General features: G+C 40.2%; 54 protein-coding genes (2 of these 54 running past the window's edge). 9 read left to right on the top strand and 45 right to left on the bottom strand.

Annotation, left to right across the window (positions count from 1 at the left end; translation table 11 throughout):
• The 3 genes from hemN to rlmKL all read right to left on the bottom strand — a co-directional run.
• A protein-coding gene (gene hemN / locus A379_RS09895) for an oxygen-independent coproporphyrinogen III oxidase (RefSeq protein WP_040727834.1) crosses the window boundary here: on the bottom strand, positions 1 to 897 show its 5' portion. 486 nt of this gene lie to the left of the window's left edge; the window shows 897 of its 1,383 coding nt (coding positions 1-897); it begins with the start codon at positions 895 to 897; its stop codon lies off the left edge, out of view.
• A 304-nt stretch (positions 898 to 1,201) separates the two neighbouring features.
• Entirely contained in the window at positions 1,202 to 2,551 is a 1,350-nt protein-coding gene (locus A379_RS12830) for a sensor domain-containing diguanylate cyclase (protein ID WP_051145153.1), read from the bottom strand.
• Between the two features lie 103 nt (positions 2,552 to 2,654).
• Positions 2,655 to 4,868 carry a bifunctional 23S rRNA (guanine(2069)-N(7))-methyltransferase RlmK/23S rRNA (guanine(2445)-N(2))-methyltransferase RlmL gene (gene rlmKL / locus A379_RS09885; RefSeq protein ID WP_040727833.1) on the bottom strand — a complete coding sequence of 738 codons (2,214 nt, stop codon included), beginning with the start codon at positions 4,866 to 4,868 and terminating at the stop codon, positions 2,655 to 2,657.
• Between the two features lie 169 nt (positions 4,869 to 5,037).
• Here rlmKL and A379_RS09880 point away from each other — a divergent pair, with 169 nt between their 5' ends.
• Together A379_RS09880 and A379_RS09875 are read left to right on the top strand one after the other, a co-directional pair.
• Entirely contained in the window at positions 5,038 to 6,294 is a 1,257-nt protein-coding gene (locus tag A379_RS09880; RefSeq protein ID WP_232744839.1) for a lytic murein transglycosylase, read from the top strand.
• Between the two features lie 11 nt (positions 6,295 to 6,305).
• On the top strand, positions 6,306 to 6,557 hold the full coding sequence (locus A379_RS09875; RefSeq protein ID WP_040727832.1) for a hypothetical protein: 252 nt from the start codon (positions 6,306 to 6,308) through the stop codon (positions 6,555 to 6,557).
• Here A379_RS09875 and A379_RS09870 read toward each other — a convergent pair.
• From A379_RS09870 to murJ, 8 genes are all read right to left on the bottom strand, one after another.
• Positions 6,554 to 7,177 carry a paraquat-inducible protein A gene (locus A379_RS09870; RefSeq protein WP_051145152.1) on the bottom strand — a complete coding sequence of 208 codons (624 nt, stop codon included), beginning with the start codon at positions 7,175 to 7,177 and terminating at the stop codon, positions 6,554 to 6,556. The genes A379_RS09875 and A379_RS09870 overlap by 4 nt on opposite strands.
• A 275-nt stretch (positions 7,178 to 7,452) precedes the next feature.
• Positions 7,453 to 9,531 carry a BCCT family transporter gene (locus A379_RS09865; RefSeq protein ID WP_040727829.1) on the bottom strand — a complete coding sequence of 693 codons (2,079 nt, stop codon included), beginning with the start codon at positions 9,529 to 9,531 and terminating at the stop codon, positions 7,453 to 7,455.
• Positions 9,532 to 10,630: 1,099 nt separating this feature from the next.
• On the bottom strand, positions 10,631 to 11,029 hold the full coding sequence (locus A379_RS09860) for a hypothetical protein (RefSeq protein WP_040727828.1): 399 nt from the start codon (positions 11,027 to 11,029) through the stop codon (positions 10,631 to 10,633).
• 93 nt (positions 11,030 to 11,122) lie between these two features.
• A complete protein-coding gene (locus A379_RS09855) occupies positions 11,123 to 12,109 on the bottom strand; it encodes a hypothetical protein (protein ID WP_040727827.1) in 987 nt (328 codons plus the stop codon).
• Between the two features lie 477 nt (positions 12,110 to 12,586).
• The gene (gene lspA / locus A379_RS09850; protein ID WP_040727825.1) at positions 12,587 to 13,099 is read right to left on the bottom strand and encodes a signal peptidase II; all 513 of its coding nucleotides are present in this window, start codon (positions 13,097 to 13,099) and stop codon (positions 12,587 to 12,589) included.
• 163 nt (positions 13,100 to 13,262) lie between these two features.
• Entirely contained in the window at positions 13,263 to 16,097 is a 2,835-nt protein-coding gene (gene ileS / locus A379_RS09845; RefSeq protein WP_040727823.1) for an isoleucine--tRNA ligase, read from the bottom strand.
• 67 nt (positions 16,098 to 16,164) lie between these two features.
• The gene (ribF, locus tag A379_RS09840; protein WP_040727822.1) at positions 16,165 to 17,139 is read right to left on the bottom strand and encodes a bifunctional riboflavin kinase/FAD synthetase; all 975 of its coding nucleotides are present in this window, start codon (positions 17,137 to 17,139) and stop codon (positions 16,165 to 16,167) included.
• Between the two features lie 164 nt (positions 17,140 to 17,303).
• Positions 17,304 to 18,836, bottom strand: a complete 1,533-nt coding sequence (murJ, locus tag A379_RS09835) for a murein biosynthesis integral membrane protein MurJ (RefSeq protein ID WP_040727821.1) — start codon at positions 18,834 to 18,836, stop codon at positions 17,304 to 17,306.
• A 203-nt stretch (positions 18,837 to 19,039) separates the two neighbouring features.
• On the opposite strand from murJ, the gene A379_RS09830 reads away from it, so the two are divergent.
• Complete coding sequence (locus A379_RS09830; RefSeq protein WP_040727820.1) at positions 19,040 to 20,671, top strand: acetolactate synthase large subunit; 1,632 nt, start codon at positions 19,040 to 19,042, stop codon at positions 20,669 to 20,671.
• A gap of 32 nt (positions 20,672 to 20,703) precedes the next feature.
• The gene (locus A379_RS09825) at positions 20,704 to 21,135 is read left to right on the top strand and encodes a hypothetical protein (RefSeq protein ID WP_040727819.1); all 432 of its coding nucleotides are present in this window, start codon (positions 20,704 to 20,706) and stop codon (positions 21,133 to 21,135) included.
• Between the two features lie 39 nt (positions 21,136 to 21,174).
• Here the strand turns inward: A379_RS09825 and A379_RS09820 are convergent, their stop codons facing one another.
• From A379_RS09820 to leuS, 11 genes are all read right to left on the bottom strand, one after another.
• Positions 21,175 to 21,462, bottom strand: coding sequence for a DUF3817 domain-containing protein (locus A379_RS09820; protein WP_051145150.1), 288 nt, complete (start codon positions 21,460 to 21,462; stop codon positions 21,175 to 21,177).
• 197 nt (positions 21,463 to 21,659) lie between these two features.
• On the bottom strand, positions 21,660 to 21,923 hold the full coding sequence (gene rpsT, locus A379_RS09815; protein ID WP_040727815.1) for a 30S ribosomal protein S20: 264 nt from the start codon (positions 21,921 to 21,923) through the stop codon (positions 21,660 to 21,662).
• A 160-nt stretch (positions 21,924 to 22,083) separates the two neighbouring features.
• A complete protein-coding gene (locus A379_RS09810; RefSeq protein ID WP_198525673.1) occupies positions 22,084 to 23,022 on the bottom strand; it encodes a universal stress protein in 939 nt (312 codons plus the stop codon).
• Between the two features lie 53 nt (positions 23,023 to 23,075).
• Positions 23,076 to 24,710 (bottom strand): cation:proton antiporter, encoded by a 1,635-nt coding sequence (locus A379_RS09805; protein ID WP_040727813.1) that lies wholly within the window; start codon positions 24,708 to 24,710, stop codon positions 23,076 to 23,078.
• Between the two features lie 429 nt (positions 24,711 to 25,139).
• On the bottom strand, positions 25,140 to 25,610 hold the full coding sequence (gene rlmH, locus A379_RS09800) for a 23S rRNA (pseudouridine(1915)-N(3))-methyltransferase RlmH (protein ID WP_040727812.1): 471 nt from the start codon (positions 25,608 to 25,610) through the stop codon (positions 25,140 to 25,142).
• 19 nt (positions 25,611 to 25,629) lie between these two features.
• Entirely contained in the window at positions 25,630 to 25,989 is a 360-nt protein-coding gene (gene rsfS / locus A379_RS09795; RefSeq protein WP_369759651.1) for a ribosome silencing factor, read from the bottom strand.
• A gap of 30 nt (positions 25,990 to 26,019) precedes the next feature.
• A complete protein-coding gene (gene nadD, locus A379_RS09790) occupies positions 26,020 to 26,667 on the bottom strand; it encodes a nicotinate-nucleotide adenylyltransferase (protein ID WP_040727810.1) in 648 nt (215 codons plus the stop codon).
• Positions 26,667 to 27,920 carry a glutamate-5-semialdehyde dehydrogenase gene (locus A379_RS09785; RefSeq protein WP_040727808.1) on the bottom strand — a complete coding sequence of 418 codons (1,254 nt, stop codon included), beginning with the start codon at positions 27,918 to 27,920 and terminating at the stop codon, positions 26,667 to 26,669. Before A379_RS09785 ends, nadD begins: the two co-directional genes overlap by 1 nt.
• Before the next feature lie 48 nt (positions 27,921 to 27,968).
• The gene (gene holA, locus A379_RS09780) at positions 27,969 to 28,997 is read right to left on the bottom strand and encodes a DNA polymerase III subunit delta (RefSeq protein WP_040727806.1); all 1,029 of its coding nucleotides are present in this window, start codon (positions 28,995 to 28,997) and stop codon (positions 27,969 to 27,971) included.
• A gap of 12 nt (positions 28,998 to 29,009) precedes the next feature.
• Positions 29,010 to 29,558 carry an LPS assembly lipoprotein LptE gene (gene lptE / locus A379_RS09775; RefSeq protein ID WP_040727805.1) on the bottom strand — a complete coding sequence of 183 codons (549 nt, stop codon included), beginning with the start codon at positions 29,556 to 29,558 and terminating at the stop codon, positions 29,010 to 29,012.
• Between the two features lie 12 nt (positions 29,559 to 29,570).
• Positions 29,571 to 32,048, bottom strand: coding sequence for a leucine--tRNA ligase (gene leuS, locus A379_RS09770; protein WP_040727804.1), 2,478 nt, complete (start codon positions 32,046 to 32,048; stop codon positions 29,571 to 29,573).
• 113 nt (positions 32,049 to 32,161) lie between these two features.
• Between leuS and A379_RS09765 the strand changes: the two genes are divergently transcribed.
• Entirely contained in the window at positions 32,162 to 32,551 is a 390-nt protein-coding gene (locus A379_RS09765) for a hypothetical protein (RefSeq protein WP_040727803.1), read from the top strand.
• Between the two features lie 451 nt (positions 32,552 to 33,002).
• On the opposite strand, the gene lnt is transcribed toward A379_RS09765, so the two are convergent.
• From lnt to A379_RS09650, 23 genes are all read right to left on the bottom strand, one after another.
• Positions 33,003 to 34,526, bottom strand: a complete 1,524-nt coding sequence (lnt, locus tag A379_RS09760) for an apolipoprotein N-acyltransferase (protein ID WP_232744838.1) — start codon at positions 34,524 to 34,526, stop codon at positions 33,003 to 33,005.
• A 64-nt stretch (positions 34,527 to 34,590) separates the two neighbouring features.
• Complete coding sequence (locus A379_RS09755; protein WP_040727801.1) at positions 34,591 to 35,469, bottom strand: HlyC/CorC family transporter; 879 nt, start codon at positions 35,467 to 35,469, stop codon at positions 34,591 to 34,593.
• A gap of 628 nt (positions 35,470 to 36,097) precedes the next feature.
• The gene (gene ybeY, locus A379_RS09750; RefSeq protein WP_040727799.1) at positions 36,098 to 36,571 is read right to left on the bottom strand and encodes an rRNA maturation RNase YbeY; all 474 of its coding nucleotides are present in this window, start codon (positions 36,569 to 36,571) and stop codon (positions 36,098 to 36,100) included.
• 60 nt (positions 36,572 to 36,631) lie between these two features.
• Complete coding sequence (locus A379_RS09745; RefSeq protein WP_040727798.1) at positions 36,632 to 37,606, bottom strand: PhoH family protein; 975 nt, start codon at positions 37,604 to 37,606, stop codon at positions 36,632 to 36,634.
• A gap of 97 nt (positions 37,607 to 37,703) precedes the next feature.
• Positions 37,704 to 38,114 (bottom strand): type II toxin-antitoxin system VapC family toxin, encoded by a 411-nt coding sequence (locus tag A379_RS09740; RefSeq protein WP_040727796.1) that lies wholly within the window; start codon positions 38,112 to 38,114, stop codon positions 37,704 to 37,706.
• Positions 38,107 to 38,349 (bottom strand): type II toxin-antitoxin system VapB family antitoxin, encoded by a 243-nt coding sequence (gene vapB / locus A379_RS09735; RefSeq protein WP_040727794.1) that lies wholly within the window; start codon positions 38,347 to 38,349, stop codon positions 38,107 to 38,109. Before vapB ends, A379_RS09740 begins: the two co-directional genes overlap by 8 nt.
• Positions 38,350 to 38,465: 116 nt before the next feature.
• Entirely contained in the window at positions 38,466 to 39,878 is a 1,413-nt protein-coding gene (gene miaB, locus A379_RS09730) for a tRNA (N6-isopentenyl adenosine(37)-C2)-methylthiotransferase MiaB (protein WP_040727792.1), read from the bottom strand.
• Positions 39,879 to 40,066: 188 nt separating this feature from the next.
• Complete coding sequence (locus tag A379_RS13120) at positions 40,067 to 40,651, bottom strand: prepilin-type N-terminal cleavage/methylation domain-containing protein (RefSeq protein WP_051145148.1); 585 nt, start codon at positions 40,649 to 40,651, stop codon at positions 40,067 to 40,069.
• A gap of 129 nt (positions 40,652 to 40,780) precedes the next feature.
• Positions 40,781 to 41,878 (bottom strand): ATP-binding protein, encoded by a 1,098-nt coding sequence (locus A379_RS09720; protein WP_040727790.1) that lies wholly within the window; start codon positions 41,876 to 41,878, stop codon positions 40,781 to 40,783.
• Between the two features lie 540 nt (positions 41,879 to 42,418).
• Positions 42,419 to 43,027, bottom strand: a complete 609-nt coding sequence (locus tag A379_RS09715) for a response regulator (protein WP_040727788.1) — start codon at positions 43,025 to 43,027, stop codon at positions 42,419 to 42,421.
• Between the two features lie 36 nt (positions 43,028 to 43,063).
• Positions 43,064 to 44,740: a type II secretion system protein gene (locus A379_RS09710; protein ID WP_040727786.1), complete on the bottom strand. Its 1,677-nt coding sequence runs from the start codon at positions 44,738 to 44,740 to the stop codon at positions 43,064 to 43,066.
• Positions 44,733 to 46,136: a prepilin-type N-terminal cleavage/methylation domain-containing protein gene (locus A379_RS09705; protein WP_040727785.1), complete on the bottom strand. Its 1,404-nt coding sequence runs from the start codon at positions 46,134 to 46,136 to the stop codon at positions 44,733 to 44,735. The genes A379_RS09710 and A379_RS09705 overlap by 8 nt, the downstream gene beginning before the upstream one ends.
• Before the next feature lie 90 nt (positions 46,137 to 46,226).
• Positions 46,227 to 47,018 carry a type II secretion system protein gene (locus A379_RS09700; protein WP_040727783.1) on the bottom strand — a complete coding sequence of 264 codons (792 nt, stop codon included), beginning with the start codon at positions 47,016 to 47,018 and terminating at the stop codon, positions 46,227 to 46,229.
• The gene (locus A379_RS09695; RefSeq protein WP_157832363.1) at positions 47,018 to 47,983 is read right to left on the bottom strand and encodes a hypothetical protein; all 966 of its coding nucleotides are present in this window, start codon (positions 47,981 to 47,983) and stop codon (positions 47,018 to 47,020) included. Before A379_RS09695 ends, A379_RS09700 begins: the two co-directional genes overlap by 1 nt.
• A 118-nt stretch (positions 47,984 to 48,101) precedes the next feature.
• Entirely contained in the window at positions 48,102 to 48,584 is a 483-nt protein-coding gene (locus tag A379_RS09690; protein ID WP_040727781.1) for a hypothetical protein, read from the bottom strand.
• A gap of 55 nt (positions 48,585 to 48,639) precedes the next feature.
• On the bottom strand, positions 48,640 to 49,311 hold the full coding sequence (locus A379_RS09685; protein WP_198525672.1) for a transposase: 672 nt from the start codon (positions 49,309 to 49,311) through the stop codon (positions 48,640 to 48,642).
• 176 nt (positions 49,312 to 49,487) lie between these two features.
• Positions 49,488 to 50,552 carry a porin gene (locus tag A379_RS09680; RefSeq protein ID WP_040727779.1) on the bottom strand — a complete coding sequence of 355 codons (1,065 nt, stop codon included), beginning with the start codon at positions 50,550 to 50,552 and terminating at the stop codon, positions 49,488 to 49,490.
• Between the two features lie 596 nt (positions 50,553 to 51,148).
• Entirely contained in the window at positions 51,149 to 51,457 is a 309-nt protein-coding gene (locus A379_RS09675) for a type II toxin-antitoxin system RelE/ParE family toxin (RefSeq protein ID WP_040727777.1), read from the bottom strand.
• Entirely contained in the window at positions 51,445 to 51,702 is a 258-nt protein-coding gene (locus A379_RS09670) for a type II toxin-antitoxin system Phd/YefM family antitoxin (protein ID WP_040727776.1), read from the bottom strand. The genes A379_RS09675 and A379_RS09670 overlap by 13 nt, the downstream gene beginning before the upstream one ends.
• Before the next feature lie 428 nt (positions 51,703 to 52,130).
• Positions 52,131 to 52,523 carry a 30S ribosomal protein S9 gene (gene rpsI, locus A379_RS09665; protein ID WP_040727775.1) on the bottom strand — a complete coding sequence of 131 codons (393 nt, stop codon included), beginning with the start codon at positions 52,521 to 52,523 and terminating at the stop codon, positions 52,131 to 52,133.
• A 15-nt stretch (positions 52,524 to 52,538) separates the two neighbouring features.
• Entirely contained in the window at positions 52,539 to 52,967 is a 429-nt protein-coding gene (gene rplM, locus A379_RS09660) for a 50S ribosomal protein L13 (RefSeq protein ID WP_040727772.1), read from the bottom strand.
• 319 nt (positions 52,968 to 53,286) lie between these two features.
• Positions 53,287 to 53,961 (bottom strand): TorF family putative porin, encoded by a 675-nt coding sequence (locus A379_RS09655; protein WP_040727771.1) that lies wholly within the window; start codon positions 53,959 to 53,961, stop codon positions 53,287 to 53,289.
• Positions 53,962 to 54,137: 176 nt separating this feature from the next.
• Positions 54,138 to 54,503: a winged helix-turn-helix domain-containing protein gene (locus tag A379_RS09650; RefSeq protein ID WP_040727770.1), complete on the bottom strand. Its 366-nt coding sequence runs from the start codon at positions 54,501 to 54,503 to the stop codon at positions 54,138 to 54,140.
• Between the two features lie 274 nt (positions 54,504 to 54,777).
• On the opposite strand from A379_RS09650, the gene A379_RS09645 reads away from it, so the two are divergent.
• The 4 genes from A379_RS09645 to A379_RS12815 all read left to right on the top strand — a co-directional run.
• Positions 54,778 to 54,978 carry a DUF2892 domain-containing protein gene (locus A379_RS09645; RefSeq protein ID WP_040727767.1) on the top strand — a complete coding sequence of 67 codons (201 nt, stop codon included), beginning with the start codon at positions 54,778 to 54,780 and terminating at the stop codon, positions 54,976 to 54,978.
• A gap of 215 nt (positions 54,979 to 55,193) precedes the next feature.
• The gene (locus A379_RS12820) at positions 55,194 to 56,231 is read left to right on the top strand and encodes a GGDEF domain-containing protein (protein ID WP_051145147.1); all 1,038 of its coding nucleotides are present in this window, start codon (positions 55,194 to 55,196) and stop codon (positions 56,229 to 56,231) included.
• 54 nt (positions 56,232 to 56,285) lie between these two features.
• Positions 56,286 to 57,314, top strand: a complete 1,029-nt coding sequence (locus A379_RS09635) for a cytochrome-c peroxidase (protein ID WP_198525671.1) — start codon at positions 56,286 to 56,288, stop codon at positions 57,312 to 57,314.
• A 60-nt stretch (positions 57,315 to 57,374) separates the two neighbouring features.
• Positions 57,375 to 57,671, top strand: partial view of an EAL domain-containing protein gene (locus A379_RS12815; RefSeq protein WP_051145146.1) — the start only. The gene runs 2,877 nt beyond the window's last position; the window shows 297 of its 3,174 coding nt (coding positions 1-297); the start codon lies at positions 57,375 to 57,377; its stop codon lies off the right edge, out of view.

Genomic DNA, 57,671 nt, shown 5'->3' with positions numbered 1-57,671 from the left:
ATCATCAGGCTTAGCAAAATGGTCCATACCAATATACACATACCCTGCTTCAAGCAAACGTTCGGTTGAAGCGTGAAGAATGGCTAACTTTTCATCGGCGGAAGGCATATCCGCTTCATTCATTTTCTTTTGTGTTGGGAACATACTTGGCATGTGCGCATAGTTAAAGATAGAGAAACGATCTGGTTCAGCCTCTAACACTCTATCAAGAGTGGTAATAAAGCCTTTTTCGGTTTGCAGAGGCAGACCGTAAATCAAATCGACATTAACGGACATAAATCCAGCTTCACGTGCGCCTTCTAACACTTCAAAGGTTTCTGCCTGAGTTTGAATGCGGTTAACCGCTTTTTGTACCGCTGGATCAAAGTCCTGCACCCCTAAACTCATACGGTTAAAACCGAGTTCGCGCAATAATTTAACCGATTCACGATTCGCTTCACGCGGGTCAATTTCAATGGAGTATTCGCCAGAATCATCGTCATATAAGTTGAAATGTTGGCGCGTTTTTTCCATTAACTGCGTCATTTCATCATTATTAATAAACGTTGGTGTGCCACCGCCTAAATGCAGCTGCTCTACTTTTCGACTGTTATCAAATAGCGCTGACTGCATTTCTATTTCTTTAAACAGACGATCTAAATACGGCGTGGTTTTTGAACGGTCTCGAGTCCAGACTTTATTGCAAGCACAAAAAAAGCAAACGGTATCGCAAAACGGAATATGGTAATAAAGTGATAAACCACGACCTGAATCATTACTGCGTTCAACCGCCTGTTTATAATCTTCAATACCAAACGTTTCATCAAACTGAACGGCTGTTGGGTAGGAAGTATATCTAGGACCAGATTGGTTATAACGTTTGATTAACGCTTCATCAAATTGAATTTTCTGTTCCATCATTCATTCCTAATTTTTTGGCTTAGCTAATAACTTTGTTTACCTGTCTAATCCAGACTTTTTGTCGGATTTTTACTCATGGTAAAGGTTTTTATTGGTGACCTTTGCACGAGACAGGGGCATAAGAAAAACAAGATAGAATTCTTTAGATTTAGGCTAAAAAATACGCATAATAACGAGTTATTGGGCGGATTTTTTAGCTTGAAGATAGAGAATTATAGCTGTTTTTATGTGTTCATGGTCTCATGCAAAGGTCTCTATTAGTGAGAACTCTGCATATTAATCGATATCCAGTCACTGAAAGTTAATCTGCCTCAAGTGTTCGTGCATTAACTCTATTACGTCCGTTTTGTTTAGCGAGGTAGAGTTGCTCATCAACTAGTGCAAAAATTTCGTTTGGGGTTTTATCCACCATGGGATGAAAGGCCACGCTTCCTAGGCTAATAGTTAACTTGGCAAGATTTTCAGTTGTTGCACAAAATGGATGTTCGGCCACTGAAGCTCTAATACGTTCGGCTAAAATTCTTATTCCAGTTGGCTCTTTATCAACGGTCAATACCGCAAATTCTTCGCCACCCCAACGGTAAACATCATCTTCAGTTCTTATAGATTGACTCAGTACTTGAGCCACTTCTTTAAGAGCTTGATCACCATAGGCGTGACCGTGGTTGTCGTTTAGACTCTTAAAGAAATCAATATCAATTACAATTAAGCCAAGCCAAAAATTGTGTCTTTTAGAGAGTGCAATGTTCTGTTTTAACTGTGCATCAAAGGCACAGCGGTTTGCCAATCCTGTTAAAGAATCCATCGTAGCGGCCTTTACAAAAGCTTCATCTATACGCTCTAGCAAAACATTGCAAACGCTGTCGGAAGCGTTTTCCATCTCAAACAAAAAATCGAGAATTTTTTCTGGATGGTGTGCCTTAGCCTCTTTGAGAGCCATAAAGCCAAGACTGTGCACTTTTTCATGTGCTTGGATAAAAGCGGGTCTTTCTTCTTGAGGAATGCTGTTTATTCCACCAGATTCAAGCCATTTTCCAAGCTGACACGCAGAGGTAGAAAAAGGGAAGTTCCCTTGAGGGATATCCCCCAAAGCAGCCGAATAGGCACTAATTTTCCAATTTTGATGATCAATAAAGGCTTGCAATAACTCTTTTGGCGCTTCAGCTGCAATTAACTGAAAAGAGCGTCTCATTCTATCCACTTCCAGTTCAGAGCGCTTTTTCATGTTATTGAGAGTTTCGCGTAGCTGAAACACTGAGTTAACGACTGACTGCACCAAATCAACGATATGACACAACCCCTTTGCCAAAAGGGGATTGTCCTTTCTTTCTGCCAATAAAATAAATACTTGTCTGCAGTTACTCAGTATTAGCATGACACGGTTGTGAGAAAGCCCCGCTCGATACCAATCCAATGTTTGGTTATACATAGCGCTATAAAAATCTTCATTGAGTTCAGCTGCTACAAAAAGTGTATAAAAGTCCTCTCTAAAAAGCTGTTTACTATTGCTCTGTTCAAAATTAAACCGTTGTAACCAGTCGTTGAATTCGGATTCAAAAAAAGGCTTTTGCAGCATGAGGTATTCATTATTGGATTGTATTTCAAGGCCTTCAATAACCGATATACCAATCATCTCTTTAATAAAGTTCATATTTCTTTTTTCATATTTTTTTCTTAATAGGTCATTTTTGACATTTGCTATTCATCATTTAGCCCACAGCAAAGGGTCAATTAATATGGATTTATAGGTGAAGTTACCCTTTGCTAATTAACCAGGCCTGGTGAATTTTGCTGTTACGCTGGAAGTCTCTTGGCATGGTTTTTTGAGTAATATTCTCAATACTCAAATTAGCCAATGCATCCGTATCTAACTTAAATTTACGCATATTGTTTGAGAAAATTAAGGTGCCACCAGGGTTAAGTAGTTTCATGGCTTGTTCAATTAGAGCCACATGATCTCGCTGAATATCTAAAGTGCCATCCATACGTTTTGAAGTTGAAAAGGAAGGGGGATCTAAGAAAATAACATCAAATGTAGCACTTGGATTCTCACTCTCTTTTGACAACCAATCTAAAACATCGGCTTGCAAAAACTTGTGCTCAGCAGAGTCTTTATTGTGTGACATATTGTGCGCTAAGTTGTGTTCTGCCCAATACAAATAGGTTTTAGACATATCCACACTCAAACTGCTTTTTGCACCCATAACAGCAGCTTCAATGGTTGCCGTTGCGGTGTAACAGAAAAGATTTAGCAGTGATTTTCTAACCGATTTTTGTGCCACTAAAGCACGTACATCACGATGGTCTAAAAACAGGCCTGTGTCTAAATAGTCGGTAAAGTTCACACGAATTTTGGCACCGTTTTCTATTACGGTGTAAAAGTCACGACTATCGTCCAACTTTTCATATTGCGATGTTCCCGATTGACGGCTACGCACTTTAAAAACAATTTGGTCAACTGGTACGGTTGGAAAGACATTCGGCAATGCCGCTAAGGCTTCATGCAAACGTTTTTTGGCCTTGGCTTTATCTACCGTTTTGGGTGCGGCATACTCATTTACAATTAACCATTCTCCCGCATCTTCCGTTTGGTATAAATCAATTGAGATAGCATATTCTGGTAAATCGGCATCATAAACTCGGTAAGCGTTTATTTCGTTGGTTTTAGCCCATTTTTTTAGCTGTTTTAAATTCTTTTTAATACGGTTAGCCACCATCACCGCACCTTGCGATTCGGCAAGCTCTGGCATCACAGTGCTCACTTCTTGAACAATATTAGCGCCACCTTTCAATGATGGTTCACGATGAAACTCTTCGGTAATATCAAAACGGAATAACTTACATTCCATTGGTCCGTTAAAGAAGTTATGACTACGTTTAGCCTTAATACCCAAATACATACCTAGTTCTGGGTTACAAGTTAGTACCGCCCCCTGCCAACCATCAAACTCATTTTTAAGGTATTTACCTAAGTCGTTATAGATCACCTTAACTTCTTCAATTTCACCTAAACGCTCACCATATGGCGGGTTACAAATCACCAGGCCTGGTTGCCAATCGCCCCAACGACGACCTTGCTCTACGGTCATTTGCTTAATTTCAATTGCGTCTAAATAACCCGCATTATGAATGGCCTCTTCAGCAATATCTAATGACTTATGCGAGGCATCGGAACCGTAAATATCTGGCAAATTACGTAACCCTTCAGCTTCACGTTCTTTAGCTTCTTCAATTAAGCTATTCCACAATTTAGCATCATGTAATTTCCAAGAATTTAATAACATTCTATTCACTTTTGCCAGGCCTGGTGCTAGGTCAGATGCCATCATGGCACCTTCTACCAAAAACGTACCCGAACCACACATTGGGTCATACAAACAACCGCCCTGTTTGGCAATTTCTGGCCAACCTGCACGCATTAATAACGCTGCCGCCACGTTCTCTTTAAGTGGCGCTTTAACTTGCTGACCTTCACGGTAACCACGTTGATGTAAGCTATAGCCCACTAAATCAATGCTTAAAGTGAGTTGATTGCGATTAAGATGACCATGAACTCTTAACTCAGGGTCTTCAGTATTTACTTTTGGGCGGTTATTGGTAATGCCTCTAAAGTAATCGACAATTCCATCCTTGATTTTTAACGCACCGTAATGGCTGTGGTCAATCCCCATGCCTTTACCCGAAAACGACACCGCAAAAGAACCAAATTCATCCATGTGAGTTTGCCAATCCACCGTGGCAACTTGCTCGGTCAACTCTTCTTGAGTTTCTAGCTCAACTTCTAACACCGTAACAAAAATACGGTTCGCTAAACGTGACCACAAACAACTTCGGTAAGCGACTTCTAAATCGCCCTCAAAAGTCACACCACGCGGTTGAGCTTTTACTTCGGTTGCTCCAAAAGACATTAACTCTTCTCTTAGCAACTCACTTAATCCGCCTGGGGCTGTGGCAAAAAATTTCATCATTAAACATCCATTATCATATTGATTGTTGGTCTATTTTATTGCGCATTCGATTCACAAATACGTTAAAAAAAGAGCCTTTAAAATATCTGCTAATTTTAAACTGTTTTGCCTTCAACTTTTGCATAGTTTCGGTAGAATACCGTTTAACACTCATAAAATTAGGCAAACAATGCCAAAGTTGACTATGCATAACACCACAAGCCGTTACATTAAACTTTTATTCGCCTCATTGATTATGGCCACCTCTCTTAATGGCCAGGCACAATCAGAGCCTTTTAAAGCCTCCGAAGCGGACTTTAATGCTTGGCTAAGTGACTTTAAAAAGCAGGCACATAATGAAGGCATTTCACAGTCAACGCTTGACCAAGCCTTTAAGAATGTAAAACTCAATGCAAAAGTGCTTGAATCGGACAAAAAGCAGCCCGAATTCACTAAAACTTTTTTTGACTACTTTAACCGTGCGGTCAGCGAGAGTCGTGTTGAAAACGGTCTAAAAAATTATGAAGCCAATAAACCCCTACTAGATGAAGTCACCAAAAAATACGGTGTGCCTGGTCGTTTTCTTGTGGCGTTTTGGGGGCTAGAAACCAATTACGGTAGCTATACGGGTAATCTTCCAATTATTGAATCGCTTGCCACCTTGGCTTACGATCCACGCCGCAGTAAATTCTTTAGCACTCAACTTATGAGTGCCTTAACCATTTTAGATAGAGGTCATGTCTCTTTAGAACAGATGAAAGGCTCTTGGGCAGGAGCGATGGGACAGTGCCAATTTATGCCATCTAACTACCTGCAATATGCGGTAGATGGTGATGGTGATGGCAAAATCAATTTATGGGATAGCTTGCCAGACGTGTTTTACTCAGCAGGTAACTTCTTAAATCAACTGGGTTGGCAAGCACAAGAAAACTGGGGACGTGAAGTCGCTCTACCCAAAGACTTTGATTACGCCTTAGCCGATAACAAAACAGCACGTCCGTTAAATGACTGGAAGAAACTCGGCATCACCCTTGCTGATGGTAGAGAAATTCCTAATGAAGATATGCAAGCAAAGTTACTTTTAGCCAGTGATTATCAAGGGCCTGCTTTTTTAGTCTATGACAACTTTAAAGTCATTAAACGTTGGAACAATGCCGATAAATATGCCCTATCGGTTGGCCATTTAGCAGACCGAATCGTTAAACTTCCACCACTCAGCAAACAAAAGCCTAAAGATGACAAAGGCATGAGTTATGCACAAATCAAAGAGATTCAATCACTCTTAAATGAGATGGGTTATAACGTAGGTAAACCTGATGGCATTGCTGGAAGCAAAACGCGCAATGCACTTCGCGATTTTCAAGCCAAACATAAGTTACCTGCGGATGGATTTGCCAGCGTTAAAATGTTAGAAAAACTACAACAAGTTCAAACTGAGAGTAAGTAACAAGGAATTTAATGGATACAAAGGATTATGACAAGCAAACCCATAATCTGAAGCCAGACCTGTTAGATGCTTCGCACTTGATTGTGTCTGCGCCAAACCATAAACTCATCTGTGATGAACCAGCCTACCTGTTTTGGAAAGTTCAAAGCCGACTCGCTAAACTGACCAATCGTTTGCGCTTAGAAAAGAAACTGATTATTGAATCATCCTCTCAAAAACCACCGATTACCAACCAACCTTCAAAAGACATGGATTACGTTTAATCGTTTTGTGTTTTTGACTCTGCACTAAAATCTCTTGCCAATAATTGACTCGATAAAATCGACAATAAACAATAACCTAAAAAGAAATAAAAGCCCGCTTCAAGTTCAATATTGGTTTGCAGCAAGGCCGAATTACCCGAACTGGCTTTAATCGCCAAAAAGGCAATAATCAACGCCATTACAAATACATCCGCCATTGACCATTTACTGAGTAGAGCACTGCTTAATGCTAAGTGTTTTACAAAGCGTTTAAATAGATAAGAACTTGCCAATAAAGCCAGTTTTAAAGCAGGTACAAACACACTAAAAAACACAATCAAAAACGCCACTAACCGATTACCGTCTTGCCACAACGTTTTAGCTGTATCCAAAATACTCTTAGAGGTATCCTGAATGACCACCGTGCCTGTTGCATGTATTTGATTTAACACCTCCATGGTGACAGGCATTAAAAAATTGGGAATTGTGCCACTGTTTAAAATAGCCTCTTTGCCTAAAACCGTCAATTCGCCCTTATCAAGCATTGTGGTAAGGTGAAGAACGGGCTCGGTTAAACCTGGAATTAATAAAATATAAGCCGCAACAAGAACAATAAAACCAAATGATTGACGATATAGCACAATAATAACTTTCCAAGTATAGAAGAATGTGGATTATACGATGTAAAGTCGCTCGGGTAAATTTACCCAAAAAATGAACATTTACCAGGCCTGGTAAACCAGTAGCTACAATCCAAAACAGCTCCTGAACCATTATTACGATGAGCTTGCTTACCTGCAAAAAACGGCTCATTTTTCGGTTAAACAGCCAACTCTCTCAACCCTGCTACATCATCCATTCACTCCTTAAAAACCTTGTTTATGTTTGATTATTTTTGCTCTCGTTCAACAAACCATTAAGCTTCTTCGTTGAGATTTAAGTTAGGTTTTAACTGCTGTTCACGTTGTTCAACTTCCCAAGGGAGCAGTTCTGCCGAGTGATGTAATTTGTGTAAGTAGTGCTCAAAATGATTAAGTATGTCGGTAATCATATTATGTCGACTGTAACCAAATACATCATAAGCTTCGCCACCTTCTCTTAAAAAAACTTCTGCTCGATAGTAATACGACACCTGTTCTTCTGCTTGGTTTTCTTGCTCTAACAGTATTTCTGAGAAGGCAAAACCAGGGATGATTCGTTCGCATAAACGCACTTCATAAATAAATGGCATTTGTTCAGACTTTACCACTTCAATACGTGCTCTAAGCGGGTCAGAATCAATATAGACACTCGACTCCCAACCACGACGTTTAAGCTCCAACTGCACGGTTTGCATACTTTTATAAGCTATATCGTTAATAAATTCAGAAACCTCTTCTTTATCTGGGTACTCAATCAGTTTTGATAATCGATCCTTCCAGTTGCTTCCATCCTGCTCAAGCGTTTTGCCGCTGTTACGCACCGCATTTTTAAGACTGACATCTCTTTTACTTTCAATAATCAGAGCGCGCCAAATGCCCACCATGGCAATTAACATAATCACAGCAAACGGCAAAGCACTGGCAATCGAGGCGGTTTGAAGCGCTTTTAAGCCACCCGCCAATAACAAAACAGCCGCCACAGTTCCTAAAAGAACTGCCCAAAAAACCCGCTGCCAAACAGGCGGTGCAGTGCTACTATTTGAGGCCAGTGAATCTAACACTAAAGCCCCTGAATCGGCTGAGGTTACAAAAAAGGTAATAATTAAAAAGACCGCTAAAGCAGACATAATGCTACTTAAAGGCAGATGTTCAAACAGTTGGAACAGTGCAATGGCGTGATCGTTTTGTACCGCTTGAATAAAGCTTTGATAACCCTCTTTCATAATCAAATGCAAAGCCGTATCGCCAAAAACAGAAAACCAAAAAAAGGTAAACATCGTAGGAACAATCATCACCCCCAAAACAAACTGACGAATCGTTCTACCTTTACTGATTTTGGCAATAAACAGCCCAACAAATGGCGCCCAAGCAATCGTCCAAGCAAAGATAAAGATCGTCCAATTACCAATCCAGTCGCTAGAAGAGTAGGCCTGTAAATTAAAGGTACGTTCTACAATATTGCCTAAATAGCTACCCGTATTTTGCAAAAATGTTTCTAAAATAAAGATGGTTGGCCCAGTGACAAAAACAAATAACATTAACACCATCGCCAAGCCAATATTAAGTAAAGAAAGCCGTTTAATTCCTTTATCCATCCCTGCTACAACTGAAAAAGTCGCTAAACCAGTAATAACGGCAATGGCTACAATTTGTACCGTTGTATTATTGGGAATAGATGGCATTAAATAGTGAACCCCTGCATTAATTTGAGTAACAGACAAGCCCAGTGTGGTTGCTAGGCCAAATACCGTACCCAAAATCGCAAAAGTGTCTACGCTATGACCAATTGGCCCATAAATACGATCACCAATTAAAGGGTAAAGGGTTGATCGCATTGAAAGCGGTAATTTATGCCTAAAAGAAAAATAGGCTAAAACCAGCCCAACTAAACCGTAAATAGCCCAAATATGAAACCCCCAATGAAAAAAGGCAATTTGCATCGCTTCTTTAGCAGCCCCAACGGTTTCTGAAGGCCCTTCGGGTGGCGTAGCATAATGAAGTACAGGCTCGGCCACCCCAAAAAACAACAGTGCAATTCCATAACCTGCCGAAAACAGCATCGCAAACCAGGCCGTAAAAGTGTAATCAGGCTCAGAATCATCAGGCCCAAGTTTGATTCTTCCCCAAGGCGAAATGGCAATAGAGATAATAAAAACTAAAAAAATAGCCACAACAAGCATATAGAACCAGCTGAAATTTTGAGTAATTTCCGCTTGAGCTTGTGAAAAAAGCTCCCCCGCAAAATCAGGGTTGCTAAGGGTTCCTATAATGGTAAAAAAAATCACCACAATTGCGGGAATAAAAACAGGGAGTAATATTGTAGATTGAAAACGAGAGGTTTCAGAAGTAGGCATAGATAGCGCTCTTTGGAAAATTACTCAAACCTTAACAAAACTGAGTTTCTTTTCAAGTCTCTAGCACAGTTCTTGAATAGATTATTTTATCTACATGGCGTTACACTTGATTAGATAAGCCAAATACTAGGACAAAAACAAATACAAACACCCATTTATAACCCATGATTTTAGACATTCTCTGAAAGCGTGAAAAGTGGGTCAGCAGTGGCTTTAACCCCTTTTATCACACGCTGTAAAGATAGCCACAGGACATACAAACTGGTTTTAAGGTTTAACTTATCTTAGCTATTGATAAGCCTTTACAGATATTTATACACCTTTAATAATGGCTTTTAGGCTTCCCGTTACTCTTTTTACTTGCCTAAAAAGAGTAACCAGAAAAAGGGCACCCCGCTCCATATATTGGCAAGTTCTAAAACTCATTCACTGAAATCCCGCAACTTGCTGAGCAAGCTCAGCTTCGAACAGTCGGGATTTTTAATCGTTCTTTTCGTTAAGAACTTTGCACAATCTATTCCAAGGGGAATTTTGGCGTTTGAGGTTGGCTTTACAGAATAAAACAGAACTTACCAGGCCTGGTGAAAAAGTACAGCACAAGAAAATCTAAACAATAGAAATACGGAATTAACGTAGAAAAAGCCTCCCCTCTGTAAGGAATCGCTCTTTTACTTAGTGAAGGATGCGGTTAAAGATTTCCATTGTTTGAGCGAAGCCTGCGTAGCGAGTTATGGGAATCTCAGCAGACAAACTTAGTAAAACCGGTTTCGTCAGCGGGGTTCGTTTTTTGGTTACTTTTTGCCGAACAGCAACCGAAGAACTCGGCTGCAGAGACGAGAAAAAGTGACGGGAAGCCAGAGTCATGAAATTAAAGACCTATAAATATTAAAAAGGCTTCTCAACAATTACTAAAATCAATTTATTAGAGTTTTACCAGGCCTGGTATGTCCACTAAACAGCCAGGAACTGTAAGCATGAGAATGGTGAATTCATCAACTTTATCCAGAAAAAACGGCTTTGACCCCTTTTAGTTAATTGAACTAAGCGGCTGCGCATCAGCGCAGTCGGCTTGAGTGTTTTGTTATGTAGTTTGGGTTTATCATATTTTATGAAGAGCCTTCAAAAATTGTGTGCGACTATTGGATTCAAAACGCACATGTTCATTGTGGTTTAGTGGTCTTTTTTTGTCTGAAAATGCAGGTGATATGTAACCCCATGTGGAGTTTCTCGCAAAATAAATTACATAATCTACATTGATATCCTCCCAGCGATTTTCAACAGAATGATCTTCTCCACTAGCTTCAACGGTTTTTATTTGAATTCTAAAATAGTTAGGTCCGTCAGAAATCAATATGTCTGTTTGATGTCCGTTATCTAGTATGGGGATGAACACTTGCCAGCCATCGTACATGAGCCAACTAATCACCATACTTTCATAACTCATATTCTTTAAAGTTTGATGGGTATGTGGTTTAGTTTGAGTAAGTCTTCTCGGCATCTTATTCTCTATTCAGTAATTTATAAGCTACATAACGTTTAAGCTAACCGGCCGCGCGTTAGCGCGGTCGGGTTGAGTGTTTTGTTAACACTTTTACTCACGATCTCGACGCCCTGAGATTATGGATAATATATTCACCACCGCATTTATGGATTCTGCACATAATGCGGCCAATCTAAAATCAGCAGTACGTCTATGAGTTAGATCGTTTGCAAGATCAAGAGAAGCTTTGGCGTGACGTCTGACATTTTCGTTACTTTTAGCAGGTAATACTGACGAAATGTATGAGTCAAGCATTCTTTTTGCATCGGTTTTGGATGGTACTATACCGTCTGTAGGCTGGTGTAAATCTGGGTCGTAAACCGCTTGAGCTAATGAGATTAAGGTTTCTCTTGCTAGTAACCCGATACCTTGATACTGCTCTTCAGTAGTTGCTTGAGCCAAGCGGAGCTTAATTTCTCCCATACTTCGGTCTACCCGGTTCCAACCGGTAGGCTCTTCAAATACTGGATTTACAGATGCGGATTTCATCCCTTTAATTGTTTCAATTATGGGAGTGAACATCTCGGATAAAAAGGCTCTCCTTGATTGGTATGTAGATAGAGAGCCATCGCTCCACCTCCCATACCACTCCCATAAATCTTTAAATGTATTAGGATTTACCAACCCTCTTTCTCTAAGGGCTTCAGAAATTTCTGAAAGATTTGACTGATATTCAGTATTTACATCTTGAATTCTTGCACCACCAGTAGACACTGAGACCATTACACTCTTTTGACTTTCAAGCAACTTGACTAGCTCTTCATGTGATATTTTGTATGCCTTTCCATGGATTTCGTCAGCTAATTCGGGGGATATAACTACTTCACCAACCCAAGAATCTGGATATGACCGAAACAAGGTTTCAGCTTTGTTTTTTATGCTTTGCTCAATTGCTTGAATTTCTAATTCGATGTTTGAATACAGTTCCAATGGTACCCGACAATAAATTCCATAAATTGTTGTTCCTCCATTCCAATTATCGTACCCACTCACTTCAATATTTGCCTTTCCTTGAGATAGCACCTGGAATTCAGGCACAAGTTTTTCTCTTTTAAAAAGATTCGCCAAGGTTACGATAATTTTTCTGGAGTCTTGTATTAATGGGTCCATATTTTTGTAGTGTTAACATTTAGTATAAGGCATATTCGCCCGAATATTTTAGATTGAAAATGTTTTCAGGACTATTTGCCTTAGTATTAATTAAAGCCTGTCACTTTTATAGGTTATCTTGTATTACATGCCTTTTCAGGCCTAGTAAAAAACTTTCAATATAATTTACATTAAAATAATAATAAGTATAGAATTTTTACTTACGATAAGTGCAATAATTTGAGTCAAGTTATTGAGTCCACAACTGAACTAGCTTCAATTTATCAAAAAACTTCAACAATTATAAATACTGAATTCCACTCTAATTAAATTACTCTTAACTTTTAAAAAAAACGACCAGGCCTGGTAAGACGTTGGTCGTTTTGAGATGATTGGATTATTGAAGCTAACTTTATGAATCTGACTTTATGAATCAGCGACTTCTGCTTGCTTCTTTTGCTTTGGTTTTAAAACAAACTCAGAAAGAATTAACAGGCCTGCTCCGACTGTGATGGCAACATCAGCCACATTAAAAGTGGCATAGTGCCAAGTGCCGATATAGAAATCGACAAAATCGGTGACTCGCCCTGCTAGAAAGCGGTCGATAACATTACCAATTGCTCCACCTAATACTAGGTTAATACCCCAAACTTCTGCAGTGATTTTGCTGGGTAGTTTTGATAACCAAAACATTAAAATAGCACTGACCACTATAGCTAGGCCTGCAAAAAACCAACGTTGCCAACCGCCCATATCCGCCAAAAAGCTAAACGCCGCACCGTAATTGTAAACCAGTGTCCAGTTTAGATAAGGCATAACCGCAACGGGTTCTGCAAAGGTCAGATTGCTAACAGCAATGTATTTGGTTATTTGATCAATAATAATGACTAAAACCGCTAACCAAACCGTTTTTATGGCTGTTGAATTTGTTTCTGGCATTTTCATCTCTTTTTAATTCATTAGCTAAATTCAATTTTGATATAAAACCGTCGTGAGAAGCTTAAAGACAAGGCAAAAAAGGCCAAAAATGCGCAGTTTACACGTAGTAAATGAGCACGTTTTTGGCCTTTTTTAACGCAGTATTTGAGCTTCGCAACAGGTTTTATGCAAAATGGCGGATTTCGCCTTTCCCTATTTCATCAATATTATCCACACAACGCTGACATAGCTCTGGATGCTCGGCAATTTGCCCTACTTCTTCACGGTGATGCCAACAACGAGCACATTTTGGTTTGTCAGTAGCACCCGCATCAATCCATAGGCCTGGCATTTCTGATTCAATCGCTGTATCAGATTTATCGGCTAATGATTTTAATGTCGCTTCTGAGGTAATTAGTACAAAACGCAGTTCGTCTTGTAGTTTGCTAAGTTTATTGAAGATTTCATCGTCACAATATAAAGTCACTTCTGCCGTTAGAGAGGCTTTAATGACTTTATCGGCACGTAACTGCTCTAGCTGTTTGGCTACCGCTGAACGTACGGCAATCATCTCTTCCCAGTAGGCGGAGTTCATCTCAGCTGATTCGTCTAACTCAGTGAGACCTTCATACCAAGTTGATACAAAGATAGTCTGTGTACGTTCACCTGGAAGTGCTTGCCAAATTTCTTCAGCGGTAAAACTTAGGATTGGAGCCATCCAACGGGTTAGGGCTTCTACAATATGATATAGAGCCGTTTGTGCCGAACGACGTGCTAGCCCTTCTGTTTTACAGGTGTATTGGCGGTCTTTGATAACATCCAAATAGAATGCACCTAATTCAACCGAACAGAAGTGTGTCATGGCTTGATAGATGCTGTGGAAATTGTAGCTATCGTAAGCTTCAATAATCTCTTTTTGCAATTTAGCGGCATGACCGATTGCCCATTTATCTAATGGCAATAAATCTTGGTAAGCGACCATATCGGTTTCTGGGTTAAAGCCATTGATATTGGCTAATAAGAAACGTGCCGTGTTACGAATACGACGATAAGAATCGGCCGTACGGCTGATGATTTCATCTGAAACGGTCATCTCATAACGGTAGTCAGCCGCTGAAATCCATAGACGTAAAATATCTGCACCAAGCTTATTGGCGATTTGCTGCGGGGCAACCACGTTACCTTTTGATTTTGACATTTTTTTACCGTCCTTATCTACGGTAAAACCATGCGTTAATACTTGTTTGTAAGGTGCTTGACCATCGGTTGCTAGAGCCGTTAGTAAAGACGACTGGAACCACCCACGGTGCTGATCTGACCCTTCAAGGTATAAATCGGCAGGCGCTTGTAGCTCATCACGCTGACCTAATACGGTGAAATGAGAGATACCTGAATCAAACCATACATCTAAGATATCGGTTACTTGCTCATAATCATTGGCTTCATCACCCAGTAAAGAAGCAATATCTAAGTCATACCATGCATCGATTGATTTTTCTTCAACCAATTTAGCGACGTCTTCCATCAGTTCAGTGGTGCGTGGGTGCATTTCACCCGTGACTTTATGCACAAAGATTGCAATTGGCACACCCCAGAAACGCTGACGTGAAATACACCAGTCTGGACGACCATCAATCATACCTTCAATACGGTTTTGACCCCACTCTGGAACCCATTCCACTTTTGGAATCGCGGCCATGGCTTTATCACGCAAACCACCTTCGGTCATTGAGATAAACCATTGTGGCGTGGCACGGAAAATCAACGGCGTTTTAGTACGCCAGCAATGCGGATAACTGTGTTCAATGACTTCAATATGCACTAAGGATTTATGCTCTTTAAGCACTTCAATCACGTGGTCATCGACTTTAAGCACGTTTTCACCTTCAAACAAAGGCGTACCAGCTACATAGTTACCATTGCCATCGACTGGGCAATCGACTTCTAGGTCGTATTTTAGACCGACCTGAAAATCTTCTACCCCGTGACCAGGCGCGGTGTGTACACAACCTGTACCAGCTTCGGTGGTAACGTGGTCACCCAGAATTAACGGCACAATGCGGTCATAAAACGGGTGCTGTAAACGGATCAAGTCAAACTGTTCACCACGGCCATAAGCGATGACGTTGTATTTATCAAAGCCCCATTTATCCATAGAATCTTTAATCATCGCTTCGGCTAAAAACAGACGTTCTGGACCGTTTTCACCCTGTACTTGAACCACTGAATATTCTAGTTCTGGATTGATTGAAACCGCTTGGTTAGCCGGTAATGTCCAAGGTGTGGTTGTCCAAATGACCACAGAAAGAGGCCCTTCACCCGTATGATCTTCTACATGGTGACAACGTTTAAAAAACGCTTCTTCATCAATGATTGGGAAACGCACATCAATCGATTTTGAACGTTTGTTTTCATATTCTACTTCCGCCTCTGCCAAGGCAGAACGACCACCAACAGACCAGTAAACTGGCTTTGTGCCTTTTACCAAGTGACCGTTTTCAATGATTTTTGCTAAAGCACGGATTTCATTGGCTTCAAATTTAAAGTCTTTGGTTAGGTATGGGTTTTCCCAATCGGCCATGATGCCCAAACGTTGAAAGTCAGCCATTTGACCTTCTACTTGTTTCTGGGCGTAAATACGGCACTCTTCACGGAACTCTGTGGCACCAATTTTTTGGCCAACTTTACCTTTCTTTTTCTCAACATTTAGCTCGATGGGTAAACCGTGGCAGTCCCAACCAGGCACGAATGGCGCGTCAAAGCCACTTAAACCTTTTGACTTAACAATCATGTCTTTTAAGACTTTATTAACCGCGTGACCAATGTGAATATCGCCGTTTGCGTACGGAGGCCCATCATGCAAAATAAACTTTGGGCGACCTGCCATGTGTTCACGTACAGTTTGGTATAACGAATCTGATAACCAGGCTTCTACTTGCGCAGGCTCACGGTTAGGTAGATTTCCTCGCATTGGAAAATCTGTTTCAGGTAAGTTCAAAGTCGGTTTATAGTCTGTCATTCGATAACTTCACTAAGTTGAGAGGGTTAGGAGAAAAGATCCAAAACCCTTAATTAAAATTTAAAATCTATTCACCTTCAGATAAATCTGAAAGCTTAAAATACTGTTTGGCCTGTTGGGCATCTTGGGCAATCTGTTCTTTTAAAGCATCTAAACCATTAAACTTCATTTCTGGTCTTATATAAGCTTCTAATGTGATTTGCACATGTTGGCCGTACACATCTTTATCCCAATTAAACAGATGCACTTCAATTGAAGGTCTTACACCATCCACGGTAGGACGTAACCCTAAATTAGCCACACCTGGCCACGGCTTATTGGCAATACCATCTACCGTTACCGCAAACACGCCTTGAACAGGCATTTGCGAACGCTTAGGGTTGATATTCAAAGTTCTAAAGCCAATGGTTCTACCCAGCTTTTGGCCGTGAATAACACGACCATTAAAACTGAAATCTTTGCCCATTAACGCTTTGGCTTGTGCTAAGTTTGGTTCACTCGCGCCATCTTTTAATAAAGCGGTTCTAATACGTGTACTGCTCACTCGTTGTTGATCAACACCAAAGGTTGGCATATCGGTCACTGTAAACCCATTGACCAGGCCTGCTTGTTTTAAAAAAGCAAAATCACCTTGACGTTTTTGACCAAAACGAAAATCATCGCCAACCACCAAATGTTTAACCTTTAGGCCTTGGAGCAAAATCCTATCAACAAACTGCTGTGCCGTTAAAACGGCAAAATCGGCATTAAAACGTACACACAACACATAATCAATATCGGTCTGTTGAAACGCTTGCAATTTTTCACGCAAATTCATTAAACGCACAGGGGCTTGTTGTGGCGCAAAGAACTCAATCGGCAGTGGCTCAAAAATCATCACTACACTCGGTAAATCTAACATTTTAGCTTGTCTATTTACAGCCTGTAAAACCTGCTGATGTCCCAAATGCACGCCATCAAAGTTGCCAATGGTTAATACACATCCCTTGGCTAAATGCGCATCAAATCGTTTTAAATTGTGTAAGCCACGAATTAACTGCATGTTTCCCTATCTAGTTCGATTTTTATTAGCTAAAAGCAAACCGTAAATTATAGCCTATTGGTGGCGCTAACTTTTTGTAAATATACTGAAAATTCACTTATTTTTAGCCTATTCAATGCTTTTAATTGGTTAATAAGTTGACCAGGCCTGGTAGATTACAATTTTTAACTTTTACTGACCAATCTTTTTGGGTTAAGCCCTACTAAAACCAGAACCAACCCGTAAATAACAATCGACCCTATTACCAAACCGAATAACCAAGCCATTCTTAACCAAACATCAAAAGCATGCCAGCTCTCTATTGAAGGTGAAGCAAATAATAAAAAGGCAATTAATACACTGTTTGCAAAGAGGGTTTGCATAAACAATTTTGGCCAACCACTGAGTGGTTTAAACACAGCTTGTTTGGTTAAATACCAGTACAGTAAACCTGAGTTTACAAAGGCTGAAATAGTCGTGGCAGCGGCTAACCCCACATGTGCAAACGGGCCAATTAATATTAAATTTAAAATAATATTGGTCACCAAAGCGATCACGGCCACTTTAACAGGGGTTTTCATGTCTTTGCGTGAATAAAAAGCGGGCGCTAAAATCTTCACCAAAATAAAGCCTAATAAACCAAAAGAGTAAGCCATTAAACTCATGCTCGACATAGTGGCATCATGTGCCGTAAATGCACCATAGAAAAAGAGCGTAGTGATGAGTGGCTCTGCCAAAATTAATAAACCTAAGGTCGCTGGCAAACCAATAATTAACACCAATCGTAATGCACTATCAATGTCTTGTTGAAAACCTTGCCAGTTTTCATTGGCGGCTTTTTTTGACAGGCCTGGTAAAACCACGGTAGCTAAAGCGACACCAAACACGCCTAACGGAAACTCCATTAAACGGTCGGAATAATAGAGCCATGAGACCGAGCCTGTAACCAAAAACGAAGCCAAAATGGTATCGACCAATAAGTTGATTTGTGCCACGGAAACCCCAAATAAAGCAGGCAACATTAAGCGCTTGACCTCACCGACACCTTCATCCGATTTTGTGGTGGGGTGTGGTAGCAAACCTAATTTATAGAGAAATGGCAGGTGAAATAAAAGTTGAACCACGCCCGCAACCAATACGCCCCAAGCCAATGCCATGACTGGCACATCCATTAAAGGTGCAACCCAAACGGCAAAAGTAATCAACACCAAATTTAAAAACACGGGTGTAAAAGCGGGTACTGCAAATTGGTTATAGGTATTCATAATGGCTGACGAAAACGCCACCAAAGAGATTAACAACAGATAAGGAAAAGTAATCGCCAACATATCAGCGGCAAGATTAAACTTTTCTGGATTATCTATAAAACCTGGTGCAAACACCATCATCCATAAAGAAGAACCAAACACACCGAATGCGGTTAATAACAATAAGATTCCGCCAAGTCTAAAACTAATGGCATTGACTAAATGTTTAACAGCCTCTTGACCACGCTTCTCTTTGGCCTCCGCTAAAACAGGAACAAACGCTTGAGAAAACGCCCCTTCTGCAAATAAACGACGAAAAAAGTTGGGGATTTTAAAAGCCACAAAAAAGGCATCAGCCCCCATACTGGCACCAAAGTAGCGGGCAATAATCACATCACGCACAAAGCCTAAAATGCGAGAAATCATCGTCATGCCGCCCACAGTTGCGGTCGCTTTAATGATTCTTTTCAAAACCGATTCCAAAGTTGATATTAATCGATGAATTGTATCAAACCCCAATCATCATACCTATTTAATTGGGCTACTCTAAAAGGATTTTATTTTCTAAAAACAGCCCGATGTGACACTATAAAACGGCAATCTATTGAAAGTTTTTCGGGCATCTACTTTCTATTAATTTGAAAAGCAGCAAAAGACTAAAGCAGGTAAAAACAATGAAAGCGGCTGAACTGTTTATTAAATGTTTAGAAAATGAAGAGGTGGAGTATATCTTTGGTATTCCAGGTGAAGAAAACCTGGATTTAATGGATGCCCTTCTCGACAGCAATATTAAATTTATTTTGACACGCCATGAACAAGGTGCGGCTTTTATGGCGGATGTTTATGGGCGTTTAACGGGTCATGCAGGTGTCTGTTTAGCGACATTAGGCCCAGGCGCGACAAACTTGGTCACAGGTGTGGCCGATGCTAATATGGACAGAGCGCCCGTGGTAGCCATAGCGGGGCAAGCGAGTACCAATCGTCTGCACAAAGAGAGTCATCAGGTTTTAGATTTAGTCAATTTATTTAAACCCATTACCAAATACAGCACCCAAATCCTCACCCCTGAGGTTATTCCAGAAGTCGTTCGCAAAGCCTTTAAAGTCGCTCAAGTAGAAAAACCAGGCTGTAGCTTTATTGATTTTCCAGAAAATATTGCCGAAAAATTGCTTGATAAAGTTCCATTAAAAAAACAGAGCCCGCTGCCCTCTTACGTAAACCCAATCAAAGTTCAGCAAGCCGCAGATATTATCTCTGAAGCCAAGTTTCCTATTATTATTGCGGGTAATGGTGTCGTGCGTTCAAAGGCGAGTGAAGCGCTGTTTGAATTTGCCACAAAACTCAATATCCCCGTGGCAACGACCTTTATGGCCAAAGGTGTTCTGCCATGCAGTAATGAACTCTCATTAGGAACCATTGGTTTACAGGCGCACGACTATATCTCGTGTGGCATTGACCGAGCCGATGTGGTGGTCTGCGTAGGTTACGATATCGTCGAATATCACCCCCACCTTTGGAACCGAAATCCAGAAACCAAAATCATTCACATTGACACTCAACCAGCAGAAGTGGATGAATTTTACATTGTATCGGCAGGTTTAATTGGTGATATTGGGCAAGCTTTATCCAGTGTGGCCGCCATTAGCAAACGCCACACTGGTTCACCCTATCAAGGCCTAAAACAACGTATCGAAGAGACCTTTCACAAGCTCGATAACAACCAAGATTTCCCCGTTAAACCACAAAAAATCTTGACCGATTTACGCAAAGTACTGCAAGCTGAAGACATCGTCATTTCTGACGTTGGCGCACATAAAATGTGGATTGCCCGAATGTATCAAGCGCAAGCACCTAATAGTTGCATTATCTCCAATGGCTTTGCCTCAATGGGCATTGCATTACCAGGGGCGATTGCCGCAAAACTCGCCAAACCACAACAGGTCTGTGTGGCGGTAACTGGCGATGCGGGTTTTTTAATGAATGTGCAAGAAATTGAAACCGCAGTACGTTTGAATATTCCCATTATTGTGCTGATTTGGAATGACCAAGAATATGGGTTAATAAAATGGAAACAGATGAATCAGTTTGGGCGTGAAAGCAATATCGCCTTCACCAATCCAGACTTTATTAAACTGGCCGAAGCCTTTGGTGCAAAAGGCTATAAAATAGAGCACACCGAGGACTTACTGCCAACCCTAAAACAAGCCATAGCCGACAACTGTGTGGTATTAATTGATTGCCCCGTAGATTATTCTGAAAACCTTAAACTCACTGAAGAACTCGGTGAAATGATCTGCCCAACTTAACGTACCATTATTATAAAAAGAGCCGAGATAAAATGATAAAACCCTTATTCAAAACAGCATTTACAAGCTTGCTACTTAGCCTAACACTCAGTTCACAAGCGGCAGATGACTTTAAGCCATCTAGTCCAGTAGTGACTTTAATGCCAATCGTAATAGAGAATTTAGACGTACTAGGACTAAGCAAACAGCAACTCAACCAAATAAGAGAAATTTCTCGTTCAAGCACCCCTAAAATCGACTTTATTAATGCTGAATACCACAATCTTAAAACGGAGCTTAAAGAGATACTGCTAGACACACACAACCAAGATCGTAGCCGCGCGTTAAGCATTGTTAAAGAGCTTGCAGAACTCGATAGAAAACGTCTAACATTAACGGTTGAGTGCGCTTTTAATCTTAAAAAAGTGCTGGGAACAGAAAAGTTTCAAGAAGTGGTTTCAACTCTAGAATTTCAAAGCAACTGAGGCAAACTTAGCAAATATAAACCTACCAGGCCTGGTTGATTATTCACTCCTAAATGACTTATTAAGTACTTTTGCTTTGTAATAAAAAGTACCAAACGGCAGTAGTGATGCTAAAAATCCTAAAAAGCCTTTGACCTCAGAAAGATGCCCTTTAAAAACATGGTAAAAAAGCACAATATTAAAGGCGATAAACAGCCCACCATGTGCACGGCCTACCCAACTCACCACCTCTGGCATACCGTAGCTATACTTCAACGGCATTGCTACAAACAATAGCAACAGCAAAGAGGTTCCCTCTAATAGCGCCATAAAACGTAAAATTTTCATACTCACCCCCCCTCAAAAATCCATTTATTCCAGACAATAAAAAACCGGGCTAAACCCGGTTTTTAATACTAAAATTTATAGTTTATTTACGTTTCTAAGGTGCGTGTATTCAAGGTGAAAAATGTAAGTTTACAAGTGTAAACGTCCATTTTTCTAACGCAGGAGACGCGTGTCTTAGGGACGTAAATGGCTATAAATTAAGCCATCGCTTTGATACGTGCGTTGATTCTGCTTTTTGAACGCGCTGCTTTGTTCTTAGCGATAATACCTTTGCGAGCCATACCATCTAATTTAGATTGTGCAGAACGGAAAGCAACGTTTGCTGCTTCTTTATCACCAGCCTCGATTGCTGCTAGAACTTTTTTAACTGCTGTACGCATATCTGAACGTTGTGCAACGTTTCTGATACGACTTGCTTCTGCTTGACGTGCGCGTTTTGCTGCTTGTGCTGAATTAGCCATTTTTATTTCTCCCGAAATATTGTTTTTACGTGTTAACGATCCGTAGACCTATCATTAACATTTAACACAACATTGCCCTATGCGTACACAGAAACAATGACTACGATGTAATAAGAGGAGAGATTATCCACATTTACATAGAGTTGGTCAACATTTAACCTTAACTTATTGGAGATTTAAAGGCATTTGGTTTAATCGCCAACACAGAGCAATTGACTCTTTCCAATAAATCTTCAGCAGTATTCCCTATTAACATCCCTGGCACCCCACTTCTACCAAGCGTACCTAACACAAGTAAATCAACCTTTTGCTCTAAGGTTGCGTTAAATATAGAATCGGCAGGTTCTCCTTTACACCAAAATACAGTTGTTTTATCACCCACTGGTGAATGTGCTTTTAACTCTAGGTCTAATGCCTCTTTATGCTGAAAATAGAGCTGTTCATTCAATTCTATTAATTCATTTTCATTTAAGTCGGCATCCCAATGCTTAACGAGGTTTTCTACTTCTGACTGCCAGGCGTGTACAACCTTAACAGAATTTGAACCCTTAAAACGATCGGCCCAAACAAGTAAACTTTGATTAAACACTGACGGCTGATAGGGTTGAATTTCGATATCGACATCCAGACTTGCCATAACACTCTTAAAAGGTAGTGCCGTTTGAGCTCTGTAAAGCAATAATGGAACAGGGGATTTTCTTAATAAATGCCAATCATCACTTTGAAAGAGGAAGTTTTTCCTGTCTTCTAAATCATCTGATTGCTTAATTAATAATTCAGCCTTTTTTTCATTAGCCTGCTGTATTGTCTCGTAATAGAGTTTTCCAAAGCGAACCTCAATTGTTAATCTGACCTCTTTTTGCTTAGCTGTATCGACCCACTGTTTACGCCTACTTAACTCAAAATCAATTTGTTTTTGCATTATGTCTTGATGCTGATGCTCTTCGAGCCACTCAAAAATATGATGAGCGATTTTAGGCAACACAACAATAACATTTAAATCAATGTTCTGTTCAAGACAACTCTCTACCGCCCAATCAAATAAGGCCTGCTCCCTTTCAGGGTTTGATGAAACCAATAACCAACATCTATTAACCACAATCTTTTTCTCCATCAACACAGAATATTAAACCCTTAAATCACGCTTTTAATTCATTCATAATTAGCAATTTTATAGGCCGCCTCATTAGCCGCATCTTCATAAGGAATAAGCACTAAATCAACACCTTGATTTTTATAAAAACTGGCCTCTGCCTTATCAACGGCAGCGACGGCAACTTTTCCAGTAAACCCTTCTTGATGCAGTGTTTTTAATAAAACTAAATTAGTGTGTTTATCCCGAATCGTCGACACCACCCATTTAGCTTCTTTCAATGGTAATTGCGTTATAAACTCAGGATCTTCTGCATCACCATAACGAGTGTTGAGTTGGTCTTTTGCTACGCTCTCCACAAACTCTGGATTAAAATCAATACCGAGTACCTTGTAGTTCTTATCTTTAAGGCTGTTGGCTATCACCGAACCAAAACGCCCTAGACCAAACTGAATAACATCAGTGGTTGTTGATTTATCTTCACAATCAAGTTCAGCCTCTCTATAAGGAACTTGGCGTTCAAAAACCGATAAATAAGGTGCTAACCGCTCATAAATAGGGTGCGAATATAAAATCATATAAGTAGAGACAGAAATAGTAATTAAGCCAACTAAAGTGATTAACCCAACAGTTTCCTTATCTAGGTGGCCTAAACTAAAACCTAAAGCGGCTAATATTAAAGAAAACTCAGATATCTGGGCCACCGTTAAACCTGCTAGAAAACCTGTTCTCTTTCTAAACCCCATATAACCCATAATAATCATAACGATCAATGGATTTCCAATTAAAACAAACACCGAGAACAAAACGGCTGCAAACAACTGGTCTGTTAATGAACTCAAATCTAAGCTAGCGCCTAAGCTAATAAAAAAGAACAGTAAAAGAAAATCTCGCAAACTGACCAGCCTAGCGCCAATCAATTCACGATAATGTGTAGAAGCGAGAGAGATACCTGCTAAAAAAGCCCCAACTTCCTGACTAAAACCAAGCATTTTGCCCGTTGAAGCTCCGAGCACTGCCCAAGCAATAGCAAACAGTACCAATAACTCTGCAGAATGTGCTAACCGTCCTAGCATCTTCGGTATTACATAACGCATCAACAGAGCAACCACAGCCAACATCAGCGCTCCTTTTAGCAGAACAACTAACGTTTCTGTTCCGATACTGGTTTCAACATTGGCAGTTCCAATCGCGGTTAGAACAATCATCGCGATAATGACCACGATATCTTGAACAATCAAAAACCCAATGGCTATTCGACCATGCAGAGCATCCAGTTCACGCTTATCGGAGAGTAATTTAACAATAATAATCGTACTTGAAAAAGTCAAAGCAACCGCAACATACAAGGCACTAATCGATGTCATGCCCAACGCTATAGCGATAAAATAGCCAACCACAGAAGTGAAAACAACTTGACCCAAACCAGTGAAAAGCGCCACAGTTCCCATGGTTCTAATAATATGCAAATCAAGCTTTAAACCAACAACAAAAAGCAGGATAGCGATACCAAGGTGAGCAAGTAAGTCAATTTCTGAGGTCAAAGAGACCAGCCCTAGAACAGAGGGGCCAACTAAAATACCCACGGCAATAAAAGCCACAATCAAAGGTTGTTTGAGCTGAACGGCAGCCACGCCAAATAACGCTGAAATGGCCAGCAACATGCTTAACTCTACAAATGCACTCTCAAACACTGTAAACCTCCTAGAAACAACGGTTACAAGAACCATAAACCTAAGTTTGCCTAATAAATATTAAGAATAACACAGCCTACTCAAGCTTCATAAAAAAACATAATGTCTTTTAAATATGGGACTAATTGGGTTGGGGGGATAGGGACGGTACCTTTGGGTTCCGTCCCTTTTTGCGTAGAGATTAGCTAAACAAGTCCAAAGCAAGGATTTTTGTTCAACATCAGATAAAAAATGAGCGTTTTGCTTAAGTTCAAGGCACTCGATTACGAAGTGTACAATTAGTACACGAGTAATCTAGTAACGCAGAGATTAGCTAAACAAGCCCAAAGCGAGGATTTTTGTTCAAGGTCAAGGCAAGTTTTGACGAAGTGTACAATTAGTACACGAGTTAAAACTTAACGCAGAGATTGGACAAAAAGACCGTTTTGGTTATTCGCGGTGGTATGGGTGGTTGTTTATTACTGAGTATGCACGATAAATTTGCTCGGCCACTAAAATCCTGACCATTGGGTGTGGCATGGTCAATTTTGACAAGCCCCATTTCCATTTGGCTTGTTGAATAAGGCTTTTTTCTAAGCCATCTGGCCCACCAACAATGAGAGCCACATCTTGTCCACTACCAAGCCACTCTTCTAACTTATCAGCCAAGCCTTTAGTGGTCACTTGCTGACCGTGCTCGTCTAATACAATTAACTGGGCGCCTTTAGGAATGGCAGCCAATATTTTTTTGGCTTCTTCGGCTTTATATTTATCAGCTGACCCCGTTTTTCCACGTTGAGCCATGGGCAGTTCAATCAAGTTTAAGGTGCAAGATTTTGGTAGACGTTTTGCATATTCTGCATAGCCTTCTTGCACCCACTTTGGCATTTTTTGGCCAACAGTAATGAAATGAATAATCATATTGATAACGAGTAAAAAACTACTCGGCTGCTTGTTCTGCCGCTGTTTGGGCTTTAATGTCCCATAGTTTTTCTAATGCATAGTGAGCACGAGCGCCTTCTGTCATTACGTGCACAATGGCATTGCCAAGATCAACCAAAACCCAGTCAGGTTGTGGGCCAGCTTCAACACCTAGAGGTGGTTCACCAGCTTCTTTAAAAGCTTGTTCTACGTGAGAACCTAATGCTTTAACGTGTGTGGTTGATGTACCTGTTGCTACAATCATTAAATCTGCAAAACTACTAATGCCTTTAATATCCATTACTTGAATGTCTCTGGCTTTTGAATCTTCTAATGTTTTTACAATTAGTTCTTCAACTTCTTTCATATTCATACTCATTGAACTGGTTTGCTCCTTAATCGAAATCGATTATTTCTTTATCTCTAATTGATTAGTCGGCTTATAAAGGCCGTGTTCTTTTATATATTCCATAACACAAGGTGGTAGCAGATATTCTGCCGATAAGCCTGCGAGTAAGTGGTTTCTTACCAAGGTCGAACTAATATCCAACTGGGTAACATCTACATCCATAATTTGCCCCGCTTCAGCGGTAAAGGCCGATACATGATTTTGTTTGTAAATTTCTCCCGACTCGCCACTCTGCGGTACAGGTTCACCAGGCCTGTGCATAACCACAATATTAGCTAATTGCATGATTTGTTGCCATTTATGCCAGGTATGAAACTTAGCAAAGGCATCCGTTCCCATCATTAAAACTAGACTGACATCCTGAAACTTTTTTTTCAAAATGGCTAAAGTATCTGCAGTATAAGAGGGACCTCCTTGCTCCATTTCAATGGTATCCAAAACAAAATTGGGCTGTTTTTGGATCGCCAAACGAATCATCTCACTTCGCTGTAAAGCCGATACACTTGGCTTGTCTTTATGCACAGGACGGTAGCATGGCACAAAACGGACTTGCTCCAAACCTAAGCATTGCATCACTTCTAAAGCTGGGCGTAAATGTCCATAATGAACGGGGTCAAAGGTTCCGCCATTTATACCAATAAATTTCATTATTCGCGAATAGTTCCATCACCCAGCACAATGTATTTTTGTGAGGTTAACCCTTCTAATCCAACGGGGCCACGAGCGTGAAATTTATCGGTACTAATACCAATCTCGGCTCCCAAGCCATATTCAAAACCATCCGCAAAACGAGTGGATGCATTCACCATTACCGAGCTTGAGTCTACCTCAGCCAAAAAGCGACGAGAAGTAGTGAAGTTTTCAGTAATAATCGACTCTGTATGTCCTGAGCTAAATTGGGCAATATGATCCATCGCTTCATCCACATTGGCAACCACTTTAATCGATAAAATCGGCGCTAAATACTCCGTTGCCCAATCTTCTTCAGTAGCAACATTTGCGTTAATTATGGCGCAGGTTTTTGCACAACCACGAAGTTCAACCCCTTTTTCAGCGTACATTTTAGCTAACTCAGGTAAAACCGCTTGAGCTTGCGACTCGGCAACTAATAAGGTTTCCATTGCATTACATACGCCATAACGGTGTGTTTTAGCATTGTAAGCCACTTTTATCGCTTTTTCTTGGTCGGCATCATCGTCTATATAAACATGACAAATCCCATCTAAATGTTTAATAACAGGGACTCGAGCACCTTGGCTAATGCGCTCAATCAACCCTTTACCACCACGGGGAATAATCACATCCACAAATTCTGGCATGGCAATTAATTCACCCACCGCCGCACGGTCAGTTGTGGCAACCACTTGCACTGACGTCTGTGGTAAATCGGCTTTGTCTAGACCTTGTTGAATACAATTTGCCAAGGCCTGGTTAGAAAAAGCCGCCTCTGAACCGCCACGTAAAATCGCTGCATTGCCCGATTTTAAACATAGCGCCGCGGCATCTACGGTGACATTTGGACGAGATTCATAGATGATTCCCACCACCCCTAAAGGCACGCGCATTTTACCAATTTGAATGCCTGATGGACGGTAACTCATATCACTGATTTCACCAATGGGGTCTTGCAGTGCGGCAATTTGGCGTAATCCTTCTGCCATACCCGCAATTCCTGCGTCAGTAATCGCCAGACGATCCAGCATCGCCGCATCCAAACCATTGGCTTTACCATTTTCTAAATCTTTGGCATTTTCCGCTTTTAGAGTTTCCGCTGAATTTTCTATGGCTTCCGCCATCGCAATTAACGCCGCATTCTTTTGTTTGGTAGAAGCTCGCACTAAAGCACGTGACGCTTTACGCGCTTGCTGACCTAACTGTGTCATATACTCTTTTACATTCATTCAACAAACTCTCTTTTTCTTTGTTTCGTGGCTAACTTATTTTCAAACCTAGCGAGCAATCTTTGCCACTAAATCCGATAAACCAAACCACACTTCTCTGTCGTTTAATGTGGGCTGTATGCCTTTTATCATCCTATCTATTTGCAATGCCTGCTTTAAAAGGTTTTGCCACTCTTGTAAGCCGTGACGCTGCATCGCCTGGGAATACTCGCCCTGCCTTGATTGCCAAATACGGCATTGATTAAATGCTTGATTGAGCGAAACTTGCTGAGTCAATTGCGCCAACTCAATTAACTGTCTAATCTCTTTAGATAACAGCCAAAGAATCACTGGCGCTTCAACGCCTTCTTGCTGCAGCCTAGCAAGCATTTGCACACTATAAGCTACCTTGCCATTTAACATCGCGGTGGCTAGCGCAAAGAGCTGATAGTGTGCCTGATCAACCACATGCTCTAAAATATGCTCTGCGGTAATGGTGGAGTTTGCAGGCAAACTTAAAGAGAGCTTAGTGATTTCTTGGTCTGCCGCCAACAAATTCCCTTCAACTCTATCGGCTAATAAATTAGCCGCTTCACGCTCCAAAGTTAACCCGTGTAGTTGAGCTTGATTCTGACACCAACCAGGTAACGCATTGGCAGGTACAGGTTTGGCTTGAACGACCAGGCCTGCTGATTCTATTGAGGTTACCCATTTGCCTTTGATTTGACGGCTATCTAACTTTTCACATAAGACCACCAATACAATCTCTGGGGGTAAAGCTTGCACATACTGACACCAGTCCTGAAAGAACTTACCCCCCTCACGGCCTGGCGAACCTTTTGGCATATTAATCAAAATCATGCGTGATTCAGCAAACAATGAACCCGCTTGCGTGTCCATTTGTAGGCTTTGCCAATCAAAATTAGCATCTACATCATAGGTTTCACTAGCCATATAGCCTTGCGATAACAGCTGCTTTTTTAGGCCATCTAAACTATCGCGCAAAAACAGTGGTTCTTCACCATACAGTAAATAAATAGGCTTAATATCAAAGTTACCACTATTAAGCTGATTTAAAAACGCACTGGCTAAAATCAAAATAAAACTCTTTTATTGGCTTGTTTGATTGCTAACAGCATTTGACTGACTCTCCGTACTAACCAATGAGGCACGACGAATTCTATCTAATATTTGTCGTGCAATCTCTTCACTCATCGATTTTTGAATACTGCGTAATTCACTATTAGAAGACAAGGCAACCGAAGTGTTGATTTGGCGATCTCGATAAACGGTACTTTCACCACTAACGACTTTTTCTCCTGAATCTAAGTTGATTACGCTAAAGCGTTGCGTCATTTTAATCAGCTCAGAGGTGGCATCGCCTAATCGAGAACTGGTTCTGGATGACTTGTACTGAGTTGGCATCAGCTGAATTTGAACTTCAGCCGCCTGGCTATCCAAAACCTTAACCGACGCTTGGTTCAACTGGCGTTGCATCGCCATTTGAATATCTTCTCTTACACCCCCTGCCATTTCTAACTGAGCGGTTTGAAATGGCAAAACACCATTCGAATCGATGCCACGTAAATGAAATCCGCACCCAACTAACGAAGCAACAAGCAAAGCAAGAAAACTATTCAGCCCTATCTTTTTCAACATTAACAAACCCAATTAACCTTTTACAACCAAGTTAACCAAACGACCTGGCACCACAATCTCTTTAACGATTTCTTTACCATCAATAAACTTCAACACCGCTTCATCGGCTTTAGCGGCTGCCAATATTGAGTCTTTGTCGGCATCCACGGCAATTTCAATTTTGCCACGTAATTTACCGTTAACCTGCACCATCAGTTCAATTTCAGATTTAACCAATGCAGACTCATCTACTTTAGGCCAAGTCGCATCAACCACCAAACCAGTTTTACCCAGAGATTGCCCCAAAGATTCCGCTAAACTTTGCGCCATATGAGGAGCCATTGGTGAGAGCATTAACACCACAATTTCTAACGCTTCTTGCATGACGGCACGCCCTTGTTCAGAGGTTTCATCAAACTTAGAAATTTCGTTCATTAACTCCATACAAGCAGCAATAGCGGTATTGAATGTTTGGCGACGCCCCATATCATCAGTGACTTTTTGTAAAGTTTCATGCACTTTTAAACGCAACGCCTTAGCTTCTTTGCTCAAACCTTCAGAAGAGCTTGCAGGAGTTACCAGGCCTGCTTCTAAATGTGAATGCACTTGACGCCAAACACGGTTTAAGAAACGATACGCCCCTTCTACACCTTTATCTGACCACTCCAAACTTTGCTCTGGCGGTGCAGCAAACATAATAAATAGACGAACCGTATCCGCACCAAACTTTTCAATTAAACCTTGTGGGTCAACCGTATTACCTTTTGATTTAGACATCTTAGAACCATCAAGCAATACCATGCCTTGCGTTAGTAGGTTTTTAAATGGTTCATCTGATTTCACCAAACCTTGGTCCCGCATCAGCTTGTGGAAGAAACGGGCATACAACAAGTGAAGAATCGCATGTTCAATCCCACCAATATACTGATCAACTGGCGCCCAGTAATCGGCACGTTCGTCCAACATCGCTTTATCATTATCTTTTGAAGTATAGCGAGCGTGATACCAAGACGACTCAAAGAAGGTATCAAAGGTATCGGTTTCACGTTTAGCACGACCACCACACTGTGGGCATTCGCAGTTTTTGAAACTATCCATTTTAGCCAATGGCGAACCTGAACCGTCTGGTACCACATCTTCTGGTAAACGAACTGGCAACTGGTCTTCAGGTACTGGCAGAGCACCACACGCTGGGCAGTAAATAACTGGAATTGGGCAACCCCAGTAACGCTGACGAGAGATACCCCAATCACGTAAACGGTAGTTAGTCTGCTTTTCACCCAGGCCTTTCTCACCCAAAGCTTTTGCCATGGCGTGTAACGCGTCTTTTGACTTTAAGCCATCAAACTGGCCTGAGTTAACCAAAATACCTTTTTCAGTAAAAGCTTGTTCAGAGACATCCGCCATCTCTTCTGCATTAGGAGCAATGACCGCTTTAATCGGTAAGTCATAGGCTTTAGCAAATTCGTAATCACGCTGATCATGCGCAGGAACGGACATAACCGCTCCAGTTCCGTAGCCCATCAATACAAAGTTAGCCGCCCAAACTGGCACTTCTTCACCCGTAATTGGGTGCGTGACTCTAATCCCCGTATCGACCCCTTTTTTCTCCATGGTTTCCATGTCGGCTTCGGCGGTTGAGATATGCGAGCACTCTTCAATAAAACGTTCTAAAGGCTCATTATTAATGGAGGCTTTATGTGCAATTGGATGATCAGAAGCAATTGCCACATAGCTCACCCCCATTAAGGTATCAGGACGAGTGGTGTAAACATCTAAGTTTTGATTGTCTTTTCCAACAATCGGGAACGAAATTTGCAGGCCTGTTGATTTACCAATCCAGTTTTTCTGCATGGTTTTAACTTGTTCTGGCCAACCGTCTAAGTTATCTAAACCTTCTAATAACTCTTCGGCATAATCGGTAATTCTTAAAAACCACTGGGCGATCTCTTTACGCTCAACGGGTGCGCCAGAACGCCAACCTTTACCGTCAATCACCTGCTCATTGGCTAACACGGTCATATCGACTGGGTCCCAGTTAACCACAGATAATTTACGGTAAACTAAACCTTTCTCCATTAACTTAGTAAATAACCACTGTTCCCAACGATAATATTCTGGGTGACAAGTAGCGACTTCACGTGTCCAGTCATAACCTAAACCCAGTGACTTTAACTGGTTACGCATGTAGTCAATATTTTCATAAGTCCACTTTGCAGGTGCTACGTCATGCTGCATAGCCGCGTTTTCCGCTGGTAGACCAAAAGCATCCCATCCCATTGGCTGAAGAACATTTTTACCCTGCATACGTTGAAAGCGAGAGATAACGTCACCAATCGTGTAGTTACGTACATGCCCCATATGCAACTTTCCGCTTGGGTATGGGAACATTGAAAGACAGTAATATTTCTCTTTACTCTCATCTTCCGTCACCACAAAGGTCTGGTTATCGTCCCAAGTTTTTTGGATATCTGCTTCAAGTTGTTGCGGGTTGTATTGAACTTCTGACATGGTGTTTTTCTTCTGCTCTTTAAACGTTTTAAGCCTGCTCAAATTTGAACTTGCTAATTAAATTAAATAAGTTCAATATTATAGTTTAACTAAGGTTCAAACAGGAGAAAATAATGAGCGAAAATAAAATGCTAAAAGCGTACCGTGCACTTTTAAATCATGCCAAAGAGTTTGCAATAAAGGCAGAAAACAAAACCTGGGAGACTTTAGGTGAGGGAATTGAAAAAGCCGAACAAGCCGATCATGCTTTAGCCGAGTTAAGCGCAGAGGAATTTAAGCGTGTACAAGAAGATTTGCAGGCTGATATTAAACAAACAGCAGAATATTTGTCTGAAGTGGAACAAGGTGTTGAAGAATTTATTGAGATGGAACTGCCCGTTCTAGAACAGTTTTTAACTGAAAAAGCTTTAACACTGGCTGACCCCACCAATATCACACTATTGCGTTACCGTTTAGCGGCAGCGATGGATGAAAACCACCCCGTCTTTTCAAAACCGCATTAATTAAAATAGGGTATCCATATTTTATGGTCAATGAAAATTAATTTTAACCACGAAACGAAGAACTCGGCTTAGAGCCGAGAAGGCACGAAGTTTTTAAAACCAAAATACTTTTAACCAGGCCTGGTAACTCACTCATTACGAGTTAAGTAGTACCGTGGACAAGTGCCTTTACGAGTAGAACGCCTGCAAGGCACCCCTTTAGATTGAGTGTAACGAATAATCCATGGTTAACGTCTAACGCCATACTCTGCCGTCAATTATGGATTGCCACGTCGCTTCGCTCCTCGCAATGACTAATAAAATTGAATTTATTCACCACAACAACAAAACAAACACTCTTTAAGCCTTCAACACTTTAAGTCTTTGTGTCTTCGTGTCTTCGTGGTTAATCTTTCTGTATTCACCAGGCCTGGTAATCCACGGATTGCCACATTGATGAACTTTGCATGAACTAAGCTCTACGTAGTAGATATCGCTTGGCGATTAGAAACCCAAAATAGGTAAAGAGCAAAAACAGAATTGGCAAGGTTTTCCATTCTGCATAGAATGTTAGGCCGTCGTAGGGCTGAACTTGGCCACGCAACACACCCTCTTCATAAGGCGGAATTTGCGCTCTAATATTGCCTTTGATATCCACAATGGCGGTATAGCCTGTATTGGTGCTTCGAGCAATTTCTCTACCCAGCTCCAACGCCCTCATCTGCACTTCTTGCAATTGCTGTGCGGGTTCAAAAGTATCTGCAAACCAGGCATCATTACTCACAGTAATTAAATATTTTGCTTGCGGTAAAGAATTCGCTAACTCTTCACCAAACGCCATTTCGTAGCAAATACTTAAACCAGCATCGTGCCCACCCAATTTGATGGGCTGTTGAGATGAATCACCATGTGAAAACTCTGCAAATGGAATATTAAAGAGACCACTCACAAAAGCAAATGCACTACTGAACGGAAAAAACTCACTAAAAGGCACTAGATGCTGCTTGTAATAGCGATCCTCGGGATTATGGACGTTAATCAAGGCGTTATAGTAGTTTTCTGAATTTTTACCCCCTGCAATCACACCCACTAAAATATCGGTATTCAGTAACTTGGCGTCTTTAATAAAGCCTTGTAAAGCCCCTTTCTCAACCACATCGTAATAGGCTGGAATCGCTGTTTCAGGCCATACAATCACATCGGCATCCATGTTCTTTTTGGTTAAATCAATATAGGTTTTTAAGGTTGGATAAAATTCATCAGGCAACCACTTTTTCTCTTGAGCGATATTCCCCTGAATCAACGCCACATCAATGGGTTTATCAACTGGTTTGACCCATTGCACATTTTGTAATAAACCACCAATAGACCATATTAAACACAGGGTAACACTGGCTCTCACCCAGCTTTTTTCTTTAAATAACCACAACAATAGACCGGCAGACATCGCAATAGCCCAGCTCACACCCCACACACCCAAAAGAGGAGCATAACCATCAAGCCAGGTATCTAAGTGTGTCGTGCCACTTAATAAGAAAGGAAACCCACCAAAGATGGTAGAACGCACTAACTCAATCAGCACCCAAACTGCGGGAAAGAGCAGTGTAAGTACCAGGCCTGGCTGTTTAGCGTTTTTAAAAAACAACGCAATCCAGCCACCTAATGCCGTTGATAGTGCTAAAAAGAGCACAAACCCCATTGTCAAAATAACCGCAAAAGGCAAGGCAACACCAGAGTAGAAGTACATACTGGAAAATAACCAGCTGACTCCTAAACCAAACTGACCCAAGCCAAACCATAAACCAATTTTAGCGGCTTCAAAACGGGTTTCTGCCTCTAGCCAAAGCATAAACAAGCCCGCAATGGCTGCGAGCATAATCGGTGAGATATTAAACGGAGCAAAAGCAAACACACTTAACCCCCCTAATAAAAGAGCGATTAAGTGTGTTTTTTGAGGAGAAAATACTTTTTTAAGAAAGGTGAAGGCGGATTTCAAAACGGCTATCCTTTAGTCCTTATGGGTTGGATTGGAACAGGTCTTAAACAAACAACTATCAATCTTACGTTGTTTGAGATTGCAGCTCGCTTTGCTCATCACTTTGCTCAATCGATTCTTGACTGATTGGTTTGGCTTCAAACAGTTCTGCTCGTCGTTCAGTGGCTTTTAAAACTCTAAAACAAATACCATTCGTTTCAATTTCTTCACCAATCACAGGAACATGCCCTAACTCAAAGCTTAAAAAGCCGCCCATTGTTTCGGTGTTTTCTGTTTCGATTTCTGTACCAAAAAACTGGTTAAACTCTTCAATCGTCGTTAAAGCCTGAACTGAATAAGCTCCCCCCGCACGCTTTTGAATGCATTCATCTTCATCCACATCATGCTCATCTTCAATATCACCCACAATCTGTTCTAAGACATCTTCAATGGTGACCAGGCCTGCTAACTCGGCATACTCATCTACCACTAACGCTAAGTGATTTCGGCTCGATTTAAATTCGCGTAACAGAACATTTAAACGCTTACTTTCGGGAATAAAGTTCGCTTCACGATAGATTTTTTGTAAATCATCTTTTTCATTCAACTCACCCTTAACCACAGCACGTAAAACATCCTTGGCTAACAATATCCCCACAATTTCTTTATCCAACATCACAGGGTAACGTGAGTGCGAGCTTTCGAGCATGGTTTCTAAAATAGTTTCTAAGGAGTCATTGGCATCAATAATCTCAATTTGCGGGCGAGGAATCATAATGTCTCGCACACGTGCTTCAGAAACATCTAAAACACCTTCAATCATTAATAATGCGTCCGAATCAAGCACACCTTGAGATTGCGCTTCTTTTAAAACGGTTACAAGTTCTTCTCGACTCTCCGGCTCATCTGAAAATACTTTTCCAAGACGCTCTAACCACGAAGAGCCGCTACTACTGTCACTCATTTCTATTTATCATCCTTTATTTACATATCTGATTTTAACCACGAAAACACAAAGCCACGAAGTTTCAAATTAATTTTTGTTTTGAAAAACCAAGATTTTATACAAGGTTATTGGAAAACAACCAGGCCTGGTAACTCTAAATCATAATCATCATACAAACTCTACCGTCATTACAAGCAAAGTGAAGTAACCCATGACCCTTGTCTAAACACAGTAACCTGCCGTGAGTCATGGATTATTCGTTACACTTCACCCTAAAGGGTCGCCTTGCAGGCGTTCTGCGCGCCAAGGCGCTAGTGCCACGACCTTCGGCCTCGCAATGACAAAATCTTTTAATCTTTGTATCTTCGTGCCTTGTAGACTCTACAGCTGAAAAGACATAATAAAAACGAAAGTTCCGTCATTACGAAACGAAGAACTCGGCTGTAGAGCCGAGAACAAAGTGAAGTAATCCATAACTCTTGTCTAAATACAGTAATCTGCCGTGAGTCATGGATTATTCGTTACACTTCACCCTAAAGGGTCGCCTTGCAGGCGTTCTGCGCGCCAAGGCACTAGTGCCACGGCCTGCGGCCTCGCAATGACAATACCCTTTAAAACCTTTATGCCTTCGTGTTTAATCTTCTGCTTAATTTTCTTGATAAGGGTTTTTATACCCAAGCGATTGCATAATCTCAATTTCAAGCGCTTCCATCTCTTCTGCTTCGTCTTCATCTATATGGTCATAGCCTTGCAAATGCAAGGTGCCATGCACAATCATATGCGCCCAATGCGATTCTAACGATTTGTTTTGTTCTTTAGCTTCTTTGGCCACCACATCAGCGCAAATCACTAAATCGCCCAAATAAGGCAATTCTTCACCTAAATCTACCAGGCCTGGTGGTTGTTCAAACTCAAACGATAACACATTGGTTGGCGTATTTTTACCACGATATTCGTAATTAAGAGTTTGGCTCTCATCCTCATTTACAATACGAATAGTCATTTCAACAGGCTCAAAAGAGCGTGGCTCTTGCAAAGCCAAATGCACCCATTTTTGACACTGCTCAAGGGTCGGAATAGATTGTTCTTCAATCGCCCACTGCAAATCAAGATCTAACATGTTATTGCCCCTTAGTAAAAATGAATTACACTAATAGATTTAACCACGAAAACAAGCGGCTTACTCTTTAAGCTTCTGCTGTTTGCGATCGTATTTATCGTAAGCGGTGACGATTTTTTGCACCATTGAGTGTCGCACCACATCTTGCGCTTGGTAAAAACTAAAGCCAATGCCTTCAACCCCATCCAGTACTTCAATCACATGGCGTAAACCAGACTTTTGATGCCTCGGCAAATCACACTGGGTAATGTCCCCCGTAATTACGGCAGTTGAACCAAAACCAATACGGGTCAAAAACATTTTCATCTGTTCTGTGGTGGTATTTTGCGCTTCATCCAAAATAATAAACGAATCATTTAACGTACGGCCACGCATAAATGCCAGTGGAGCGACTTCAATCACATTTTTTTCCATTAAACGCTCAACCGTTTCAAAGCCCATCATTTCAAATAGAGCATCAAACAACGGTCGTAAGTAAGGGTCTACTTTTTGGCTTAAATCACCAGGTAAAAAGCCCAGCTTTTCACCTGCTTCAACCGCAGGTCGAGTCAGTATAATTCTTCTTACTTTCTCATTTTCTAGAGCTTCTACTGCACACGCCACAGCCAAATAGGTTTTTCCCGTTCCAGCTGGGCCAATGCCAAAGTTCACATCATATTTTTGAATCGCTTCAATATAACTGGCCTGGTTAGGATTACGCGTTTTAATGGTTTTGCGACGAGTTTTGATTAGAACCTGCTCGGCATCTAAAGCTCGGTCTGTATCCAACCCTAGTCCATGTAAATGTAAGTGAATTGCCTCTGGGGTTAAGGTCTCTTTAGCGGTCGATTCATACAAATCACGAATAAGCTGCTCAGCTTTAACGATTCTATCTGACAGGCCTGTTACCGAAAGCTTAAAACCGCGTGAATTCACCTCTACACCAAGGCGAAGTTCGATTTGGTCAAAATGCTCGTTATGCCAACCTAACAGGTTTTGCAAACGTTCATTATCTTCTGGAAACAGTGAAAACTGAATGGTATGTAATGCTGGCAAATTAAGCCTCAAAAGTACGTTTTAAAAAAATCAATTTCAACACAAAGAACTCAGCTGTAGTATCGGGACACAAGATAGCCTTAACACGGTTCAAAACTTAAAGTGTGTTGCTAATCCAGTTTTGTATCCTTAAACCCTCAACTCTTTCAAACTCTTTTAAGTTATTAGTAACCAGTACAGCACCTAAACTTCTTGCATGAGCGGCAATATGAATATCATTAACACCTATGATACTACCCTGCTTTTCAAGTTGCGCTCGAATATCGCCATAATGATAGGCCGCCGTTGCATCATATTCAAGAATATCTAAACGACTGCAAAAATCTTCAACGACTCTTAAATTTTTACTCACAAACTGACTTTTTTCAACGCCATGAATCAGTTCTGCCAAAGTCACAGAAGATATCGCCAAATGACCTGCCGCCTGATTAAACTTATCTAACATCTCTATAGGGCGACGTTTAATCACATAGATACAAATATTAGTGTCCAACAGAAATTTAATCATCAAAAGACTCTCTTGATGTTTCTGTTTGCTCTGCACGGCTATTCATAAAATCATCAGAAACCGCTAACTCATCCGCTAAGAAAAAACTATCCCATGCATTTTCAAACGGGCTAATAATGCGATCTTTTCCCAGTGTGCGAATAATGACTTTTTTGATAGATGCATCAAAACGTACATCAACAGGTAAACGTACTGCTTGAGTTTTATTGTTTTCAAAAACAGTTGCTGTAATCATAACAGGCCTCCATAACACTATATACCAATAGTATATAGCATTTTAAAACAGAGAACTAATCTAAATATTAGTGAATAATTACTACTAGAACATGATAACAAATTAAAAAATATCCGCTATAAAGCATGGTACTGCGGTGCTGTATGTCTATCTGCTTCAGGTGTCGCGACTAATTCACCACGTAAAGAGTTAGTTAAAGCTTCGGTAATTTTAACATCCACAAATTGACCAATTAACTCTGGTGAACCTTCAAAATTCACCACACGGTTGTTCTCTGTACGCCCTGCTACTTGAGAAAAAGAGTTACGAGATAAACGCTCAACCAACACTTTTTGCACTGTACCAATCATGCCATCACTGATTGCTTGGGTTTGTTTATTAAGCTGTTCTTGCAATACAAAAAGGCGACGCTTTTTCTTTTCCATTGGCTCATCATCAGGAAAACCAGCCGCAGGTGTACCAGGGCGTTCACTGTAAATAAAGCTGAATGAACGGTCGTAATTTAACTCTTCAACAAGCGCCAAGGTTTCTTTAAAGTCATCACAGGTTTCACCTGGAAAACCAATAATAAAATCACCTGACAAACTCAAGTTAGGACGTAATGCACGCACTTTACGAATCGTAGACTTATATTCCAACACCATATGGTTACGCTTCATCATCGCCAAAACTTTGTCTGAACCCGACTGAATAGGTAAATGCAGATGAGAAACCAACTCGGGAATCTCCGCGTAACAATCAATAATACTTTGCGTCATTTCATTTGGATGAGAGGTCGTAAAACGAATACGGTCAATACCATCAATCGTTCTAATGGCGTGCATTAAAATCGCTAAATCAGCAATTTCACCATCGGCCATTAACCCGCGATAAGCATTGACGTTTTGCCCAAGCAAATTAACCTCGCGAACACCTTGCTCTGCTAAAACACGAATTTCATGCATCACATCTTCAAATGGTCGGCTAACCTCTTCACCACGGGTATAAGGCACAACACAGAAGGTACAATATTTAGAACAGCCTTCCATAATCGAAACCATGGCCGAAACGCCACTCACCTCAGGTTCTGGCAAATTATCAAACTTCTCAATTTCGGGGAAAGTAATATCAATGATCGCTTTTTTCTTTTTGACTGAATCATCGCCACGCATACGTAACGCTTCATCAATCATCGCCGGTAATCGGTGCAATGTTTGCGGGCCAAAAATCACATCCACACTAGGCGCACGCTGACGAATCACTTTACCCTCTTGTGAAGCTACACAACCACCCACACCAATTACACGGTTTGGCTTTCTGGCTTTCCACTTAGACCAACGGCCCAATTCAGAAAACACCTTCTCTTGCGCTTTTTCACGAACAGAACACGTATTCATCAACACCACATCCGCCTCTTCAGGCTCAGTAACAAGCTTTAAACCATGAGTCTTCTCAAGCAGACTCGCCATCTTGTCAGAATCATACTCATTCATCTGACAACCATAAGTAATCACATAAAGTCCGCCGGTAAATGGAGTGGTTTGAGACATATAAATTCCGTAAAAATTAAAAGGTAAATAAACTGTATATTTGAATCTATCTAGCTGAATATTAAAAGTTTTTAAAACATTCAAACAGAAACAAATCGGGTCGCGTATTCTAACACAAACTATTTTAAAAACCCTAAAAACAGAAAACCCGCCAATTGGCGGGTAAATGACTATCTTGAGTTAAAGCTTTAAAGCTCTAAACAGATGTCCATATCTGGGGCTGCAGCAGTACCATTATTAACAAAGAACACAACCCCCGTAGTGCCAACACCATCATCCAACTTAACATCTATACCCGTCACGACATCAACCGCTTGAACATCAGTAATACCAAAAATACAGACTTGATTTCTATTCGGAATCAATGTCGTGCCCGCTGCAATAGAAGCAGCACTACCAAAACCTGCACCAAATACCGCACCCTCATCCCATTGTGGCTGCGGGTCTTCTGTTTTTAAGAAACCTTGGACAAATAAATCTTCAAAAAAATCACCAGCGGCTGCATCTGCTGCTGCCACTACTGTAGGTACGATTTCACCATTAGAAGCGGCGGCAGTTGCTGAATCACCTGGATATCTACCAATCCTATCACTATATGCATATGAAGAGGCCTGTAATGAAACAAGAGCATCAGTATCTGATTTAATTTTTGCAGAATTAATCATCTCTTGACCTTTAAGAACACCACCTAAAAGTAAACCGATGATAACTAATACGATTGCAATCTCAACTAATGTGAAACCTTTTTGATTTTGTAAGTTTTTAACTTCCATGAATATCTTCCTTTTTTAATGTATAAAACATTTACACGTTTTGTGTAGTTCACATATTACAGGCTTTGATATAGAAAAAAAGAGTAAATTTTTTTTACTCCTCGTTTTTTTTGAGTTTAATGCAATGCTTTAAGTTACCAGGCCTGGTAATTCAATAATAAAACCAAATTCAGCCCTATCATTCTGGTAAAACTCTATTTGTCCTTCTAGCTGTTTGAGCAGCTCTCTAGACAGGAAAAGCCCTAATCCCATTCCGCTTTCACTGGTTGTCCAAAACGGCTCAAACATTCTTTCTGAAAGAAACTCTTGATCATTAATTTTATGACTGGCAATTCTGATATTAACTTTTTGCTCTAAGCCATTATGATTGATTGAGATATGTATCGGTTCTTCCGACGATGGATGATCTCTAAAATTACCTAAGATATTTTTAAACACCTCGAGTAAAACCTGGCGTGGCAATTTGGTTGAGACATTGCCCTCTAAAAGCACATTTAGACTATACATTTGAACCACATCATCAATGAGGTCTTTAAGGGTATAAACATTCCCCTCGTAAAACTCTGAAAGTGGTTGTTGCATATGCTCTACTGTTTTTCTGGCTCGTAACGCCATTGGCGGCAAGGTGTTTACCAGTCTTTCAACCAATTTTAACTTGGCCTCTTCATTACCTACTGTTTGAAGCTGTTCAGAAAGGAGCTGAATAAATTGGGCAATGTTTTTAATTTCATGCTGTACAAACAGTTGATAACGTTCAAGACGCTTTTGAGATGTGAGAATTTCGGTTTGTTTTAGAACGAGGTTTTGTTCCAATATGTTCAAAAACGTTTTGATAACCAGGCCAGCCATACTTTCAAGTTGATTCGCGTCTTTGGTAACAAATAACACAATTTCAAAACGCATGTCTTCACGTGAAACAGAATGCACTTGCTTAACGAGTCTTAAGCGCTCTTCACTTCCTTTAACCACCGTTTTACGTTCACCAAACCATTCAATATTGGCGTTAATTTTGGCACAACCTACCGAGTTGAGTATTGACCAGGCCTGGTTAAAAAAATCTAATGCGTCTTGATGACAATTTTGATTAAGCTCATACAAGCTAGATAAAGCTCTATTTAATCGCTTTGATTGACGCCTAAAATAATAAGCCGTAAAAAACAGTGAAAAACCAATAACGATAAGTGCTAGCCAAAGCCATTGAATCAAACTTTCTGAAAAATGCTCCATCAAACTTAAAAACCCTTAATTAAGAAATCATACGAGTGTTTTGTACACAGGCAATAACGGTGCTTTTTGTCATTGCGAGCCCTTTAGGGCGTGGCACTAGCGCCTTGGCGCGTAGAACGCCTGCAAGGCGACCCTTTAGGGTGAGCAAAGCGAATAATCCATGGCTTACGGCAAAGCACTGTGGTCAGACGTTAACCATGAATTACTTCACTTTGTTCTCGGCTCTACAGCCGAGTTCTTCGTTTCGTAATGACGTTTTTTGAACCACGAAGGCACGAAGTTTTTAAAATCTTGGTCATTGCGAGCCCTTTAGGGCGTGGCAATCCTTGGCTTACGGCAGGGGTATGTGGTTAAACATTTGCGTGCCCCAACCGTCATTATTCAGCTTAACTGGATAGTCTTATTTAACCATCCTAGATTCCCGTCTCAAGCACGGGAATGACATTGTTTTTTTAAACGAATTCTTTATGTCTCGTTTCTGCAGAGAGGATTTATGAATAATGATTATTTTTCGGTTTGAGTTACCAGGCCTGGTAGAAACTATTCATCTCTCTGTAGATGATATTTTTTTATTAAGTAATAAACGTTCTCGCGCTTTAAACCTAAACGCCTGGCCGCTTCATGGACATTAAACGCTGTATCACTTAACACCTGTCTAACCAGTTTTTCCTCAGCCTGATTACGAATCTGTTTAACCCCTTCACCTAGGCTGGCATCAATTTTTACTTTATGTAGCCCCTCTTGTTCACGCAGCTTTTCTTCTTGTTCATAGAACATAATTGCCCGCTTTATAGCGGCAAGCACGGATTCTGAAGAAATCGGTTTTTCTAGAAAATCAAATGCACCATGTTTTAATGCAATATAAGATGTGGATTCCGCGTTTTGGCCAGTTAATACTAATGTTTTCACTTGCGGCTGATTGACCTGTAACCATTCAAGAACCGCAACACCTTCTTGCGGTGTATGCTCGTGAGGGGGCATTCCCATATCTAAAAGGATAACAGGAAAGATATTTTGATTTAAACAGCCAATTGCTTCTTTTTGGGAGCTGGCCTCAGTAACAGAATAACCTGCAGACTCCAAAGAAAAACCCAGCATGCCACGCAGTGCTGGGTCATCATCAATAAGTAAAATGTTTTTATGATTCAATGGTAAAGATACCTTTTATCCATTCAACTAAATTCATTAAAGAACCACATACTCTCGACTACTACCATTAGATTTGAAGATTACCAGCTCAAAACCATTAACATTATTTTGAAAACCAGAATCAGCATCCCATTCATCTTTAGTCATGTTTTCTAGCACTAAAATATCGTAGCCATCCCCTCCGTTAACTCCAACAGCCAAACCACCTGAATCAGCGTTAGAACTATCTCCTAACCACAAAACATCGTCATCGGCACCTAAATCAAGTACGGGGCCAGGTATTGTTGTCTCTGTAGTTGTTGTTATAGTGGTCGTCTCAGTTACTAATTCTGGTCCTCTACGGTATCGAACATCCGTTTCAACGGTTGTTACAACGGTTGTTACCACATTACCGCTAACAGTTTGAGTTTCTGTAGTCACCGTTCCTTCTGCAGGAGGGCTATATGTATAGTAAGCATTTGAAGAACTTGTTTCGGTCGCTTCAGAAGTTGTCGTGCTTGCATCAACAATATTTCCTTGAACCCAAACCTTATCATTGCCTGATTCAGCAGAAAGATTGCTTGTTAAGTCCTTACCTAAAATAAAACGATCATCCCCGTCACCTAAATACACAGCAGAATTAGCGGCATTCACAATATAGACAGTATCATCCCCTGCTCCTGTGTTTAATTCAGCTTGGTCGCCATTACTGGTAATTTCCCCAGTCAAATTATTGTATTCAACCTCAGAAGAGAGATCATTACCAATCACCACATAATCATTACCCTGCCCTAAATCTAATGCAGTTGTAATATTTCTGTTAACGGTAATGACATCTGGATTTGAGGCATCATCAAGTGGCACATAATCCCCATCGTTCAAGTCATAGGCATTGTAGGTGGGTGTTAAAGGTGTATTTGCCGCTGTGTTATTCCAAACAACAACTGGTGAGAGAATTTCAGACTTTATTTCATAACCCGTTATGGTAACAATCGTATCGTCAAAAAAATTGGCTGCCACAGATGTCTTTTGTGCTTGATGATAAAACTCATCCACAATACAGTTTTCTTGGCTTGCTCCATTGGCCGTCCCACAGGAGGACAAGGTGGTTGCGCCATCCTCATTATAGGCCACTAAAACAACTGCTGCGGTAGCCGTTTCAAAAGTAGCGCCTGCCCCACAAGCACCAGGAGCGGTATTTTCATTACAAACACTATAATTACCTAAACCATTATCGCCCGCAATCGGTGGTGTATTTCTTAAATTAAACACCGCTTCACCTGGCGTAGCGTTACAAAAAAAGCTGGCCGATGACGTATCATCACAAATAACAACGGTGGCCTGATCATCTGCATTACGGTTGACCGCATAACGAATAAAATTACCATAAGCGTCTTGAACATCAGCACGCTTCATTCCAATATCTAAATAGGGAACCGCTCCAAAGTCAGCGTTACACACATTAAAAACATCCGTTCCAACGGCAACCGCAGTTCGATTTTCCATTCCATCAGGATTTGCATCAGAGTCTGGGCAGGGTAAATACTTATTTACCATGGCAAATTTCATAAGCTGTTTTTTAATATCTTTTTGAGTTGCTTCAGATTCAAGCTGTTTAGTAACACTACGAATCTCACCTGTACCAGAGAAAACCCCAACAAAAACGATTCCTAATATGGCCAAGACCACACCAAGCTCAACGATTGAAAACCCTTTTAACTTGCGACTATTCATTAAATACATCCAATTTATCACTGTCATCGCCTAACTCAATACCTGCTGTATTAACTGTTGGCATATCTGGAGCCGATGCAGGCGAATCGTAAAGCACAACCTCTAAATCACTGACACTCACAACTTCATCTTCGTGCGTTGAACCTACAATAAAGTTTAAATCAACTTGACCATTTTCATCTAGAGTAACGTTGTATTCTAAGTATTCATACCAAGCATCATAATCTCTATAACCCGTAGTGTTATTATTGGTTGGATCATAATATGAGTAATCCCCTAATACCGTTTGGTCAATACCTTCATAGGCATCATTTGTCATTGCCCCACTAGCACCTGGAGTGTTGCCGTTTATACCAACCACAAAAGAGTCACGAGTATGCCCAGACTCAGAGCCGTTTTCGTAAAAACCACTCTCCCATCCTCCAACAATTTCAGCCTTGAAAGAAATGGTAACGGTTTTATTGGCGTTATCCGTTCCAAAATCAAAATTTTGACTGTTGTAATCCCAGGCCTCAATCGGGTTGGATTGAACATTATCACCTGAACCACCTGTCTCTTTATTTTGACCTAATGTAGCGATCGAACCACCTGTAATAGAAGTTGGTGTTGAGTCATTAACTAAAGCAATAACTTCTGCTTCATAACGGTTTTTTAACTCATTGGCAGAGATAGTTTGAATCAAGTCATCGTAATACGGGTTTTCAGAATAACCCGCCTGTACAAAAAACAAGTCACCATCACGATTCTCTTGTTCAGCCACATCCAACCCTGCGGTTACTTGGCCATTTTCATTAACAGCAACCAACACGGCAACTAAAGCGTCACCATAAATTGCAGCACCAGCCGTACCCGCATTACAGTTAGCCGTATTACAAACCCTTAAATTATTTACCCCAGGATTCCCCATTACGGGAAGTGTGGTCAAATTAAACATTGGTGGTGAAGTATTATTAAAATAACAAGCCGCATTTAGAGGGCAATCCGTAATACTCGCTGCACTAACAGCACTTTGGTTTATCGCATAAATAAGATTATTGTCCCAACTGTCCTGCACATCTTTTACAGACAAACCCAAATCATTAAAAGGCACGCCACCCGTAAATGCAGTACAAGCTACCCCCGTTCTGTTTTCAAAACCATCACCATCCGAATCGGGACACAATAAAAATTTATTTTGTTTAGCAAACTGTAATAATGAAGATTTGGCCAGTTGTAACTTAGAGTTACCCTCTTGCCATTTAACATGAATGCGCTGCTCAGAATACATTGAGAGTGAACCCGCCATTAGAATGCCGACCACTCCTAAGACAACAGCTAATTCAAGCAAAGAGAATCCACTCTGTTTAATTGAGTTCAACGCCAACATCACTTTACTCGTTGGTAATACATCTTTCATATTATTAGCCCTCTCTTTGGCTAAAAACAGTTTTATTCTATTTATCTTACTGTAATATTTAGCTTTTTACTAACACCCAAAATAGTGATATTACTGAATAGCTCTGCCTGATTTAAGTGAAACATACTTTATGTCATAACCTGTTATCCAAAACAGTTGATCATCAAAATCCTGATTTTGCACATTTGACCCCACAGCCTGCCAAAAATAATTATCATTATCTGAGTTCTCAATCTCAGCTGCACTCACCGCATTGCCCGCCCAGGTTTGCGCGCCATTTTTGCCAAAACTCACAACCACCGCAATCACAGAAAAACCAGCTATGCCTGCTGATGGCGTAGCCGCATTACAAGCCGCAACCGCCAATTCATTACAAACCGTATAATTACCCGCCCCTGTGCTTGAACCAAATGGCGGCGTATCAATATCAAAATGTAATGCACCAGGCTGATTACTAAAATAGCTAGCCGACTCTAATGGGTCTAAAATCTCACCAGTACTGTTATCTGCTTGATTATTAACAGAGTAATGCAACGGTTCATTCCAAACGTCACCAAAAGCAACACCCAAATCTTGAAATGGTACCGTCCCGTTCTTATCAGTACACTCAAAAGTACCTTCTCTATTCTCCAAACCATCGCCATCTGTATCTGGGCAAGGTAAATATCCATTAACCTGTGCAAAAGTTAGAAATGCTTGATAGTTTTTCTGCAAAATTACTCTATTCTCAGTATATTTATCAAAGTCACCAACCTTATTAAGCGCGCCTGAAAGACCAAACGACAGAATGGCAATAATCGTTAAAGCAATACTCAACTCTAGCAGTGAAAAGCCATTTTGAAAATTATTTATTTTTAAGTTAGCCATTTCAAACCTATTCATTACGGGCAACCTAAAACGGTTCGCCAACCCTGTCCATACAAGTTCTCGTCTGTTGACAGCGTATTTAAATCACAAGTGAGAAAGTTTGTACCCGCGCTAAAACAATCATTAAACCAATGAAGATTCCCGGCTGCAGAAGCTGGATCGACACATAGATCAGGCACATTATTCCCATCTGCATCCATACTAACACGGCTTAACATGGCCGCATTCCACTCAGCACGAGTGATAGGAATCACATAATCATTAAACTTAGGGTTATTGGCAACAGGTGTTGGGTCATTAAAATTAGAAATAAAATCAGCATCGCCATCGGCATTTTCTAATTCTAAATAATCAGAAATATTGGCTAAGGTTGCTGCGGTTTGAGTTTGACCAGAGAGCGGGTCACCAGAATAGATTAACACCATCACAATATCAGTCACACCATCTAACGTTAAACTCGCTGTCGCAGGTGAAGCAGTATTTAGTGGTACAAATCGTTTAAAAGCAGAGTCATAATAATAATCTGGGTTTTGGGTCAAAAACCGCGAATCAACCGCATACCAAAAGTTACCCGACTCTAAGGGCTGATCAATAAAAGAAAAAACTCTAGAACTAATACCTGTTGGAACCACACCCGTTACAAAAGTGACCCCACTCCCCCCACAAGGAGAGTCTGAAACACCATCATTATTAATGGTATCTGGGCACGGAAAATACCCAGGTCCAGGAATATCCTCCTGAGAAAGCGGTATTGTACTGCCAGAAGTTGTTCTAAAAATTTCTGGTTGAAACATTGCATAAGTCAGCATTTTATCTTTTACACGATACAGCGCATTAACGTTTTCATTCTCTATTGCAATTCGCATCGATTCAGAGCGCACCGACGAAACGGTACCAAACCAAACCGCCGCACCCAAAACTAAGGCAAGCATTCCCATTAGAATAATAAAACCAGATTGTTTCTCTTTCCGCTTACTCATGACACTCTTCAAAAATGCAATAAAAAACCAATATTCATATATTTAGTATAGGCGATAAAAGCGTAACCAACTAATTAATATAATTTTTACTTAACACTACATTTTTTTATAAACCCGTTCACCATAAAGGCACACCTAACTTTTGTTGCTCCAAAACCCACTGCTGAAAAGCAGGCGGACCATACGCTAAAGTTAACGGCGACTTCTCTATTCCTTTAGATTGCGGATCTTGCTGCTGATAAACCAAAGGGCGCATATTTTTTTCAGCATAATTCATTAACCACTTTAAGGTTTTTTGCGGAATCTCACGACCCACTGGAACAGCCACATCAACAGCAACACCCTGCCAATTAAAAGCGGAATCTATTACCAAAGCACCACTTTTATCAGGTCTAAAATTACCTGGCAATTTAGAACCTTTTTTAACCCAAGCACACTCAAACGTTTGGCAAGGATTTACAGGCCTGTTCAAATAGTCATCACAACCTGTTCCCGTACTATGCGGGCAAGGCTTACCAGGATAAGCCTCACACCCTTTTACCGTTATCTGCACCCAACCATCACAACACGCCGTACAAGGCTGACACTCCCTAACTTTCATCAAACTTCCTTAAAGGGGTCAAAGCCCTTTTTTGTGAATAACTAACTTGCAACAACTACTCAACAACATTCTTTTTTGGCCTACCTCTTACTGAATAACCCAATTTACGCTGTAAAACCTTTTCAATAGACTCTTTAAATTGCCCAGAACCTGCAGGCGTACCCGACTGATACCCAGCTTTTAATTCAGCCAAGACATCATTTGGAATCACTTGTTCAAACAAATTAGCATAGAAAACACTACGCAAATCTGGTTTATCACTTAACTTAACAAACTCTGTATGCGGTGTGATTAGCTCATCAGCCAAATTCAAAGCATTGCAGTGATAACTAGAATAAACATACTCATCAGGTCTCAATACCATCCCCGCTCTTACAGGGTTAAGCTCAATATATCGCATACAAGCAAACAAATACCTATCACTATCAATTAAATTACTTTTAAAACGACCTTCCCACAAACTACCACTAAAACCATACTTATGATTAATATAAGACACATAAAAACGCCCAACATACTGCATAACCAGACTAACGCCATTCACCTCTTTTGCACTCATTAATAAGTGAACATGATTAGTCATCAATACATAAGCGTGCAATTTAACATCATACTTAATTAAGGCATCTTTAAGTTTGGTTAAATAATAAAGATAGTCAGCCGTTTCATAAAACACAGGGTCACGATTACGACCACGTTGAACAACATGATTAGGGACATTAGACAAAAAGAATCTTGGTTTTCTAGGCATAAAACAAGATTAGCAAAAATACGAGTGAATTACAAAAAAGATATTCACATAAAAGGGCTTTGACCCCTTTTAGAAGGTAGAAAAGCCCCGGCTATAAATAGACGGGGCTTTTGATACAAAGTTTAATCAAACTGTCTTACGACAGCAATTGATTAGAACTTGTGTAAAAGACCTACAGACATAACAGTCGTGTCAGCATCTTTAACACCTTTGCTGTTTTCAAGCATAGTGTAAGTTACATAACCAGTTGTCTTCTTACCTAATGAATAGTCAAGACCGATTGCATAGTTAGTAGCATCTTCGTTGTTAGTTGCTTTCTTATCGATATCAACAACAGAAACTTTAGCTTTTGGCATGAATTTACCCATTTTGTAACCTAGGTTAGCTTGGATGTTAGTACCACCTTGAGAGGTATCTTCGATAGCATCACCAGAGAAGTCTTGGTACATAGCGTTAGCAATTAAACCACCAGTCGCGTACTGAGCAACTAAACGAGTATGGTTAGCTTCTAAACCTTTAGTACCAACTGTCTGGTCAGACGCACTATCCATACCAGCCGCTAAATAAAGACCTTTTTTAGCTGAACCGTAAGTTAATGCAACAGAATACAAATCAGATAATGAAGACTCTTTATCGTCAGTAGTTGGAGTCATTTTAGAACCTTCTTGAGGAACCATCGCTGCAATCAACTTAACACCAGAGAAAGAAGGAGAAACGTATGCAAGAACGTTAGATACACGGTTTTCCATACCTTTACCGAAAGCACCTAAACCACCAGCCATAGGACCGTTATCCGCAACACCATCGTTGAAAAGATCTTTTGCTTGAATCATTTTAGTAGGAGTGTCATGACGACCCATTAATACTGTACCAAAACCACCCGCTAAACCAACGTACTGGTTACGGTTAGAAAGTGCTTCACCGTTAACATCTTTTGTCAAATCAGATTTACCAGAGTTATCAATATTTAGACCAAACTCAATTTTATAGATTGCTTTAAGCCCGTTACCTAAATCTTCAGAACCTTTAACACCTAGACGTGAAGCTACGTTGTTTACTTGCGTACCTGAAGCAGCCTTGTTTGTTCCTGCAGCTGTATCAACATCAAACTGTTCAACAGCCATATTTACTTGACCATAAACAACTGGTGCATCAGCCATAGCAACTGGAGCAGCGATAGCAGAAGCAACTGCTAGAGCGATAATATTCTTTTTCATTTGAAAATCCTTAAATTAGTTAAAACTGCCTGCGCTTTGCAGGCTTGAGATGCACTATATTGAATAAGACCATGCGGTGCAACTATGTTTTATAAAAAAAACCACAAAGATTTTTTGTGTTGTTTTTTTACAACACCGCTTAAACATCAATACATTTTGTAACCACAAAGCCACGAAGACACAAAGTTTTTTAAAATATTACCAGGCCAGGTTGTTTTGTCATTGCGAGGAACGTAGTGACGTGGCAACACATGCCTTTCGGCAAAGTACAGCAGTTAGACGTTAACCATGGATTGCTTCGCTTTGCTCGCAATGACTGGTGTTTTTTGAACCTAGAAGTCACGAAAAAAACATTTTTAAGGGCGTTATAAAGAATTTATGCCAGCCCGATTTTTTATGGATTTCTTCGCTTTGTTCTCGGCTCTGCAGCCAAGTTCTTCTATTCACTCTGACACGAGATGGAGCTTGCAATAACGGTATTAATTATCTTTTGTTTTAAGTCTTTATCTTCGTGACTTCGTGCCTTCGTGGTGAATATTTTTGACATAAAGGACGGTACCTAGGGGTACCGTCCTAAACACCCCTAAATACTTTGGTTAGTGACCTTGATTGATATAACGAAGCAAATCCATCTCTTGGCGTATAACTGCAAGAATAAATACCGTTTGCATTTTTCTGTCATAACGATAAAGCACTCTGCATGGGTTAACAATGATTTCTTTATAAGGTAAATCAGCTATTTCTGGTATTAATCTACCACTTTCTGGAAAATCTTGAAGTCTATCCACCACACTCATTACTCTACACACTAACTTGCTGGCAGCACTAGAATTGTCTAGCGCAATAAATTCAGCAATATCATCGAGCGAATTAAGTGCAGAATCTGTCCAGATTATTTTAACCATTTAGACATTTTTTCTTTTACTTGCTGATGAGTACTCAATCTTTCATTTGTTAAGTCTTGCTCACCTTTGGCGACAGCCTCAAGAATATTCATTCGGCTTTGTATTGCCTCATAATCTTGAACATTAATGAGATAAGCAGCAGGCTTACCTTGCTCTGTAATTAATACTGGCTCATGACTTGTATTTAAATCGGCCAAAATACGAGTTGCCTGCCTTTTTAACGTGGTTACCATTTCAGAACGCACTGGTAGCTCCTTTTGTACTGAATTAAAAGTATCACTATTGTATCACTTAAAAAAACAGCGCCCTAATTTTGTTGAACCACGAAGCCACAAAGACACAAAGGAAAAGATTATTAAGAGTTCTACAAAGCCATTTTACAGGCTCGGCATTTTTGTGGATTGCTTCGCTTTGTTCTCGACTCTGCAGCCGAGTTCTACGTTTCACAATGACATTCTGAATTCATTCGTGTTATTCACTATTAAAATCTTCGTGACTTCGTGTCTTCGTGTCTTCGTGGTTAACTTTATTTTTTTAAATCTTCGTGCCTTCGTGTCTTTGTGGTTAACTTTAATTTAACCCAGACATAAAAAAACCCGCTCTGGCGAACCAGGCGGGTTTTTTTTGAACCAAAATGTAATATATATAAATATATATAAATAGTTTGTATATATTAACGTTTTGAGAACTGAGGGCGACGACGTGCTTTACGTAGACCGACCTTTTTACGCTCAACTTGACGAGCATCACGAGTTAGAAGACCACGCGCACGTAGTGCTGGGCGGTTACCTTCTTCGTATGCAACAAGTGCACGAGCTAGACCGTGACGTACTGCACCAGCTTGACCAGTTGTTCCTCCACCAGCAACGGTGATAAACGCATCAAATTTATCTACGTTTTCTGTTGCTTCTAAAGATTGGTTAATTACCATTAAGTCTGTTTCACGAGCAAAGTACTCTGTGATGTCACGACCGTTTACTGTCATTTTGCCTGAACCCGCTTTTAAGAATACGCGAGCTACTGAGCTTTTACGACGACCTGTTCCGTAGTATTGTTCTGTTGCCATTTTAATATTCCTTTATTACACGTCTAGAGTTTTTGGCTGCTGAGCAGTATGTGGATGATCAGTTCCAGCATATACTTTTAGCTTTTTAAACATTGCGCGTCCTAATGGACCTTTTGGCAACATCCCTTTTACCGCGAATTCAAGCGGACGGTTTGGCGCTTTATCAATTAACTTTTCAAAGTTAGTTGATTTTAAGTGACCAATAAAACCAGTATGGTGATGGTACATTTTGTCTTTACGCTTATTACCAGTTACAGCAACTTTTTCGGCGTTAACAACAACAATATAGTCACCACAGTCAGCGTGTGGCGTATATTCAGGCTTATGCTTACCACGTAAACGTAGAGCGATTTCAGCAGCTAAACGACCTAAAGTCTTATTTTCTGCATCTACAACATACCAGTCGCGTTTGATTTCAGCTGGTTTTGCAACAAATGTTTTCATAATTTGTTCCTAATAGTTCATAAGGCCAATACTTGACCTTTAATAATCCAAATCCAAGATTTGGTTTAACAAATACTATTGTTAAACCAAATCACTTACTGTTTAACGGGCAATAAGGGGGAAGGATTAACAAGACGCGTGATTATAGTAAAAAACCTTTACATTATCAAATATATTTCCAAATATATTTTACGTTATTTTTGCAAATCTACCAGGCCTGGTAACTTACCTTTTTTAAAAGCAAAAAAGCCAGTTGATGACTTAACATACAACTGGCTTTTAAGGCTTTAACTAATTTAAGTTGTTTAGATTAACTTTATTACATTAGGTCAAAAGACTTAGATACACCAAGAACCAAATAACTTTGATCTTTAGTTGCACTATCTTCAGATGAAGTTGCGATTAAATTGATAGAACCATCAAACCCTGCAGCAAGCTCCGTTGAATAACCTAAATCTATATAAGTAAGAGCGTCATCTGAAGTATCAATATCACCATCATTTAAGCCCAATGTAGCTGAAAAATCATTGTAAGCAACCGAAACATATTTATGATCATAATCTACATCTCCTGCAGAAGGTTTATAAACACCTTTATCATAACCCAGCGTAAACATACCGTAACCAATAGATGCATTTACTTCTTCATAAGCCGAGTCAAACGCCGTGTCAGTGTAATAATACCCAGATGCACCTAGACCTAGAGAAATACCTTCAAACTCTCCACCCCAACCAGCATACAAATCATACTCAAGACCACTTTCAACATCTGCAGCCCAAGTACCAATATAGAACCCAGAATCACTTTCAAAATCCAAACCTGCAGAAGCTGAAGCACTTTCAGTTTGCTCTACACCACGGAAAACATAGTTAGAAACCATACCAATATTAGCTGAAACACCCGCTTGTGACGTAGCTGGAACCATCGCTACTGATGCTGCGCCTGCAACGGCTAAAGATAGTGCTAGTGATTTTAATTTGAATGTTTTTGTCATTTTTCTCTCCAAAGAAATAGTAAAAAAATCGTTGTTTTCGACTCTTCTTTAACGATATACATGCCATAAATTAATTTTTGCTTATATATCAATACATTAACTAGACAACAAACCAGGCAACCTGACTACAGCAAAAAACTTTAGCACCAAAATGGAAAAAGAAGCGACCCAAAATACTACAACCTGTTGCTTAATTTTTTTAGGAGCTGCTCAATCTCCTGTTCAACCAGCTTATAATCCTCAATTATTTTTTTACCCCTTGGGGTTAGAACACTCCCTCCGCCTGATTTTCCACCTTTCAGCTTCATTATCATAGGTTCGTCATACATCGCATTAAGCTCCTCAATAAGCTTCCAGGCTTTTTTATAAGACATGCCCATACTTTTGGCTGCTTGGCTCATAGAGCCATGCTGCTCTATCTTTTCAAGTAACTGTATGCGCCCTATTCCGATATACCCTGATTGATCTCCTGTAATCCAGAAGCGTGCACGTATGTTTTTTGAGTAGGGTTCACCTGGTAGTTTTTCGTTGTCTTGTGACATGTTTTTCCTATAAACCTATCCTATAAACCTATGTAATGCGCTCTAAGTTTATAATCCATAATAGTGACTCAATTCAAGGTAACTATTGAAGCGTATGATTAAAACAGCTATTCATTACCTTATTTAATCTCTGTAGATATTATGTACTAGTTACGCATCTTGTTTCACCCATAGAAGTAAATTCATTTAAAATAATCGTGTAAGAGGTCTTTGCTGATAAACACCAATTTTTTAAATAGAGTTTACATACTTACTTATTTTTTAGGAGCTCACTATGAACGTAGGAACGATTGATAGATTGATTCGCATTATTATAGGAATTGCATTAATTGCACTTGCTTATACTGAGGTAGTTGGCGCATGGGGATATATTGGGATTATTCCTTTGGCAACGGGCTTATTAAGATGGTGCCCGTTATACACCTTATTAGGTGTTCAAACCTGTCCATTACACGAAACCGTTAAGCGCGACTAGGCACTTTACCTTTTTAACACGTCATTCAAAGATTTTAGATTCAACTGATTCTACAAACGGAGTGTCGTGTTAACAAACCTTTAAACCTCAAAACTTTTACTAAATTTAATTAGATTCTACTTAGTATAAGTATGGAAATTACTTGCTTTTAAAGGAGAAAAACTTAAAAATACCTTATTTGTTGTCACTTCAAATCATAATTTAAAGATTGGTTCATGCCTTATAAAGCCGTTAAAAACTTAGTCCAGCGTTACAATACACATAACAATCATGTGTCTAACAGCGAACCTGCTTGGAACACTCTGGCTAAAATAGAGAACCTTGAGCTTCCTCCTAACCCCGTTCATTTCACGCTTATCTATGAAGCGATGCACGAAATGGATCCAGAATTTTCGAAAAAAATTCAAAAAGAAATAGCCAACAAGACTTACAGTCAATCGGCTGAAAGCCTCTATATTGAATTGATTTCTCACCTTCTGTATCAGTACTTACCAACAGAACAAGTTCAAAACCTATTAATTGACTTATTAAAAGAGATTGAAAATTGGTTAGTGGCCAGTAAAAAAAGTGAACAAATTATCGTTTCTGAAATTAAAGAGTTTTCAGAACTTGAACAGCCTTTAGAAATCCAAAATCGACTTAAAGAGAGTTTACTGCCTACTATACATAGCATTCTTGAAGACACAGGTAAATTAAAAAACCAGGTTAATAGTTCTGCAACGGAAATTACCCAATTAAAAAACGAGCTTGAAAGAGCCAAAATGGTCGCTAACACCGATGAGTTAACAGGTGTTCCTAATCGCCGTGGTTTTAATACCATTATCAAAAAACTATCTGAAACCGCTCAAGAAGAGAACACGCCTTTTGCGCTTATTTTGATAGACATTGATTTCTTTAAATCAATAAATGATAAGTTTGGCCATTTAATTGGCGACAGTGTCTTACGTTACTTAGCAAAACAACTCGATTCAGAAACCAAAGGAAAAGACTCCATCGCCAGAATTGGTGGTGAAGAGTTTGTGATACTGTTACCACAAACAGAATATCAAAACGCTTTAAAACTGGCCGATACTCTTAGACAAAAAGTAGCGTCGTTTACTTTAAAAGTAAAGGGGCAAGACAAGCCATTAAAGTTGACCATATCTGCTGGGGTAGCCACCTATCAAATAGGTGAAGATATTGAAAAACTCATTGAACGTGCTGATAAAGCACTTTACCAAGCTAAACACAGCGGACGTAATAAAGTTTGTTAACAAATAAACCCAATTGGCTTACTGCCAACTTTATTTCAATCGCGTGAAGTGACAATGCCTTTTAACTCAAGATTTATGATTATTCTTTTTATTCTATTTAGCCTGGTTTCGGCTATTGTCTATTTCAAAACGTCCACCCCATCAAACAACTTAGCCAGTGTTACTGAAAGCAATGCCTTTCAGCTGGTTGAAAGCAAGTTAAATCAAGAGGCCATTCAGCCGATACCTGAAGAAAGCACTACCAACCCAACTAAGGTATTAATCGGTGAGAAATTATTTCATGACCCCAACTTATCGAGTGATGGCACCATTTCTTGTGCGTCGTGCCACGACCTAAACAAAGGTGGAACGGATCAAAGAAAACTTTCTATCGGTGTAAATAATCGTAAAGGTAGCATCAACACCCCTACCGTGTTTAATGCGGTCTTTAACTTTAAACAGTTTTGGGACGGACGAGCTAGCGATTTAAAAACCCAAGCGGTTGGGCCTTTATTTGCCCACCACGAAATGGGCAATACCAACTGGAATAGCATCCTTAGCTACCTAAATAACTCTAAGGAATACCGCTTAATGTTTAAAGAGCTGTATCCACACCCCATCACTCAAGAATCCTTTTTGGATGCCCTTTCAGAATTTGGCAAATCTTTAACCACCCCCAACTCACGATTTGATAAGTATTTAAAAGGCGATAGTTTTGCATTAAATACGCTTGAGCTTGAGGGGTATCAGCTCTTTAAAAACCAAGGCTGCATTTCATGCCATCAAGGCATTAATATGGGCGGAAACATGTTTCAAAAGGCGGGCATATTTGAAGCAATCTCCGAAGGCGAACTGGGTTCTTGGGAGGGTCGTTTCACAATCACCCAAAATGAAAACGATAAAGGGCTTTTTAAAGTACCAACACTACGCAACATAGCTTTAACGGCTCCTTACTTTCATGACGGCACCGCAGAGACATTAGAAGACAGTGTTACTGTTATGGGCAGAGCCCAACTTGGCACTGAATTAACGACAGAAGAAGTGAATAAAATCGTCGCCTTTTTAAAAACCTTAACAGGTGAATATAAACAACAACCTCTTTAAAGTTCAAATACACTAAACATCTAACAAACTAAACATAAATATATCAGGTATTCATAGTCAATGAATCAAGCCATCACCGCTTCAAACAAACAGAATCTTACTCGTCAAAGTACCCGTAAGCTTAAAATGGCGAACTTGAGTAAATGGTTTTTTTTAGCACTCAGCATTTTATTCATTGGTTATATTTACCAAAAAACCTTGAACCCTCTTATAGAACATCGCACGCAAATTTTGCAGGATGCTTATTATATAAATGAATTACAAAATACCATTCTTGAAACCGTCACATTAAGTCAAAAACAACGTATACAACATTTTGACAACCTCAATACGCAAGCGAGTTCTTTAAGAACTGTT

This window comes from Thiomicrorhabdus sp. Kp2, from assembly GCF_000478585.1.
Classification (GTDB): domain Bacteria; phylum Pseudomonadota; class Gammaproteobacteria; order Thiomicrospirales; family Thiomicrospiraceae; genus Thiomicrorhabdus.
Note: the sequence above shows the minus strand (reverse complement) of the source record. Positions and strands in the feature narration are given on the sequence as shown.

Coding starts and splice junctions, on each gene's coding strand:
- A379_RS09720 (WP_040727790.1), bottom strand. CDS start 41,878: ATGGAGCATTTTTCAGAAAGTTTGATTCAATGGCTTTGGCTAGCACTT.
- lspA (WP_040727825.1), bottom strand. CDS start 13,099: ATGCCAGAAACAAATTCAACAGCCATAAAAACGGTTTGGTTAGCGGTT.
- A379_RS09680 (WP_040727779.1), bottom strand. CDS start 50,552: ATGAAAAAGAATATTATCGCTCTAGCAGTTGCTTCTGCTATCGCTGCT.
- A379_RS09740 (WP_040727796.1), bottom strand. CDS start 38,114: ATGATTAAATTTCTGTTGGACACTAATATTTGTATCTATGTGATTAAA.
- A379_RS09655 (WP_040727771.1), bottom strand. CDS start 53,961: ATGACAAAAACATTCAAATTAAAATCACTAGCACTATCTTTAGCCGTT.
- A379_RS09700 (WP_040727783.1), bottom strand. CDS start 47,018: ATGAATAGGTTTGAAATGGCTAACTTAAAAATAAATAATTTTCAAAAT.
- A379_RS12830 (WP_051145153.1), bottom strand. CDS start 2,551: ATGAACTTTATTAAAGAGATGATTGGTATATCGGTTATTGAAGGCCTT.
- rlmKL (WP_040727833.1), bottom strand. CDS start 4,868: ATGATGAAATTTTTTGCCACAGCCCCAGGCGGATTAAGTGAGTTGCTA.
- ybeY (WP_040727799.1), bottom strand. CDS start 36,571: ATGTTAGATCTTGATTTGCAGTGGGCGATTGAAGAACAATCTATTCCG.
- rpsT (WP_040727815.1), bottom strand. CDS start 21,923: ATGGCTAATTCAGCACAAGCAGCAAAACGCGCACGTCAAGCAGAAGCA.
- rplM (WP_040727772.1), bottom strand. CDS start 52,967: ATGAAAACATTTGTTGCAAAACCAGCTGAAATCAAACGCGACTGGTAT.
- A379_RS09865 (WP_040727829.1), bottom strand. CDS start 9,531: ATGCCTACTTCTGAAACCTCTCGTTTTCAATCTACAATATTACTCCCT.
- A379_RS09645 (WP_040727767.1), top strand. CDS start 54,778: ATGAACGTAGGAACGATTGATAGATTGATTCGCATTATTATAGGAATT.
- A379_RS09695 (WP_157832363.1), bottom strand. CDS start 47,983: ATGAGTAAGCGGAAAGAGAAACAATCTGGTTTTATTATTCTAATGGGA.
- rpsI (WP_040727775.1), bottom strand. CDS start 52,523: ATGGCAACAGAACAATACTACGGAACAGGTCGTCGTAAAAGCTCAGTA.
- A379_RS09705 (WP_040727785.1), bottom strand. CDS start 46,136: ATGAAAGATGTATTACCAACGAGTAAAGTGATGTTGGCGTTGAACTCA.
- A379_RS09635 (WP_198525671.1), top strand. CDS start 56,286: ATGCCTTTTAACTCAAGATTTATGATTATTCTTTTTATTCTATTTAGC.
- A379_RS09860 (WP_040727828.1), bottom strand. CDS start 11,029: ATGCCGAGAAGACTTACTCAAACTAAACCACATACCCATCAAACTTTA.
- rlmH (WP_040727812.1), bottom strand. CDS start 25,610: ATGATTATTCATTTCATTACTGTTGGCCAAAAAATGCCAAAGTGGGTG.
- vapB (WP_040727794.1), bottom strand. CDS start 38,349: ATGATTACAGCAACTGTTTTTGAAAACAATAAAACTCAAGCAGTACGT.
- A379_RS09880 (WP_232744839.1), top strand. CDS start 5,038: ATGCCAAAGTTGACTATGCATAACACCACAAGCCGTTACATTAAACTT.
- A379_RS13120 (WP_051145148.1), bottom strand. CDS start 40,651: ATGGAAGTTAAAAACTTACAAAATCAAAAAGGTTTCACATTAGTTGAG.
- A379_RS09650 (WP_040727770.1), bottom strand. CDS start 54,503: ATGTCACAAGACAACGAAAAACTACCAGGTGAACCCTACTCAAAAAAC.
- miaB (WP_040727792.1), bottom strand. CDS start 39,878: ATGTCTCAAACCACTCCATTTACCGGCGGACTTTATGTGATTACTTAT.
- lptE (WP_040727805.1), bottom strand. CDS start 29,558: ATGTTGAAAAAGATAGGGCTGAATAGTTTTCTTGCTTTGCTTGTTGCT.
- A379_RS09675 (WP_040727777.1), bottom strand. CDS start 51,457: ATGGTTAAAATAATCTGGACAGATTCTGCACTTAATTCGCTCGATGAT.
- A379_RS09820 (WP_051145150.1), bottom strand. CDS start 21,462: ATGAAAATTTTACGTTTTATGGCGCTATTAGAGGGAACCTCTTTGCTG.
- rsfS (WP_369759651.1), bottom strand. CDS start 25,989: ATGAGTATGAATATGAAAGAAGTTGAAGAACTAATTGTAAAAACATTA.
- ileS (WP_040727823.1), bottom strand. CDS start 16,097: ATGACAGACTATAAACCGACTTTGAACTTACCTGAAACAGATTTTCCA.
- A379_RS09755 (WP_040727801.1), bottom strand. CDS start 35,469: ATGAGTGACAGTAGTAGCGGCTCTTCGTGGTTAGAGCGTCTTGGAAAA.
- A379_RS09765 (WP_040727803.1), top strand. CDS start 32,162: ATGAGCGAAAATAAAATGCTAAAAGCGTACCGTGCACTTTTAAATCAT.
- A379_RS09710 (WP_040727786.1), bottom strand. CDS start 44,740: ATGAATAGTCGCAAGTTAAAAGGGTTTTCAATCGTTGAGCTTGGTGTG.
- A379_RS09830 (WP_040727820.1), top strand. CDS start 19,040: ATGAAAGCGGCTGAACTGTTTATTAAATGTTTAGAAAATGAAGAGGTG.
- leuS (WP_040727804.1), bottom strand. CDS start 32,048: ATGTCAGAAGTTCAATACAACCCGCAACAACTTGAAGCAGATATCCAA.
- A379_RS09785 (WP_040727808.1), bottom strand. CDS start 27,920: ATGAATGTAAAAGAGTATATGACACAGTTAGGTCAGCAAGCGCGTAAA.
- nadD (WP_040727810.1), bottom strand. CDS start 26,667: ATGAAATTTATTGGTATAAATGGCGGAACCTTTGACCCCGTTCATTAT.
- A379_RS09875 (WP_040727832.1), top strand. CDS start 6,306: ATGGATACAAAGGATTATGACAAGCAAACCCATAATCTGAAGCCAGAC.
- A379_RS09825 (WP_040727819.1), top strand. CDS start 20,704: ATGATAAAACCCTTATTCAAAACAGCATTTACAAGCTTGCTACTTAGC.
- A379_RS09690 (WP_040727781.1), bottom strand. CDS start 48,584: ATGAAAGTTAGGGAGTGTCAGCCTTGTACGGCGTGTTGTGATGGTTGG.
- A379_RS12820 (WP_051145147.1), top strand. CDS start 55,194: ATGCCTTATAAAGCCGTTAAAAACTTAGTCCAGCGTTACAATACACAT.
- ribF (WP_040727822.1), bottom strand. CDS start 17,139: ATGCAGTTAATTCGTGGCTTACACAATTTAAAACGATTTGATGCGCAT.